This is a genomic window from Rhodoglobus galactosidasius (assembly GCF_054957775.1).
This window is the reverse complement of record NZ_JBQIAV010000011.1, coordinates 1-56,082: the sequence shown is the minus strand read 5'-3', so window position 1 is coordinate 56,082 and position 56,082 is coordinate 1. Positions and strand designations below refer to the sequence as shown.

The 56,082-nt window shown below is 59.3% G+C and carries 59 protein-coding genes (1 of these 59 only partly in view); 49 read left to right on the top strand and 10 right to left on the bottom strand.

What is annotated here, in order from left to right; all coding sequences use genetic code 11:
* On the bottom strand, positions 1-125 hold the 5' portion of the coding sequence (locus ACTJJW_RS13240; protein WP_462645389.1) for a GNAT family N-acetyltransferase. It extends 334 nt beyond the left edge of the window; only the first 125 of its 459 coding nucleotides appear in the window; the start codon lies at positions 123-125; the stop codon falls past the left edge of the window.
* Between the two features lie 70 nt (positions 126-195).
* Between ACTJJW_RS13240 and dapB the strand changes: the two genes are divergently transcribed.
* Together dapB and ACTJJW_RS13230 are read left to right on the top strand one after the other, a co-directional pair.
* Positions 196-951: a 4-hydroxy-tetrahydrodipicolinate reductase gene (gene dapB, locus ACTJJW_RS13235; RefSeq protein WP_462645387.1), complete on the top strand. Its 756-nt coding sequence runs from the start codon at positions 196-198 to the stop codon at positions 949-951.
* Positions 948-1,403 (top strand): hypothetical protein, encoded by a 456-nt coding sequence (locus ACTJJW_RS13230; RefSeq protein WP_462645385.1) that lies wholly within the window; start codon positions 948-950, stop codon positions 1,401-1,403. Before dapB ends, ACTJJW_RS13230 begins: the two co-directional genes overlap by 4 nt.
* A 62-nt stretch (positions 1,404-1,465) precedes the next feature.
* Here ACTJJW_RS13230 and ACTJJW_RS13225 read toward each other — a convergent pair whose 3' ends face one another.
* Positions 1,466-2,365: a TIGR01777 family oxidoreductase gene (locus ACTJJW_RS13225; protein WP_462645383.1), complete on the bottom strand. Its 900-nt coding sequence runs from the start codon at positions 2,363-2,365 to the stop codon at positions 1,466-1,468.
* A gap of 2 nt (positions 2,366-2,367) precedes the next feature.
* Entirely contained in the window at positions 2,368-2,793 is a 426-nt protein-coding gene (locus tag ACTJJW_RS13220) for an OsmC family peroxiredoxin (protein ID WP_462645382.1), read from the bottom strand.
* A gap of 109 nt (positions 2,794-2,902) precedes the next feature.
* Here ACTJJW_RS13220 and ACTJJW_RS13215 point away from each other — a divergent pair, with 109 nt between their 5' ends.
* The 10 genes from ACTJJW_RS13215 to ACTJJW_RS13170 all read left to right on the top strand — a co-directional run bounded on the left by ACTJJW_RS13215 (position 2,903) and on the right by ACTJJW_RS13170 (position 14,245).
* Positions 2,903-3,712: a thymidylate synthase gene (locus ACTJJW_RS13215; protein WP_462645380.1), complete on the top strand. Its 810-nt coding sequence runs from the start codon at positions 2,903-2,905 to the stop codon at positions 3,710-3,712.
* Positions 3,709-4,239 carry a dihydrofolate reductase gene (locus tag ACTJJW_RS13210; protein WP_462645378.1) on the top strand — a complete coding sequence of 177 codons (531 nt, stop codon included), beginning with the start codon at positions 3,709-3,711 and terminating at the stop codon, positions 4,237-4,239. The genes ACTJJW_RS13215 and ACTJJW_RS13210 overlap by 4 nt, the downstream gene beginning before the upstream one ends.
* A 9-nt stretch (positions 4,240-4,248) precedes the next feature.
* A complete protein-coding gene (dapA, locus tag ACTJJW_RS13205; RefSeq protein WP_462645377.1) occupies positions 4,249-5,223 on the top strand; it encodes a 4-hydroxy-tetrahydrodipicolinate synthase in 975 nt (324 codons plus the stop codon).
* Between the two features lie 93 nt (positions 5,224-5,316).
* Positions 5,317-6,993: a ribonuclease J gene (locus tag ACTJJW_RS13200; RefSeq protein ID WP_462645375.1), complete on the top strand. Its 1,677-nt coding sequence runs from the start codon at positions 5,317-5,319 to the stop codon at positions 6,991-6,993.
* A gap of 168 nt (positions 6,994-7,161) precedes the next feature.
* Positions 7,162-8,112 carry an efflux RND transporter periplasmic adaptor subunit gene (locus ACTJJW_RS13195; protein ID WP_462645374.1) on the top strand — a complete coding sequence of 317 codons (951 nt, stop codon included), beginning with the start codon at positions 7,162-7,164 and terminating at the stop codon, positions 8,110-8,112.
* Positions 8,112-8,837, top strand: coding sequence for an ABC transporter ATP-binding protein (locus ACTJJW_RS13190; RefSeq protein ID WP_462645372.1), 726 nt, complete (start codon positions 8,112-8,114; stop codon positions 8,835-8,837). Before ACTJJW_RS13195 ends, ACTJJW_RS13190 begins: the two co-directional genes overlap by 1 nt.
* Positions 8,834-10,261, top strand: a complete 1,428-nt coding sequence (locus ACTJJW_RS13185) for an ABC transporter permease (protein ID WP_462645370.1) — start codon at positions 8,834-8,836, stop codon at positions 10,259-10,261. The genes ACTJJW_RS13190 and ACTJJW_RS13185 overlap by 4 nt, the downstream gene beginning before the upstream one ends.
* A 76-nt stretch (positions 10,262-10,337) precedes the next feature.
* Positions 10,338-13,076 carry a DNA translocase FtsK gene (locus ACTJJW_RS13180; RefSeq protein ID WP_462645368.1) on the top strand — a complete coding sequence of 913 codons (2,739 nt, stop codon included), beginning with the start codon at positions 10,338-10,340 and terminating at the stop codon, positions 13,074-13,076.
* 4 nt (positions 13,077-13,080) lie between these two features.
* Positions 13,081-13,737: a CDP-diacylglycerol--glycerol-3-phosphate 3-phosphatidyltransferase gene (gene pgsA / locus ACTJJW_RS13175; RefSeq protein ID WP_462645366.1), complete on the top strand. Its 657-nt coding sequence runs from the start codon at positions 13,081-13,083 to the stop codon at positions 13,735-13,737.
* Positions 13,738-13,747: 10 nt separating this feature from the next.
* Positions 13,748-14,245 (top strand): CinA family protein, encoded by a 498-nt coding sequence (locus ACTJJW_RS13170; RefSeq protein ID WP_462645364.1) that lies wholly within the window; start codon positions 13,748-13,750, stop codon positions 14,243-14,245.
* 13 nt (positions 14,246-14,258) lie between these two features.
* Here the strand turns inward: ACTJJW_RS13170 and ACTJJW_RS13165 are convergent, their stop codons facing one another.
* A complete protein-coding gene (locus tag ACTJJW_RS13165) occupies positions 14,259-14,945 on the bottom strand; it encodes a response regulator (protein ID WP_462645362.1) in 687 nt (228 codons plus the stop codon).
* On the bottom strand, positions 14,942-16,567 hold the full coding sequence (locus ACTJJW_RS13160) for an ATP-binding protein (RefSeq protein WP_462645361.1): 1,626 nt from the start codon (positions 16,565-16,567) through the stop codon (positions 14,942-14,944). The genes ACTJJW_RS13165 and ACTJJW_RS13160 overlap by 4 nt, the downstream gene beginning before the upstream one ends.
* 193 nt (positions 16,568-16,760) lie before the next feature.
* Between ACTJJW_RS13160 and ACTJJW_RS13155 the strand changes: the two genes are divergently transcribed.
* From ACTJJW_RS13155 to dapF, 10 genes are all read left to right on the top strand, one after another.
* A complete protein-coding gene (locus ACTJJW_RS13155; RefSeq protein WP_462645360.1) occupies positions 16,761-17,795 on the top strand; it encodes a Bug family tripartite tricarboxylate transporter substrate binding protein in 1,035 nt (344 codons plus the stop codon).
* 3 nt (positions 17,796-17,798) lie between these two features.
* Entirely contained in the window at positions 17,799-18,368 is a 570-nt protein-coding gene (locus ACTJJW_RS13150; RefSeq protein WP_462645359.1) for a tripartite tricarboxylate transporter TctB family protein, read from the top strand.
* Positions 18,368-19,906: a tripartite tricarboxylate transporter permease gene (locus ACTJJW_RS13145; RefSeq protein WP_462645358.1), complete on the top strand. Its 1,539-nt coding sequence runs from the start codon at positions 18,368-18,370 to the stop codon at positions 19,904-19,906. The genes ACTJJW_RS13150 and ACTJJW_RS13145 overlap by 1 nt, the downstream gene beginning before the upstream one ends.
* Positions 19,907-20,028: 122 nt before the next feature.
* On the top strand, positions 20,029-20,337 hold the full coding sequence (locus ACTJJW_RS13140; protein ID WP_343926726.1) for a helix-turn-helix domain-containing protein: 309 nt from the start codon (positions 20,029-20,031) through the stop codon (positions 20,335-20,337).
* Between the two features lie 77 nt (positions 20,338-20,414).
* Entirely contained in the window at positions 20,415-20,642 is a 228-nt protein-coding gene (locus tag ACTJJW_RS13135; RefSeq protein WP_462645357.1) for a DUF3046 domain-containing protein, read from the top strand.
* A 241-nt stretch (positions 20,643-20,883) separates the two neighbouring features.
* Entirely contained in the window at positions 20,884-22,044 is a 1,161-nt protein-coding gene (recA, locus tag ACTJJW_RS13130; protein WP_462645355.1) for a recombinase RecA, read from the top strand.
* 8 nt (positions 22,045-22,052) lie between these two features.
* The gene (locus ACTJJW_RS13125) at positions 22,053-22,928 is read left to right on the top strand and encodes a regulatory protein RecX (RefSeq protein ID WP_462645353.1); all 876 of its coding nucleotides are present in this window, start codon (positions 22,053-22,055) and stop codon (positions 22,926-22,928) included.
* 44 nt (positions 22,929-22,972) lie between these two features.
* Positions 22,973-24,508, top strand: a complete 1,536-nt coding sequence (gene miaB / locus ACTJJW_RS13120; RefSeq protein WP_462645351.1) for a tRNA (N6-isopentenyl adenosine(37)-C2)-methylthiotransferase MiaB — start codon at positions 22,973-22,975, stop codon at positions 24,506-24,508.
* Positions 24,483-25,493 carry a tRNA (adenosine(37)-N6)-dimethylallyltransferase MiaA gene (miaA, locus tag ACTJJW_RS13115; RefSeq protein WP_462645350.1) on the top strand — a complete coding sequence of 337 codons (1,011 nt, stop codon included), beginning with the start codon at positions 24,483-24,485 and terminating at the stop codon, positions 25,491-25,493. The genes miaB and miaA overlap by 26 nt, the downstream gene beginning before the upstream one ends.
* Positions 25,480-26,358 carry a diaminopimelate epimerase gene (gene dapF, locus ACTJJW_RS13110; RefSeq protein ID WP_462645348.1) on the top strand — a complete coding sequence of 293 codons (879 nt, stop codon included), beginning with the start codon at positions 25,480-25,482 and terminating at the stop codon, positions 26,356-26,358. Before miaA ends, dapF begins: the two co-directional genes overlap by 14 nt.
* A gap of 75 nt (positions 26,359-26,433) precedes the next feature.
* Here dapF and ACTJJW_RS13105 read toward each other — a convergent pair whose 3' ends face one another.
* Positions 26,434-27,057 (bottom strand): class I SAM-dependent methyltransferase, encoded by a 624-nt coding sequence (locus ACTJJW_RS13105; RefSeq protein ID WP_462645346.1) that lies wholly within the window; start codon positions 27,055-27,057, stop codon positions 26,434-26,436.
* A gap of 41 nt (positions 27,058-27,098) precedes the next feature.
* Between ACTJJW_RS13105 and hflX the strand changes: the two genes are divergently transcribed.
* Complete coding sequence (gene hflX, locus ACTJJW_RS13100) at positions 27,099-28,652, top strand: GTPase HflX (protein ID WP_462645344.1); 1,554 nt, start codon at positions 27,099-27,101, stop codon at positions 28,650-28,652.
* Positions 28,653-28,690: 38 nt separating this feature from the next.
* On the opposite strand, the gene lexA is transcribed toward hflX, so the two are convergent.
* Entirely contained in the window at positions 28,691-29,380 is a 690-nt protein-coding gene (gene lexA, locus ACTJJW_RS13095) for a transcriptional repressor LexA (RefSeq protein ID WP_462645342.1), read from the bottom strand.
* 227 nt (positions 29,381-29,607) lie between these two features.
* Between lexA and ACTJJW_RS13090 the strand changes: the two genes are divergently transcribed.
* The 6 genes from ACTJJW_RS13090 (at position 29,608) to ACTJJW_RS13065 (ending at position 34,031) form a co-directional block, all read left to right on the top strand.
* Positions 29,608-29,973 (top strand): LysM peptidoglycan-binding domain-containing protein, encoded by a 366-nt coding sequence (locus tag ACTJJW_RS13090; protein ID WP_462645340.1) that lies wholly within the window; start codon positions 29,608-29,610, stop codon positions 29,971-29,973.
* A gap of 114 nt (positions 29,974-30,087) precedes the next feature.
* Positions 30,088-31,176: a histidinol-phosphate transaminase gene (locus tag ACTJJW_RS13085; protein ID WP_462645339.1), complete on the top strand. Its 1,089-nt coding sequence runs from the start codon at positions 30,088-30,090 to the stop codon at positions 31,174-31,176.
* The gene (hisB, locus tag ACTJJW_RS13080; protein ID WP_462645338.1) at positions 31,173-31,778 is read left to right on the top strand and encodes an imidazoleglycerol-phosphate dehydratase HisB; all 606 of its coding nucleotides are present in this window, start codon (positions 31,173-31,175) and stop codon (positions 31,776-31,778) included. The genes ACTJJW_RS13085 and hisB overlap by 4 nt, the downstream gene beginning before the upstream one ends.
* Positions 31,778-32,410 carry an imidazole glycerol phosphate synthase subunit HisH gene (gene hisH / locus ACTJJW_RS13075; protein ID WP_462645336.1) on the top strand — a complete coding sequence of 211 codons (633 nt, stop codon included), beginning with the start codon at positions 31,778-31,780 and terminating at the stop codon, positions 32,408-32,410. The genes hisB and hisH overlap by 1 nt, the downstream gene beginning before the upstream one ends.
* Before the next feature lie 79 nt (positions 32,411-32,489).
* Positions 32,490-33,239: a bifunctional 1-(5-phosphoribosyl)-5-((5-phosphoribosylamino)methylideneamino)imidazole-4-carboxamide isomerase/phosphoribosylanthranilate isomerase PriA gene (priA, locus tag ACTJJW_RS13070; RefSeq protein WP_462645334.1), complete on the top strand. Its 750-nt coding sequence runs from the start codon at positions 32,490-32,492 to the stop codon at positions 33,237-33,239.
* Positions 33,240-33,263: 24 nt separating this feature from the next.
* Complete coding sequence (locus tag ACTJJW_RS13065; protein WP_462645332.1) at positions 33,264-34,031, top strand: SseB family protein; 768 nt, start codon at positions 33,264-33,266, stop codon at positions 34,029-34,031.
* Here the strand turns inward: ACTJJW_RS13065 and ACTJJW_RS13060 are convergent.
* Positions 34,028-34,378, bottom strand: coding sequence for a DUF1844 domain-containing protein (locus tag ACTJJW_RS13060; protein WP_462645330.1), 351 nt, complete (start codon positions 34,376-34,378; stop codon positions 34,028-34,030). The genes ACTJJW_RS13065 and ACTJJW_RS13060 overlap by 4 nt on opposite strands.
* 344 nt (positions 34,379-34,722) lie before the next feature.
* Between ACTJJW_RS13060 and infC the strand changes: the two genes are divergently transcribed.
* The 18 genes from infC (at position 34,723) to ACTJJW_RS12970 (ending at position 52,534) form a co-directional block, all read left to right on the top strand.
* Positions 34,723-35,325 (top strand): translation initiation factor IF-3, encoded by a 603-nt coding sequence (gene infC, locus ACTJJW_RS13055; protein ID WP_462645459.1) that lies wholly within the window; start codon positions 34,723-34,725, stop codon positions 35,323-35,325.
* Positions 35,318-35,512 carry a 50S ribosomal protein L35 gene (gene rpmI, locus ACTJJW_RS13050; RefSeq protein ID WP_462645328.1) on the top strand — a complete coding sequence of 65 codons (195 nt, stop codon included), beginning with the start codon at positions 35,318-35,320 and terminating at the stop codon, positions 35,510-35,512. The genes infC and rpmI overlap by 8 nt, the downstream gene beginning before the upstream one ends.
* A 19-nt stretch (positions 35,513-35,531) precedes the next feature.
* On the top strand, positions 35,532-35,918 hold the full coding sequence (gene rplT / locus ACTJJW_RS13045) for a 50S ribosomal protein L20 (protein ID WP_462645326.1): 387 nt from the start codon (positions 35,532-35,534) through the stop codon (positions 35,916-35,918).
* A 104-nt stretch (positions 35,919-36,022) separates the two neighbouring features.
* Positions 36,023-36,826 (top strand): TrmH family RNA methyltransferase, encoded by an 804-nt coding sequence (locus tag ACTJJW_RS13040; RefSeq protein WP_462645324.1) that lies wholly within the window; start codon positions 36,023-36,025, stop codon positions 36,824-36,826.
* Positions 36,827-36,898: 72 nt separating this feature from the next.
* Complete coding sequence (locus ACTJJW_RS13035; protein WP_462645323.1) at positions 36,899-37,651, top strand: amino acid ABC transporter ATP-binding protein; 753 nt, start codon at positions 36,899-36,901, stop codon at positions 37,649-37,651.
* Between the two features lie 37 nt (positions 37,652-37,688).
* Positions 37,689-38,558, top strand: coding sequence for a glutamate ABC transporter substrate-binding protein (locus tag ACTJJW_RS13030; protein ID WP_462645321.1), 870 nt, complete (start codon positions 37,689-37,691; stop codon positions 38,556-38,558).
* A gap of 80 nt (positions 38,559-38,638) precedes the next feature.
* A complete protein-coding gene (locus tag ACTJJW_RS13025) occupies positions 38,639-39,307 on the top strand; it encodes an amino acid ABC transporter permease (protein ID WP_462645320.1) in 669 nt (222 codons plus the stop codon).
* Between the two features lie 2 nt (positions 39,308-39,309).
* The gene (locus ACTJJW_RS13020; RefSeq protein WP_462645319.1) at positions 39,310-40,239 is read left to right on the top strand and encodes an amino acid ABC transporter permease; all 930 of its coding nucleotides are present in this window, start codon (positions 39,310-39,312) and stop codon (positions 40,237-40,239) included.
* A gap of 11 nt (positions 40,240-40,250) precedes the next feature.
* Positions 40,251-41,291: a phenylalanine--tRNA ligase subunit alpha gene (pheS, locus tag ACTJJW_RS13015; RefSeq protein ID WP_462645317.1), complete on the top strand. Its 1,041-nt coding sequence runs from the start codon at positions 40,251-40,253 to the stop codon at positions 41,289-41,291.
* Positions 41,291-43,783, top strand: a complete 2,493-nt coding sequence (pheT, locus tag ACTJJW_RS13010) for a phenylalanine--tRNA ligase subunit beta (protein WP_462645316.1) — start codon at positions 41,291-41,293, stop codon at positions 43,781-43,783. The genes pheS and pheT overlap by 1 nt, the downstream gene beginning before the upstream one ends.
* 239 nt (positions 43,784-44,022) lie before the next feature.
* Complete coding sequence (argC, locus tag ACTJJW_RS13005; RefSeq protein ID WP_462645314.1) at positions 44,023-45,069, top strand: N-acetyl-gamma-glutamyl-phosphate reductase; 1,047 nt, start codon at positions 44,023-44,025, stop codon at positions 45,067-45,069.
* Positions 45,066-46,217 carry a bifunctional glutamate N-acetyltransferase/amino-acid acetyltransferase ArgJ gene (gene argJ, locus ACTJJW_RS13000; RefSeq protein WP_462645312.1) on the top strand — a complete coding sequence of 384 codons (1,152 nt, stop codon included), beginning with the start codon at positions 45,066-45,068 and terminating at the stop codon, positions 46,215-46,217. The genes argC and argJ overlap by 4 nt, the downstream gene beginning before the upstream one ends.
* Positions 46,217-47,131, top strand: a complete 915-nt coding sequence (argB, locus tag ACTJJW_RS12995) for an acetylglutamate kinase (protein WP_462645310.1) — start codon at positions 46,217-46,219, stop codon at positions 47,129-47,131. Before argJ ends, argB begins: the two co-directional genes overlap by 1 nt.
* Complete coding sequence (locus ACTJJW_RS12990; RefSeq protein ID WP_462645308.1) at positions 47,128-48,315, top strand: acetylornithine transaminase; 1,188 nt, start codon at positions 47,128-47,130, stop codon at positions 48,313-48,315. The genes argB and ACTJJW_RS12990 overlap by 4 nt, the downstream gene beginning before the upstream one ends.
* Positions 48,312-49,238 carry an ornithine carbamoyltransferase gene (argF, locus tag ACTJJW_RS12985; protein ID WP_462645306.1) on the top strand — a complete coding sequence of 309 codons (927 nt, stop codon included), beginning with the start codon at positions 48,312-48,314 and terminating at the stop codon, positions 49,236-49,238. Before ACTJJW_RS12990 ends, argF begins: the two co-directional genes overlap by 4 nt.
* Positions 49,239-49,305: 67 nt before the next feature.
* Positions 49,306-50,505, top strand: a complete 1,200-nt coding sequence (locus ACTJJW_RS12980) for an argininosuccinate synthase (protein ID WP_462645304.1) — start codon at positions 49,306-49,308, stop codon at positions 50,503-50,505.
* Positions 50,506-50,507: 2 nt separating this feature from the next.
* Positions 50,508-51,944 (top strand): argininosuccinate lyase, encoded by a 1,437-nt coding sequence (gene argH, locus ACTJJW_RS12975; protein WP_462645303.1) that lies wholly within the window; start codon positions 50,508-50,510, stop codon positions 51,942-51,944.
* Between the two features lie 2 nt (positions 51,945-51,946).
* Entirely contained in the window at positions 51,947-52,534 is a 588-nt protein-coding gene (locus tag ACTJJW_RS12970) for a DNA-3-methyladenine glycosylase (RefSeq protein ID WP_462645301.1), read from the top strand.
* A gap of 11 nt (positions 52,535-52,545) precedes the next feature.
* Here ACTJJW_RS12970 and ACTJJW_RS12965 read toward each other — a convergent pair whose 3' ends face one another.
* Positions 52,546-53,100, bottom strand: a complete 555-nt coding sequence (locus ACTJJW_RS12965; RefSeq protein WP_462645300.1) for a hypothetical protein — start codon at positions 53,098-53,100, stop codon at positions 52,546-52,548.
* The gene (locus tag ACTJJW_RS12960) at positions 53,097-53,795 is read right to left on the bottom strand and encodes a DNA-binding protein (RefSeq protein ID WP_462645298.1); all 699 of its coding nucleotides are present in this window, start codon (positions 53,793-53,795) and stop codon (positions 53,097-53,099) included. Before ACTJJW_RS12960 ends, ACTJJW_RS12965 begins: the two co-directional genes overlap by 4 nt.
* A 125-nt stretch (positions 53,796-53,920) precedes the next feature.
* Here ACTJJW_RS12960 and tyrS point away from each other — a divergent pair, with 125 nt between their 5' ends.
* Both tyrS and ACTJJW_RS12950 read left to right on the top strand, forming a co-directional pair.
* Positions 53,921-55,231 (top strand): tyrosine--tRNA ligase, encoded by a 1,311-nt coding sequence (gene tyrS / locus ACTJJW_RS12955; RefSeq protein WP_462645297.1) that lies wholly within the window; start codon positions 53,921-53,923, stop codon positions 55,229-55,231.
* Positions 55,232-55,447: 216 nt separating this feature from the next.
* A partial coding sequence (locus ACTJJW_RS12950; protein WP_462645295.1) for a dihydrofolate reductase family protein occupies positions 55,448-56,082 on the top strand: 635 nt, incomplete at its 3' end.

Sequence of the window (56,082 nt, the reverse complement as noted above, 5' to 3'; positions counted from 1 at the left end):
GCGGTGGGGAACGTGGTGACGTAGCCCGAGGGCGTGGGGAACGTCTCAGCTCGGTAGCTGAAGTACTCGGCGAGAAGTTCGTGGGCGAGAGCATCCGTGACGGGGACGGGACGAAACTGTGGCACAGCACCACAGTACTCGCGGCTGCGGCTTGGGGCAGTCGGCGGAGTCGCTCAGCATTGGTAGATTTGAACAATGACAACGAAAGTAGCGGTAGTCGGCGCAACCGGTCGCATGGGAAAGTTCATCAGTGGCGTGGTTGACGCGGCAGATGACTTTTCGCTCGTTGCCGCCCTCAATTCTCGGTCGGATCTCAGCGAGATGCTTGAGGCAGACGTTGTGGTGGATGTCACAGAGCCGAGCGTCTCGCCTTCAGTCGTCGAGTTCGCGACCTCCCACGGCAAGAGCGTGCTCGTCGGTACCTCTGGCTGGAGCGAGGATCGCGTTCAGGGCGTCAAATCCACGCTTGCCGATAGGCCTGATATTGGTGTCATCTTTATCCCCAATTTTTCGCTCGGCTCGGCTCTGGCCACGTCATTCGCTGCGGCCGCCGCGCGATACTTTGACTCAATCGAGATCATCGAGAGCCATCATGCTGGCAAAGTCGATTCGCCATCCGGCACTGCGGTTCGCACCGCCGAGCTCATGGCAGACGCTCGAGGTGAGCGCGGGCCAGTAGCTGCTCCCCACCACGACCAGCGCGCCCGAGGAGAGCAAGTTGCTGGCATTCCCGTGCACAGTCTGCGGATGACGGGAGTGGTCGCACACCAGCAGGTCATTTTCGGTGGCCCCGGTGAGGTACTCACGCTCGACCACCGCACAATGTCTCAAGACTCATATGAGGCCGGAATCCTGCTTGGCTTGCGTTCGGTCGTCACTGCGCGTGGCGTAACAGTCGGGCTCGACCAGCTCATTGATCTCGCACCTCGCGGCCGTACGGAGTCAGCATGAAAAACCGTATAGCCGCACTTGTGATGGTTGGTCTTCTGGCCCTCTATCTCGTCTTTGTCATCAACTATTCGTTCATTTTGATCGGAACAGGTGAGCTCATTGCGCAGGTAATGGGGTGGGCGCTGCTCGTGCTGCCGCTGATCGGCTTCTGGGCGCTTGCCGCTGAGCTTGCTTTCATTTTCCGTGCTGAGCGGTTGCTCAACACCCTCCGAGATGAAGGCGCACTGCCCGAGGAAGTTGACGAACGTCGGCCAAGTGGTCGACCCGACCCCGAAGCGGCAGACCGGGCATTCGAGCTCTACCGCGAAGAGGCTGAGGCAAGCCCTGAGTCGTGGCGCGCTTGGCTACGCCTTGGACTCGCCTATGACGCCAGTGGTGACCGAAGCCGAGCCCGTTGGGCCACTCGCCGGGCCATCTCGTTGTCGCGTAGCTCTGCCAAAAAGGCTGCGTAGGCGAGCGCACCCGGTCATGGCTAGTCGCAGCTAATCGCAAGAGCGAGCCGCGCAACGATTAGCTAATCGACGAACTCGTCGATCGCCTGCTCGATCGTGGTGTGCGTAAAGCTGAATCCGGTGTCGAGCAGAGTGCGCGGCTGAACGTTCTCGTCGACCAGAATGAGATCTTTGCCTGCGTCGCCCAGCATCCGAAAGGCGAAACTGGGAACCGCCAGCCAGTGCGGTTTCTGCATCGAGCGCGCGAGGGTCCTAGTCACTGTTTTTGCGGTTGCCGGGGTTGGTCCAACGAGCGAAACGACCCCGGAGAAGTCGCTGCGCAGCAAATGGATGATGGCAGCAGCTTCATCGTGAAGGCTGACCCATGGCCAATATTGGTCGCCGCTGCCAAGTCGACTGCCGAGGCCGAAGCGGGTGAGCAGATTGAGCGGCGTGAACGCTCCACCCTCGCCGACGACGATTCCGGTGCGGAAAATGACAAGGCGTGTGGGCGAAGGCGTGAGCCGCGCAGCTTTCTCCCACGCGTCAACAACGTCGCTGAGGAATCCGGTTCCCTTTGAGGACTCGTCGGTCAGTTCCTCACCGGGTCGGCTGCCGAAGTAGCCGACCGCTGAACCACTGAGAAAAGCATCCGGGGGAGAAGTGGCACGTCGAATAGCTTCGGCAATAGTGCGCGTGCCATCCACCCTGGAGCGCAGAATCTCATGTTTGTAGCCAAGAGTCCACGGCAGCTTCCCTGTGCTTGCACCGGCCAAATTGATGACAACATCCGCGAGTTCGATCGCTCGATCGTCGATTGTTCTCGACCGGGGGTCCCAGTAAAACTCAGCAGAAGTGCGTGGTTCGCGACGCACGAGACGCAGAACTTCGAAACCTTCAGCCTCCAGCTGGGAGACGAGCTCAGTGCCGATGTAGCCAGACGCGCCGGCGACAAGAACCCGCGTGACCGCCGACTCAGTCACCGCTACGCCAGGCTTGCTTCAAGCGTGATCGGGATGCCGGTGAGGGCGCGTGAGACGGGGCAGCCCTCTTTGGCTTCCTGTGCCAGTCGCTGAAAGTCTTCGTCGCTTAGGTCGGCCACTTTGGCGCTGACGAGCAGGTGACTTCCGGTGATTCCTTCGGCAGGGTCAAAGGTGACTGCGGCGGTAACCTGCAGGCTCTCGGCGGGAGTTCCATTGCTGGCGAGTCCATTCGAGAACGCCATGGCGAAACATGTGGAGTGAGCCGCACCGAGCAGTTCTTCGGGGTTCGTCGTTGATTCTTGGCCTTCTGACCGTGCTGCCCAGGTGACGGGGAATTCTGCGGCGTCAGAGGAATCTAGCGATGTCGTACCTTTGCCACTAAACAGGTCACCAAACCAGAGTGTTGTTGCTTCGCTCGTAACAGGCATTGCCGTTCCTTTCGTCGTGCTCAACTCTATGCGGTGGCTGAGCGACGCGCATGAGAAAGCCGTGTGAAGGTGCGCGCAGCAAGCACTATCAACAAGTACTATCAATCCGATGGCTTCTACGATCGCAACCCCTTACGAAGATCTGTTACGCGATACGCTCGCGAACGGTGTGCACAAGAGTGATCGCACGGGCACCGGCACACGCAGTGTGTTTGGTCGCCAGTTGCGATTCAATTTGGCGGAGGGGTTTCCCCTCATCACGACCAAGCGCGTGCATTTCAAATCAATCGCCTACGAACTTTTGTGGTTCTTGCGTGGCGAAAGCAATGTCTCGTGGCTGCGCGACAACGGCGTCACAATTTGGAATGAGTGGGCCGACGAGGCCGGCGAGCTCGGCCCGGTCTATGGCGTGCAGTGGCGTTCATGGCCAACTCCCTCGGGAGAGCAGATCGACCAGATCTCCGAGGTCATTGAGCAAATCAAGACCAACCCCGACTCACGCCGACTGATTGTCTCCGCCTGGAACCCGGCCGACATCCCCACGATGGCACTGGCCCCCTGCCATGCCTTCTTCCAGTTCTATGTTGCCGACGGCAAGCTCTCGTGCCAGCTCTATCAGCGCAGCGCTGATCTCTTTCTTGGTGTGCCATTCAACATTGCGAGCTACGCGCTGCTGACTCACCTCGTTGCCGAGCAAACTGGTCTTGAGGTCGGAGACTTTGTGTGGACGGGTGGCGATTGCCACATCTACGACAACCACATCGAGCAAGTCACCGAGCAGCTGACGCGTGAGCCCTATGCTCTGCCGCACCTCGCTATCAATGTGAAGCGAGCCAGCATCTTCGACTACTCCTTCGAAGATTTCGAGATCGTCGGCTACGAACACCACCCCGCGATCAAAGCACCGGTTGCGGTGTGACCGTGCCGGTTGGCCTGATCTGGGCCCAGTCTGACGGTGGCATTATCGGCAATGACGGGGCAATGCCCTGGCATTTACCTGAAGATCTGGCCCACTTCAAAGAACTTACCCTCGGCAGCCCCGTCATTATGGGGCGCAAAACGTGGGAGTCCCTGCCTCCGCGTTTTCGGCCTCTGCCGGGGCGCCGCAACATCGTTGTCACACGCCAAACCGAGTGGAGCGATGACGGGGCCGAAGTCGCGCACAGCGTTTATGCGGCAATTGAATTGGCTACGGCATCTGTTGAGCCGGGCGAATTCGTCTGGGTCATCGGCGGCGCAGAAATCTTTGCCCATGCACTCGACCGTGCCCAACGGCTTGAACTTACAGAGATCCGCGAAAACTTTGCCGGGGATACTCGTGCGCCCGAGCGAGGCGAACAATGGATGCTTGCGGCCAGCGATCCCGTCGAGGGTTGGCGCACATCATCCAGTGGTCTTCACTACCGTTTTTTGAGGTATGAGACTCTAGGCTCCAACCAGCGGTAGCCTAGAGGGGTGTCTACAGTGAATCCTTTCGGTCAAGTACTCGTCGCGCTCATCACGCCATTCACCGCTGAGGGTGAAGTCAATTGGGCTGATGTCGAAAAACACATCGACGATGTGATCAGCGCAGGTGCCGACGGCATCGTCGTTACCGGCACCACCGGTGAGACGAGCACGCTGACCGATCCCGAGAAGATCAAGCTTGTCGAGGTCGCTAAGTCAGTCTCTTCAGGTCGCGCCAAGATCATCACGGGCGGCGGTTCGAACGAGACTGCCCACGCGATCGAGTTGTATAAGGCAAGCGAAAAGGCGGGTGCAGACGGTGTGATGTTCGTCACGCCCTACTACAACAAGCCGACTCAGGCTGGCGTGCTTACACACTTCCGAATGCTTGCGGATGCCACCGACCTGCCGGCCATTCTCTACGACATCCCCGGTCGCACCGGCGTGCCGATCATGTACGAAACCATTCTTCGTGCGGCGAAGCACCCCAACATCCTTGCGGTCAAAGATGCCAAGGGTGATTTCAGTGAGGTGAGCCGTGTGCTCAACCAGACTGGCCTCATGTACTTCTCCGGTGATGATGCCAACGTGCTGCCGCATTTGGCGATCGGCGCTTCGGGGCTCATCGGTGTGACGGCCAACATCGCCCCAGCGCCTTACCGCGTGATTGTCGATGCGGTAAACGCTGGCGACCTAGCCACGGCGACCGCCGCGCATAAGGCGCTAGAGCCTCTCGTGCGCGCAGCGATGACCCACGTTCCTGGCACTGTCGCAGCCAAGTACATCCTCCACGGCCTCGGTCGCATTTCAAGCCCTCGGGTGCGTTTGCCACTTGTTGGCCCCGAAGAGTCGGAAGCAGCCCAGATCGAAGACGAGTTGGCTCTCGTCACCGGCATTAAGGGTCTCGATCTCACGAATTTTCGCCCTGACCGCAATGCGGCAGCGGGTGGTGCTCTCCCGAAGATCGCGGGAGCAACCCGCTAGCTTCACTAGCGAAGGGTAGGCTCTGCCTTGGGCATGCCCACATTTTTCGCACGGGGGCTAACGGCCCCACACATCTAACTGCAAGGTGCTTCAATGCCAGTTTCCATATTTGACCCTCCCGCTCTTGAGCCCGGAACTCTTCGTGTTACGCCGGTAGGCGGACTCGGTGAAATCGGCCGCAACATGACCACGTTCGAGATCGACGGAAAGATCTTGATCGTCGATTGTGGCGTGCTGTTCCCTGAGGAACACCAGCCCGGCGTTGACCTCATCCTTCCCGATTTCAGCTCGATTCGTGATCGGCTCGACGACATTCTCGGCATTGTGCTTACGCACGGTCACGAGGATCACATCGGTGCGGTGCCGTATCTGCTGCGCCTGCGCCAAGACATTCCGTTGATCGGTTCGACACTCACCCTCGCACTCATCGAAGCGAAGCTCAAAGAGCACCGCATCAAGCCGTACACGCTCAACGTCACTGAGGGTCAAAAAGAGAAGATTGGCCCGTTCGACCTCGAGTTCGTTGCCGTGAACCACTCGATTCCGGATGCTCTCGCCGTCGCCATTTCAACGGTTGCCGGCACTGTGCTGCACACCGGTGACTTCAAGATGGACCAGCTCCCACTTGACGATCGCATCACCGACTTGCGTGCGTTTGCGCGGTTGGGCGAGGCAGGCGTTGACCTGTTCTTGGCTGACTCCACCAACGCAGACGTTCCCGGTTTTACGCCAAACGAGCGCGACATCGGCCCGGTGCTTGAGGCAGTTATTGCTAAGGCTCCACGTCGAGTCATTGTTGCTAGCTTCTCGAGCCACGTGCATCGTGTTCAGCAGGTTTTGGATGCCGCAGTCGCCAATAACCGTAAGGTTGTTTTGATGGGTCGTTCCATGGTGCGCAACATGGGCATCGCGGCAGACCTCGGATTCCTCAAGGTGCCCGACGGGGTTCTGTTGGACGCGAAGAAGGCGGTCAACTACCCAGACAACCAGCTCGTGTACATGTCCACGGGGAGCCAGGGTGAGCCAATGGCTGTGCTGGCACGTATGGCCAACATGGAGCACCAGATTGAGGTCGGCAAGGGTGACACTGTCATCCTCGCGTCGAGCCTCATCCCTGGCAACGAGAACGCTGTCTACCGCGTGATCAATGGCCTCACCAAGTTGGGTGCCAATGTTGTGCACAAGGCGAATGCCAAGGTGCACGTCTCGGGTCACGCCGCCGCAGGGGAGTTGCTGTACTGCTACAACATCTTGCGCCCCAAGAATGTGCTCCCGGTTCACGGTGAGTACCGTCACTTGGTGGCAAACGCGAATCTCGCTATTCAGTCGGGCGTTCCCGCCGAGAACACGATCATCGCTGAAGACGGCACTGTAATCGACCTCAAGGATGGCCAGGCTTCGGTCGTGGGCCAGCTTGATCTGGGATTCGTCTACGTCGATGGTTCGAGCGTCGGCGAGATCACGGATGCCGACCTCAAGGATCGTCGCATTCTCGCCGAAGAGGGCTTCATCTCCATTTTTGTCGCGGTGGATGCTCAGACCGGCAAGGTCATCGTTGGGCCCGAGATTCAGTCGCGTGGTTTCGCGGAAGATGAGGGAGTATTCGACGCCGTACTACCGATGGTTGTCAAGGCGCTCACGGATGCTGCTCAAAATGGCACCCGCGATACTCACGCGTTTGCTCAGGTGGTTCGCCGCACTGTTGGCCGTTGGGTCAACACCCAGCACCGTCGCCGTCCGATGATCGTTCCGGTCATCATCGAGGTGTAGTTTTTCTCACAAGGCACGAGGGGCACCGCTCCTCGTGCCTTGTGTGTTCCCCGGAATCGCGAATGTTGCGCTTGTCTTTTTCACGATTCAGTGATGTCATGTGAAGATTGCTCGGTTGCTTTGCTGAGCAAATTCTAACTCGGGGTGTCGAATGGGCGTTGCGCGCCGGTGGGTATTCCCCATCATCTGATAGTCATTTTTAGTGTCATCGCTGCGGCGCTCGTGAAATTCGCCTTCTTTGGTGATGCGCTCAAGGCGGATGACGTGGAGTTCCCCACGGTCGTGATTGAGGAGCAGCACTACGAGGTCGTGGCAGGCACGATCACGAATGACGTTGAGTTGAACGGAAGTGTCGCATCAGCTGCGAGCGTTCCAATCCTCGCGACCCTCTCGGGTGAGGTGCGGGAGATTGCGGTCACGGCGGGCCAATCCGTCAAAAAGGGTCAAGAGATCCTGAAGATCCGTGCTGAAGTGGTCAACTCGGATGGCACCCCGGGCGCCCGGTGGAAGGTTGTCGTTGCGTCGGCCACGGGCAAGCTCACTGACTTCACGACACTCGTCGGAGAGTCGTTCCAAGTCGGGTCACCCGTGGGCAGCGTTTCCCCACCCTCCTACACCGTGAGCGGAACAGTGCCGTCTGAGCAGCTTTATCGATTAGTCGACCGCCCCAAAGAGGCGAGCGTTGCGATCAATGGCGGGCCAGCGCCGTTCACGTGCACGGGTCTCAGCATTATTTTCGCGACGGTGGGGGAGTCTGGCGGCGAGTCAGCATCTGGCCCCACAGTGTCGTGTGCAGTTCCCAGCGATGTCGTGGTCTTTCCTGGGTTGACAGCCCAGCTCACCATCGCCGGTGGCGTTGCAGAAGATGTCATGGTTGTGCCGATCACGGCGGTCGAGGGCAGCGCTGTAACGGGAAACGTCTACTTTGTTCTCCCAGATGGAACAACCGAGCTGCGTGAAGTTGTGCTCGGACTCAACGACGGGATCACTGTAGAAGTAGTCTCTGGGCTGGAAATCGGCGACACAATCTTGCAGTTCGTCCCCGGGGCTGAGGCCATTGACGAAGAGAATCTCCCCGATAACTGTTACAAAGACGGCGACGAAGTGGTGTGCTACTGATGCCGTTGCTGTCGCTCGAGGGCGTCACCCGTTCGGTAGAGCTTCCCTACTTCAGCCAGCTCGACATACTCAAAGGTATTGACCTCGATGTGGAGGTTGGTGACCACATCAGCATTGTTGGGCGGTCAGGCTCAGGCAAGTCGACGCTGCTTAACCTGCTTGGCCTCATTGACAATCCCACGACCGGCCGTATCGTTTTCGATGGTGAGCCGCTAGAGATGCTCTCGGGCGGCAAGCGAGACCGCAAGCGTGGCCGCGATGTCGGCTTCATCTTTCAACAGTTCAATCTGCTCGCGGGCCGCACCGCGCTTGAGAACGTGATGACGCCGCTTCTCTACGCTTCTGGTCGTCAGTTCTGGCGCCGCCGCGTGCTTGCCGAAGAAATGCTCGATCGGGTGGGGCTTAGCGAGCGGATGGCGTCGATGCCCGACAAGCTATCGGGTGGAGAGCAGCAGCGCGTCGCAATCGCTCGTGCGCTCGTGCGCAGCCCCCGACTGATCTTGGCTGATGAACCGACCGGAGCGCTCGATGTCGAGACCGGCGCAACAGTGATGAAGCTCTTGGATAACGTGGCGGAGCAGTCCGGCGCGGCTCTCATCACGATCACTCACGATCCGAATGTCGCGGCCCTGGCTCGCCGGCACTACCGTCTCGACAACGGTGTTCTCTCGCCGATTGACGTGAACCGGATGCTCGCAGCCTCGCTCCCGGAGGCAGCACTATGAGGCGGCGCCGAAAGAAAACTGGCGAGTCATCGGATGCCGAATCCGCCTCGAACGACGCCGCACCGGAGTCGAATGATGGTGTGAATTCGCAATCCTTGGGCGGCGACGCGACGGCGCCCGACCCCGCATCACAGTCTGCCGCCGATGACCTAGCCGTACGCCCCACCCATGAACTCGCCAAGCCAGCCCGTGAACCTCACGGCTCCCTTCTGAGCAGCCTTGTGGGTTCCGTGGTTGAGGCGTGGGATGAGGTCCGCATCAACCGCACGCGGGTGCTCCTCAGCCTTATTGGTATTGGAGTTGCCGTGTGTGCACTCGCGACCGTTGTCGGTGCGGGAGCAGTGTTTGGTCAAGCGCAAACTGAGCAGTATGAGAAGTCCAGTGGTCGCCCGGCCACGCTATTGGCATATCCGCCCTTCTCAACCACCACACAGGAACAAGTTGATCCGACAGAGTTCTTCGAACTTATGGATACGCTCGTCGATCGCTACCAGGTAAGCCACTCCACCGCGATACGTCGCGGCAGCGTAACAGTTCAACTTTCAGATGGCACGCAGCTCACTGCAATGCAGGGAGTCGACCCAAAATTCGGTGCCATGCACCGTCTGGATGTTGCCGTGGGCCGCTGGCTGACTGAAGCCGATGGGCAGCGACTTGCCCCTGCTGTCGTCATCAACGACGAGTTTTACGAGGAGCTTGGGCGGCCCGATCTGCGTACCCACCCGACTGTTGAGCTCACGGCAGAGAATGTAACGACTGTCGTCGTTGTGGGAGTTCTCGCGCCTGAGGCGTACAGATCTGGTCTCAGCATGTCGATGCTTGAGCTACCGTATCGAGATCTTGTAGGAAAGTCAGCGGCCAATGAGGGCGATCTGAGCTTCGAGCTGTGGGTGCCTGAAGAGCAGTCTGATCAACTCACCGAACTGATTAGTCGCGACATGAACGCGCGCTTTGGCGGCGGTGTGGCAACGAGCATTAACCGCAGCGACTACCTCGCGTGGGGCGGACCGAGCCCGCTTGAGCCGCTCCAGTGGGCTATCGGTGGTGTCGCTGGGCTCATCCTCCTTCTGGGTGCTTTGGGGCTCGTCAATATTTCTCTCGTCACGGTGAAGTATCGGGTGCGGGAGATTGGCGTGCGGCGGGCATTCGGCGCCACCGCAAGCAGGGTGTTCTTCGCGGTGATGATGGAGAGCGTTGTCGCAACGATTGCTGCCGGAGTGATCGGAGTCGCGCTGTCGATTGCGATTGTCCAAAACCCTGCCGTTCAAGACCTCATCGCACCTGGTGTTCAGGACCTGCCGCCGTACCCGCTGGAGGCTGCCATGATCGCGCTCGGCGCATCCGCAGCGGTTGGTGTGCTCGCAGGCCTCATGCCTGCTCTCGTGGCCGTCAAGGTGAAGGTGATTGATGCCATCCGCTATTAGCGCTCGCGTCGATCACAGCGCCCGGCGTTGAGTGTCGCTGCGACACTCTGACAGAGGCCACAGGTAGCTTTGAATTATGGCTACGCGTACATCGTCGACCTCGCGCTCGGGTGCGTCGAAACCTCGCGCCAGAAACACTGCGAACAAGACTCAGGCAACCAAGCGGTTGCCCCGCGGCAAACAGGCCCCGGTCGAACCAGATGGTCCGCTCACGAAGTTGTGGCTATGGCTCGCTCACGTTGTCGGCGGCGCGTTCCGTGTGTTCGGCCGCGAAGAGCTCACGAAAGACGAACGTCGTGATGGTGTGCCGTTTCTGTTCTTCGTGCTCGCGATTGTTGGTGCCGTGGTCGAGTGGTTCAATCCCCTTGACTCTGTAGCAATCGCGCTCGATGCGTACACTTTTGGAGGCCTCGTCGGCCGTGTCGCATTCGCCCTACCCGTGATCTTGTTGCTGTTGGCCATCTGGATGTTCCGGCACCCGTCGAGCGTTCACGACAACGGTCGCATCGGCATCGGTCTCAGCATTCTCATCATCACTGTCGCCGCACTGAGCCACGTATTTAGCGGACAACCTCACCCGTCAGAGGGTGCGGAAACGATTGCGCGCGCCGGGGGAGTGTTCGGCTGGATGATGGCAAACCCACTCATCTGGTTTGGCGGCACACTACTTGCGGTGCCGGTGATCGTGCTTCTGCTGGTGCTCTCGCTGTTCATCATCACCAAAACGCCGCCCAACCGTCTGCCCTCGCGGCTCCGCGAGCTCTACGCCTACCTCTTTGGTGCACAGTTGCAGAGCGATGCAGAGCGGGCTGAGGCAAAGGCACAGGCAAACGCCAACAAGAGCGATACGGTTCAGTTCGGGTCGCTCACCGACCTCGGTCTCGGCGACGACAACGACACAGCCTCGCTGCCCTGGTGGCGACGCAACAAGTCTCAAAATAGCGAAGACAAAGCATTCGACAGCCCGGTTATCTCGCGCGATCAGGCCACTGAGGTCGTCAATCCCACCCCGCCTCCAGCGGCGAAAGACCTCACCAAGAAAGAAGAGCAATTCGGCGTCGAGCTACTCGAAGATCTTCTCAAGGCCGAAGAAGCGGTCAAAAACTACAACACGGGCGAAGTGGATGCCCCGGCCACCGAAATGCGCGACGATGGCCCTCGCGTGCTCCCCGGCTTCACGACGAAAGCCAGCGAGAAGGGTACTGCCGGGGAATTCGATGGGCCGCACGAAACCACGCCTCAAGCGTCGAACGCTATCTACCAGCTTCCCCAGGCATCCATGCTGTCAGCAGGAACGCCTCCCAAGTCACGTTCCGCCGCCAACGATGAGGTTGTTGCGTCAATCACCGAGGTTCTCAAGCAGTTCAGTGTCGACGCAACGGTCACCGGCTTTAGCCGTGGCCCCTCGGTTACGCGCTACGAACTGGAGCTTGGTCCCGGAGTAAAGGTCGAGCGCGTTACCGCGTTGGCTCGCAACATTAGCTACGCGGTCGCCAGCAACGAAGTCAACATTCTGTCGCCCATCCCGGGCAAGAGCGCTATCGGTGTTGAGATTCCGAACAAGGATCGCGAGATTGTCTCGCTCGGTGATGTGCTGCGCTCAAGCGCCAGCACCAAGAGTGAGCACCCGATGACGATCGGCCTCGGAAAAGACGTCGAGGGTGGATTCGTTGTTGCGAATCTCGCCAAGATGCCCCACCTGTTGGTGGCTGGTTCCACGGGTTCGGGTAAATCGAGCTTCGTGAACTCGATGATCACCTCTATTCTGATGCGCGCTAAGCCTGCCGAGGTCCGCATGGTGCTCATCGACCCCAAGCGCGTTGAACTCTCGATCTATGCGGGAGTTCCCCACCTCATCACGCCCATCATCACCAACCCCAAGAAAGCAGCAGAAGCGCTTGCTTGGGTCGTGAAAGAGATGGACATGCGGTACGACGATTTGGCGAGCTTCGGCTACCGCCACATCGACGACTTCAACCGCGCAGTTGTCGCCGACGAGATCAAGCTGCCCGAGGGCAGCCAGCGCAAACTGAAGCCGTATCCGTACCTGCTGATCGTCGTAGATGAGTTGGCTGACCTCATGATGGTTGCGCCGCGTGACGTTGAAGACTCGATCGTTCGAATCACTCAGTTGGCGCGAGCATCCGGAATTCATCTGGTGCTGGCAACCCAGCGACCAAGCGTTGATGTGGTTACCGGTCTTATCAAGGCCAACGTGCCGTCTCGACTGGCATTCGCGGTGTCGAGCATGACTGACTCACGAGTGATCCTCGATCAGCCTGGCGCCGACAAACTCATTGGTCAGGGCGATGCACTCTTCTTGCCGATGGGGGCTTCGAAAGCGATCCGTGTGCAGGGCGCGTGGGTTCCCGAGAGCGAAGTTGCCGAGATCGTGCAGCACGTTATTGCTCAGGCGCAGCCTGAATACCGCAACGATGTTGCCGTTGTCGCTGAGAAGAAGAATATCGACGCCGACATCGGGAATGACCTTGAGGTACTGCTTGCGGCAACAGAACTTATTGTCAGCACGCAGTTCGGATCAACCTCAATGCTGCAGCGCAAACTTCGCGTCGGTTTCGCCAAAGCAGGCCGTCTGATGGACCTACTGGAGTCGCGCGAGATCGTTGGGCCCTCCGAGGGATCCAAGGCTCGCGATGTACTCGTGAGCGCTGAACAGCTACCCGCAGTACTCGCTCGACTGCGCGGTGAAGACGAACCGGCGCCGGTCGACGCTGTGGAAGAATCGCTCAGCGGATACGATGAAGTAGAAGGCGGCTCAGACGAGGACGCTTGGAACTTGACCGATCGGGAGTGATCGCGTGAGCGACCAACCAGTTTCACAGTCCGCTCCGCCCGAACGCACTAGTTCTATGCGCGGGCGAATGATTCGCGACGGCGACACTCCGGCCTCAAACGCCAACATCGCCAACATCATCACGGTTGTGCGAATCTTCCTCGCACCCCTCTTCATCTGGCTCTTGCTGCTCGATGACGGCGAGATGGGCGTCATTCGCTACCTAGCAGCCGGGCTATTCATTTTCGCGATCGTGACCGACAGCCTCGACGGCTATCTGGCTCGCCACCGCAACCTCATCACCAACGTCGGAATCATCCTCGATCCGATCGCTGACAAGTTGCTCATCGGCGGAGCGCTGGTAGCGCTCTCGATCCTTGGCGAATTGCCGTGGTGGGTCACCGTACTCATTCTTGTGCGCGAGTTCGGCATCACAATCTTCCGTTTCGCAGTTCTTTCCCGAGTCGTGATTCCCGCCTCCCGCGGCGGCAAGCTCAAGACGGTCGTACAAGCGGTCGCCATCTCACTCTTCCTGGTTCCGTTGTTCACCGTTGTCGGCACGTGGATTGTGTGGCTTAACTGGTCAGTCATGGCGATCGCTGTCGTACTGACGGTCTACACGGGGGTCGAATACCTGTGGCAAGCGTGGCGCCACAACAGAAAATCTAATCCAGGAGCGTGACCCTTCACCAGTGACTACTGAAGAACTCGCCACAAAGATCGTGGCGATTCTCACCGAACATCGACAAACGATTGCATTGGCTGAGTCACTGACTGGTGGGCTTCTCTGCGCACAGTTGGTTGCGGTGCCGGGGGCATCGGCCGTGCTCAACGGCGCAGTAGTCGCGTACAACACAGCCATCAAGCATCAAGTTCTTGGCGTCGATGCGAGCCTGTTGGCGATCCATGGCACCGTGCATCCGGATGTCGCAGCTCACATGGCTACCGGCGTGCGTGGCCTGCTCGGGGTCGGTGAGCAGCAGGCAACCTTCGGTTTGGCAACCACGGGAGTCGCCGGCCCAGAATCGCACGAGGGCAAGATCCCTGGCACTGTGTTCATCGGATTTGCGGCGACGAACTTTGTGGAGACTCGCGGTTTCGAATTCACGGGGGATCGTAACGAGATTCGTGTGCAGGCGGTTCACGCCGCTCTGGAGTGCCTGTATGAGCACCTCACGGCCGCGAACTGAACTCTGCTAGGTTTCAGCGCACTCGATAGCGATGCTCGGGACGCCCTGTGGTGCCGTAGCGCGGCTCAACTAAAGCGGTTCCGACCCGGACGAGATGTTCAAGGTAGCGCCGTGCGCCGACTCGGGACATTCCTATTGCGGCGGCGATTTCGCTGGCGGACAGGTCGGTTGACGCATTGCCAAGAGTTGTGGACACGAGCTGCAAGGTAGCCGCTGAGAGACCTTTTGGCGGCATCGTCCGGCTCTGATGCGATCCTAAGATTAGGTCGTCTACAGCGTTCTGGCTGAGACTCTCGACGCGGCGTACACTGCCAAGAGCTTCGTGCGACCGGGCGACTTCGTCGAGGCGTTCTCGAAGAGCCATGGCAGTGAACGGCTTGACCAAATAATGCCGCACGCCGTTTGCGCGAGCTTGACGCACACTAGTGAGATCCCGAGCCGCAGTCACGGCGATAACTTCGGTATAGCGGGCGCGTTCCACTCGCAGTCGATTGAGGACTTCGAGGCCAGAAAAGTCAGGCAGGTATACGTCGAGAAGCACCAGGTCAGGGTCCAAGCGGTCGATTGCATCTAGCGCGGCAGCACCGGTGTGCGCCTCAGCGACCACCTCGAATTTATCATGAGCATCAACGAATTGGCGGTGTAGCTGCGCAACCGCAAAGTCGTCGTCGACGACAAGGACTCTGATGGGAAACGTCATAAGATACCCACCGCGCTAGGCGCCCTGCGGGGTGTGGTGTCCTCGTTGAACGGCAGACGCACAGAGATCGTCGTGCCCCCGATTGTGGACTCCTTCACTTTCGCTTCGCCGCCATGGCGATGAGCGATCCGTTCCACGAGCGTTAGTCCGATGCCCCGGGTTGAGGCGACAAGACCGGGGGTGGGGCTTTTCGTCGAGAATCCTGGCGCAAACACCTTGGTCTGCAGTTTTTTGGGGATACCTGGACCATCATCGGAAACCTCGATCTCGACACACCCACCGTTTTCCGCCACCAAGACGCGGACGGTGGCGCCTGACGCACAAGCTTCGGCGGCGTTATCAACGAGGTTTCCCAACACTGTCAGCAAGTCATCCCGCAGCGCCTCCGCACTGGCGTGCGCAGTAAGCGGGGCGAGTATGGATGTGGGGTCGAGTTCGAGATTGATTCCGCGCTCGTGTGCGCGCATCTGCTTCACCAGTAGGAGCGCGGCAATTTCAAGGTCGCGAATTCCACTCTCGCTCGTCACGCTGGAAAGCGTTCCTCCCTCTCCGACGCGTTCAATGAACGATACGGCTTCGGAAATATGGCCTAGTTCGAGGAGGCCGCTGATTACGTGGAGCTTGTTCGCGAAGCCGTGGGCTTGCACCCGGAGTCCGTCGGCGAGGTCGTGTGCGCCGTCGAGGTCTCGCATGAGTGCGTGCAGCTTGGTGTTGTCTCGGAGAATGAACACGGAACCCAGCAGGCGGTCACCGATTCGTGCAGAGTCGCACTGAACCAAGAGCACGCGTTCGCCCGCAAGCACGAGCCGCTGGCGTGACTCTTCATCATCGAGCATGTGCACAAGTTCGTTGCTCAGCACTTCCAAAGCTGGCTTTCCGACGATGTTGTTCTGATTATCAAGGCCAAGCAGGTGTGCCCCGGCGTCGTTGATGAGCGCGACTCGACCATGCTCATCCAATGCGACTAGTCCTTCACGCATTCCGTGCAGCATGGCCTCGCGTGCCTCGAGCAGTCCGACAATTTCGTCGGGCTCAAGCCCGTAGATGCGCCGGCGGATCACTGAGGTGACCCAGGCCGCGCCGACCACGCCGAAGGCAGCGGCGACCCCGATCGTGACGAACAGCGATGCAGAGCTGCCGAGAAAATCACTGCGCAGATTTGACTCAAGAATCCCGACTGACACCGCGCCCACGATGCGGTTTCCGTCAGTAATCGGAACCTTGACGCGCCATGATTCACCGAGGGTGCCTGTCTGCGTTCCGACGTATATTTCTCCAGCGAGCACACCAGACGGATCGGTGGAAACTTGCTTGCCAATTCTCTCTGGGTTCGGGTGGGACAGACGCACACCGTCATTGTCGACCACGACGATGTAGGTCACGTCGGATGCCTCGCGCACGACCTCCGCGATGGGCTGAACGGTAGCGCTTGGCTGAGTGTCGTCGAGCGCATTAATGATCGCAGGAAGCGTGGCGACAGATTGAGCGACGGCGATCATACGATCGCGGTAGGCCTCGCGGAGTTGTTGTTCCTGCAACCATCCGGCAACGAAACCTGTTCCCAGCACCGCGACGAGCACGATTGCCAACTGCAAGAGCAGCAATTGTGTGCGGAGCTTCATCGACCGGGCCACCCGACTAGTGTGCACGAAATAGTGCACTGCTCGTGGCAATCGAGCATCCCATTTTGGGTACAGAACGACCAAAATAACCACTATGTCCGCATCGTTCCGTTATGGCTCGGCTTTCCCTAGCGTGTGAGGCGTGCTGCGGCTAAGCCGTCGACACATCATCCGTTTAGCTCAAGGAGGAGCAATGCGCATTTCTGCACGTTCACAGCAATCATCATGGCGGCACGGGGCAATTACCGTTGTCGTTGGCCTGTCAGCTCTTAGCCTCGTCGGCTGCGCGACCGGTTCGTCACCATCAGACTCAGGCGGCGAGCCTGCCGCATTGTCGTCCGTCAACATCATTGTCCCCGCAGACCCTGGAGGTGGATGGGATCAGACCGGCCGGGCGCTTGCTGAGGTCGGTACCAGTGAGGGGCTGATCAACTCCGCGCCCGTTACCAACATTGGCGGTGCGGGTGGCACGATCGGCCTGTCTTCGCTGGCGAATGAAAACGATCCGATCACTCTCATGCTCACCGGCTTCGTGATGGTTGGTGCGGTGGAGACCAACAGCTCCGAAGTGCGTCTGGAACAAACGACTCCGATTGCTCGCCTCACTGAAGAAGCCGGGGTGATTGTGGTGCCGAAGTCATCGCCATACGAGACGCTCAGCGATCTCGTGGATGACATGATCGCCAATGGTAAAGACGTCTCGATTACGGGTGGTTCCGCTGGAGGTGTCGATCACATTTTGGCTGCGCAACTCTTGAAGGAAGCGGGTCAGAACGCCAGCGAAATCAACCAGAAACTCAATTACATTCCCAATGCGGGTGGTGGCGAGGCTGTCACTTTGCTTCTGGGAAACAAGGTTTCTGCAGGAATTTCGGGAGTGAGCGAGTTTGCTGAGCAGGTCAAGGCGGGCGAGCTTCGGGCGCTTGCGGTGTCGAGTGCGGTGCCAAGCGAGCTTCTCCCCGATGTGCCTACGATCATCGACTCAGGCTATGACCTTGAAATCACCAACTGGCGAGGCGTTCTCGCGCCGGGCGGAATTTCCGACAGCGAGCGTCAACAACTGATCGACCTCGTGACGAAGATTGCCGAAAGCGAAGCCTGGAAAGAAACGCTTGAATCCAAGGGATGGACCAACGCATTCTTGGCTGGCGATGATTTCGATGACTACGTCACGCAAAACATCACCGATGTCACCGCTGTGCTCAAAGACATTGGGCTCATCGGTTAGTTCATGACATCTCCACAGTCAGGCTCGTCCGGCGTCTCGGCGCCGGGCGAGCCCCACTCCGTTTCCGAAAGTAGTTCTAGCCGACGCATTCCGATCGGCGAGTACCTTTTCGCTGCTCTTGCAGCGGGCATCGGAATTTACGTTCTCATCGCCGCCAACTTCATCCGAATTCCTATCTCAAGTAACACGCTGGGCCCGCGATCCTTTCCCTACCTAGTGGGGGCGTTGTTGCTGTGCGGCGGCATCGCAGTTTTTGTTGGCGTGCGGAGAGGTCGATTAGGCGAGGCTGAGGAGGGCGAAGACATCGATAGTTCGCCTGAAACTGACTGGGTGACGGTCGGCAAGCTCATAGCCTTCTTTACAGCTCATGCCTATCTCATCCAGTTCATTGGATGGCCGTTTGCAGCAGCGCTGCTGTTTGCCGGAGCGGCGTGGAGTCTTGGCGCTAGGCAACTGCGCTGGGCGATCCCGATCGCACTAGCCCTCGCCTTCACGATCTACTTTCTCTTCGGTCGGTTGCTCGGACTTTCACTCCCGGCAGGACCACTACTCGATTGGATTCCCTTTTTCTGATGGATAATTTTGGTCAGCTCATGGCGGGCTTCGCGACCGCCCTTCAGCCGGAATACCTCCTCTTCGCTTTTTTCGGCGTTGTGGTAGGCACTGCGGTCGGTGTTCTCCCCGGGATCGGACCCGCAATGACCGTGGCGCTGTTGCTCCCGATTACCTACACGCTCGACCCCACAGCAGCACTTATCGTGTTTGCGGGCATCTACTACGGTGGAATGTATGGCGGATCAACGACCTCGATTCTTCTGAATACACCCGGAGAATCGGCGTCCATCGTCACCGCGCTCGAAGGTAACAAGATGGCGAAAAAGGGTCGCGGGGCAGCAGCGCTGGCGACAGCGGCAATCGGATCCTTTATTGCAGCCAGTGTTGCCACAGTGGGGCTCACTCTTGTGGCGCCGATTCTGGCGCGTTGGGCCGTAACCCTTGGGCCACCTGATTACTTCGCGCTCATGATCGTTGCCTTTACGACGGTTGGCGCGCTCATGGGGAAGTCCGTTTCACGCGGAATGCTGTCGCTGGGACTTGGGCTCTTTCTGGGACTCGTAGGCACGGAGGTCCTCACTGGCCAGCAGCGTTTCACCGGAGGGGTTCCTGTTCTTGCCGATGGAATCGACGTGGTTCTGATCGCTGTCGGCCTCTTCGCCGTTGGAGAATCTCTGTACGTCGCTTCTCGTCTCAAGTCTGGTCCGGTCACTCTGATCCCGGTTACCAAGGGGTGGCGCAACTGGATGAGCAAAGAAGACTGGGCTCTGTCCTGGCGCCCGTGGTTGCGCGGCACGGCGATCGGCTTTCCAATCGGCACCATTCCCGCTGGCGGGGCGGATGTCGCAACCTTCCTCTCGTACGCTGCAGAGAAGCGGCTGGCCAAGAAAGACAGAAAAGCAGCGTTTGGCAAGGGAGCGATTGAAGGAGTTGCTGGCCCCGAATCGGCAAACAACGCTGCGGCCGCGGGAGTGCTTGTTCCCCTGCTGACTCTGGGGCTGCCCACTACGGCCACGGCGGCGATCATTCTGTCGGCATTCCAGTCGTACGGAATTCAACCAGGACCGCTGCTGTTTCAGAACCAGAGCGCTCTCGTCTGGGCATTGATTGCGAGTCTATATATCGGCAACATCATGTTGCTCGTGCTCAACCTCCCGCTCGTCGGCATCTGGGTGAAAGTACTCCAAGTGCCGCGCCCGTATCTTTACTCCGGCATCCTGTTGTTCGCTGCTCTTGGTGCATTCGCGATGAACTTCAACTACCTTGATGTTCTGATTCTGCTGGTCGTAGGTCTTGTCGGGTTCCTCATGCGACGCTTCGGATATCCTGTGGCGCCGATGGTAATTGGCGGAATTCTTGGCCCCATGGCCGAGACTCAGCTGCGCAAGGCACTCGCTATCAGCCAGGGTGATCTCAGTGCGCTGGTGACGAGTCCGTTTGCGGCGATCGCCTATATTTCACTTGTCGGCTTCCTCGCACTTGGCCTGTTTCTCAAGCATCGCCAGCAGTGGATGGAGCGCGAACCCGTCGAGGCGGACGAAGTTAGTGCCCCGTAGCGGGAATATCTGGGAACTCTTTTTGATTACAGACTATGTACTCACAACACATATACAGATGGAATTAGCTACAGTTTCAGCACGGTAAGCTTTTCTATCACTGAACATTAAGGGAGGGTCCAATGGTTCTAGTCCGTCAAGAAATCGGTGACGTTCTCCGCGACGTGCGCCTGCAAAAGGGACGCACCCTTCGTCAGGTCGCAAGCAAAGCGAGCGTTGCGCTCGGATACCTCAGTGAGGTTGAGCGGGGTCAAAAAGAGGCCAGCTCTGAAATTCTTGCTTCGGTAGCCGAAGCCCTCGATACACCGATCTCCGTAATCATGCGTGAGGTTGGCGATCGTCTCGCCGTTATTGAAGGTGCAACGATGATCCCCGATACTCTGCCCGATGAGCTCGTTGCCGAGTTCGATTCGACCTTGGTTTCGCGCTAAATAGTGCACCTCGAATGCCTCGCTCCTGCAGGAGCGGGGCATTCGTTGCTTAAGCCAGGCAAGCATAGGGTGGTCGCATGCGAGTGAGTGAGTTTTGGACGGCTGTCGCCGATGAGTTTGGCGAACCCTATGGTCGGGTGCTCGTCAACGATCAGGTCTTGGGTTCTGTCGGTAGTGTCACTGCCGCTCAAGCACTGTCTCGCGGTGTTCCCGCGCGCCAAGTGTGGGCTGCGCTGTGCGATGCGATGGATGTTCCGTCGGAGCGCCGCTACGGTGTTGGGCAACGCGAACCCAAGAATCAGTAGCTCCGCGCCCGCGTGGTGGGTTCGAACATCTGTTCGATCTTGTTAGTCTTCCCCCTAACATCCAATCGAATACAACTTTTGGGCGCACACGGCACGTCGCTTCTCTGGAATGTCAGATCAGGCACGTAACGTGGCATTTAGTAACACAGCCTTTGTCGGGAGGTTGCGGACCTTGCATCACCGGTCCACACGAATCGCGACAGCCTATGGGCAGCAACCTACGACCAATGGAGAAGATGTAATGCCATCAGCAGCAGACCGCGAGAAGTCCCTCGAGACAGCTCTCGCTCAAATTGACCGCCAGTTCGGCAAAGGCTCGGTTATGCGCCTCGGCAGCGATGAGCGCGCTCCGGTCGAGGTAATCCCCACCGGCTCAATCGCTCTGGATGTCGCGCTGGGCATAGGGGGGCTTCCCAGGGGAAGAATTGTAGAGATCTACGGTCCGGAGTCCTCGGGTAAGACGACGCTAACTTTGCATGCGATCGCCAATGCTCAGCGTAATGGCGGAATTGCCGCCTTTATTGATGCCGAGCACGCGCTCGACCCTGAATACGCTGCAAAGCTTGGCGTAGACATCGACGCGCTGCTGGTTTCCCAGCCTGACACCGGTGAGCAGGCGCTTGAAATCGCCGACATGCTGGTGCGAAGCGGGTCCATTGACCTCATTGTTATCGACTCGGTTGCGGCTCTTGTTCCCCGTGCAGAAATTGAAGGAGAGATGGGTGACGCGCACGTTGGTCTTCAGGCTCGACTCATGTCACAGGCTCTGCGTAAGCTCACCGGTGGCCTCAGCCAGACCAATACCACCATGATCTTCGTCAACCAGTTGCGTGAAAAGATCGGTGTCTTCTTTGGTAGCCCCGAAACCACCGCTGGTGGTAAGGCGCTCAAGTTCTACGCCTCCGTTCGACTTGATATTCGCCGTATCGAAACGCTGAAAGACGGCACGGATGCTGTAGGTAACCGCACGCGAGTCAAAGTCGTCAAGAACAAGATGGCCCCGCCATTCAAGCAGGCGGAGTTCGACATCCTTTATGGCATCGGAATTTCTCGCGAAGGTAGCCTCATCGACTTCGGTGTAGATCACGAAATCGTGCGTAAATCGGGCGCCTGGTACACCTACGACGGCGATCAGCTCGGTCAGGGTAAAGAAAAGTCTCGTGCATTCCTGCTCCAAAACCCGGCCATCGCGCTCGAGATCGAGCAGAAGATCATGCGCAAGCTTGGGGTGGGTGCAGAAGCGAAAGCCGCAAACGCGAGCGAGGCGAAAGCTGTCGCGGATGCTGCGGTTAAGGCTGAAAAGGCGGAGAAAGTTGCACAGGCCAGTGCCAAAGCTGACGGGCCAGTGCTGCCGGTAGCTGACAACGCAACCATGCCACTCAAAACGGCCGTAGGCCAGTAGGTTCAACCATGACTCCCTCCGACGAGGAATACCTCGCACCAGTCATCAACCTGTTTGGCAACCGTTCTGGCACCAAACACACCGAAACGACAGCGACAGCTTCGTCGTCGGAGGAGTCATCAGTATCCGAATCGAGCGCCGGCGTAGCTGAAACCTACACAGGGGCGGATTCATCCATGGACACACGCGCTGACACGAACACAGGCGCAGACACGAACCCGGACACGGATGCGGGGGCGCCCGTGGTCGCTCTCGCGCCCGTTCGTGCACTCCCGACCATGGCCGACTTCACCTCAGCACAAACTGGCGAGCAGTCGCGAGAAGCGGATGCTGTGGAGCCGGAAGCGGAGCCAGTTCACGCGCAGTCGAAAGCGCAAAGACGACAAGCGCGCGACGGCTTTTCAGAGATCAGTCGCGTCAGCATGCGGGCGCTAGCTCGACGTGGCATGTCATCACACGAGATGACGCAGTTTCTGGGAACCCGAGAATTTGAGTCAGAAGACATCGATAGTGAAGTCGAGCGGCTAGAGAACTGTGGCCTACTCGACGACGCCGCGCTTGCAGAGACACTCACGCGAACGCTGCGCGACCGCAAAAAGCTCGGAGCCTCAGCGATCCGCGCCGAATTGCGACGCCGCAAGATTGACCAAGAGCATATTTCTGCCGTGCTTGATGATGATCGAGACGAAGAGCAAGAGCGCGCGACCGAGATTGCACTCAAACGTGCCCCTCAGCTTCGCTCGCTCGATGGCGTCACTGCGAAGCGCCGACTCACCGGCTTCCTTATGCGCAAGGGCTACTCTGGCTCCGTCGTCTCAGCAGCAGTGACCGCAGCGCTTGCGTCTGGTTCCGACGAATCCTCCAGTGGCCCCGTCTTTCGCTAGAGCACCGTCAAACTAAGTCCTCTCAGAGGCTTAAGGTGGAAGACATGATTGACGAAAAACTTGCTAGCCCGCGCAGCTACGAGGTGCGCACCTACGGGTGCCAGATGAATGTGCACGACTCCGAACGGCTCAGCGGCTCTCTTGAAGCAGCCGGATACATCCGAGCAACCGAGGGTCAAGCAGACGTCGTCGTCATCAACACCTGCGCGGTTCGCGAGAATGCCGACAATAAGCTGTACGGCAACCTCGGCATGCTCGCCAGCGTCAAAAGGGAACACGAAGGCATGCAAATTGCCGTCGGCGGATGCCTTGCCCAAAAAGACAAGAACGTCATCCTCGACAAAGCGCCCTGGGTCGATGTGGTGTTTGGAACCCACAACATGGGTTCACTGCCGGCACTACTTGAACGCGCCCGCCACAACGAAGAGGCGCAACTCGAGATCCTTGAGTCACTCGATGTATTTCCCTCGACGCTTCCCGCCAGACGAGAATCCACTCACAGCGCCTGGGTATCGATCTCAGTAGGCTGCAACAACACCTGCACGTTCTGCATCGTTCCCGCGCTGCGAGGCAAAGAGAAAGATCGACGCCCCGGCGACATCCTCGCTGAAGTGCAAGCCATCGTCGACGACGGTGCCATCGAAGTAACTCTGCTCGGGCAGAACGTCAACTCCTACGGTGTTGAATTTGGCGATCGCCAGGCATTCAGCAAGCTCCTGCGCGCGGCCGGAGCAATCGAAGGCCTCGAACGCGTGCGCTTCACCAGCCCGCATCCAGCAGCATTCACCGACGACGTCATCGACGCCATGGCCGAAACGCCCAACGTGATGCCGCAACTCCACATGCCGCTGCAGTCGGGGTCAGACCGCATTCTCAAAGCAATGCGCCGTAGCTACCGCTCAACCAAATTCCTTGGCATCCTCGACCGAGTTCGCGCCCAGATGCCGCACGCTGCAATCACCACAGACATCATCGTCGGATTCCCGGGCGAGACCGAAGAAGACTTCCAAGAGACCCTGCGCGTAGTGGAAGAGTCGCGCTTTGCCTCCGCCTACACGTTCCAGTACTCCATCCGACCGGGGACCCCAGCAGCCACGATGGACGACCAGATCCCCAAAGAGATCGTTCAGGAACGCTACGAACGACTTGCGGCGCTCCAAGACCGCATTTCGCGGGAAGAGAACGACAAACAAATCGGTCGCACCGTGCAGGTCATGGTCACAGCTACCGAAGGGCGCAAGCAGGCCGAGACCGCTAGGCTTTCGGGTCGCGCAGAAGACTCGCGACTTGTTCACTTTGATATTCTCGACGGCAGCGCAACGCCCCGTCCCGGGGATGTCGTCACTCTGACGATCACCGAAGCTGCAGCCTTCCACCTTGTTGCCGATACTCCCGCCGGCGGTGTGCTCGACATTCGTCGCACCACCGCAGGTGACGCGTGGGATCGCGCGCAAGCCGAGTCCTGCGGAGTGCCAACGAGCGCCGCAACAAGCGAGGCCGGTCCGCGGGTATCGCTCGGGCTCCCGACAATCCGTGTCTCGACAACGCCAATCTATGACCCCACAGACTCCCTCCGCTAGGCCTGACGGTGCGGCTGAGCTTGGCGGCATAACTCACGACCTCGTCGTTATTGTCGGCGCAACAGGCACCGGCAAGTCGGAGCTCTCACTCGACCTTGCCGAAGCACTCGCTCAACGAGGAATACCAGCACAGATCATCAACGCTGATGCGATGCAGCTCTACCGCGGAATGGATATCGGCACAGCCAAGCTCCCCGTCGCGGAACGCCGCGGCATCCCGCATCATCTGCTCGACGTTCTTGATCCAACAGACGATGCCAGCGTCGCCCAATATCAGTCAGACGCTCGCACGATCATCCGCGAGATCCAAGGTGCAGGACAGGTGCCGATCTTGGTCGGAGGCTCTGGCCTCTACGTGTCGAGCGTCATCCATGACTTCCAGTTTCCGGCCCGCGATCCCCATGTTCGGGCACGACTTGAGGCCGAGCTAGAAGCACTCGGCGTTGGCATCCTGTTTCGACGATTGCGGGAGTTGGATGCCGACGCGGCGCAATCTATCGGCGCGAGCAACGGTCGCAGAATCGTTCGAGCGCTCGAAGTCATCGAGATTACGGGCAAACCATTCGGTGCAGGACTGCCTCAAGAACAGAAATTGTGGACGCCGGCGCACATCCTCGGCATCGCGGCCCCCCGCGACGAACTAGTCGCTCGACTCAATGAGCGTGTTCGCCGCATGTGGGATTCGGGCCTCCTCGAGGAGCTTCGTGAGCTTCGTGAGCTTCGTGAGCTTCGTCCACAAGGCTTGGGTGTCACCGCGGCCCGCGCAATCGGGTACGCGCAAGCCATCGAACAGTTGGATGGCACGCTCACTGAGGCGGAGGCAATCGAGCAGACTGCGGCTCTCACTCGCCGCTACGCGCGCCGCCAAGTAGGCTGGTTCAAGCGCTACGACCAGTGTTGCTGGCTTCAGTACGACGACCCTGAGCGTGCGCAGCGTGCTCTGGCGATCGTGATGGGGGAGAATGGTGTGCATGGCGACGCTTAACTTCACTAAAGGTCAGGGAACCGGCAACGATTTTGTTCTGTTTGCCGATCCCGATGGTGAGCTCGACCTCACTCCGCAGCAGGTTGCGGCTATCTGCGACCGCCGTTTTGGTGTGGGCGCCGATGGGGTTATTCGCGCAGTTCGCTCACGCAATATTGACGTGGGAGCCGCGGCGCTAGCCGAAGACGCTGACGCTGAGTGGTACATGGATTACCGCAATGCCGACGGAAGTATTGCTGAGATGTGTGGCAACGGCATCCGTGTCTTCGCGCACTATCTTGCCGAAAACGGCTTCGTTGTTTTTGAGCCAGGCGACACTTTGCCGATTGGCACACGCAGCGGAGTGCGCGATGTGCAGCGCAACATGGCCGGCTATCAGTCCGATATGGGCCGCTGGAAACTCGATGGCGGAGAGCCCCTCGTTCGTGCCAAAGAGCTTGACGTCGCGCGTCCAGGGCTCGGTATTAACGTCGGCAATCCCCACGTTGTTGTCGCCTTGGCTGAAGAAGACGAGCTTGATCGTGTCGACCTCAACTATGTCCCCATCATTGACCCGCTGCCAGAAAATGGTGCAAACGTTGAGTTCGTTGTTCCGGCTGAGCCGATGGTCAAAGACGGAGTCGGTTCGATTCGGATGCGCGTGCATGAGCGAGGCAGCGGCGAGACCCAGTCGTGTGGCACGGGAGCGGTCGCGGCAGCGCTTGCCATTCGCCACTACGCGGGCCCCAACGCGCCGCACCAGTGGCGAGTTGCCGTTCCGGGCGGCACAGTCGTTGTGCGCATGTTCCCGACGGAGGATGGCGAGCATGTGTCGCTCAGCGGACCCGCTGAGCTGGTCTACACCGGCAGCCTCGAACTGGCGTAGCAAGCAACTGCGCGGCCGAGCGCGCGTGAACGGCCGCCAGCGAGCATCCACGCCGCTGAGCGGACGAAGGCTCTGTTAGCTGGATTCTGTTGCGCGTTTGTGTGCCCGCAGTAGGCGGTATCCTTTGCTGATTGCGGCCCGGCTGAATGTGAAGTCCTCGGGGAATGCGGATTCCATCCAGCGGTGTAAAGAATCTGATCCCAGATTGCGTTGCACGACGAGCCAGGCATCCGCATCCATTTCGAGTCTGGGCAGCCAGGTTTCGAGAATATTGTGAAGCTCGGTCTTGCCAACACGGATGGGCGGGTTCGACCAAATAGACATAAATGTTATGTCTTCGGGAACATCCTGGGGCAGAACCGCGTTAATATTCGGTATGGACAATTTCTTGGCGTTTGCGCGCACCAGATCCAGTGCGCGCTCGTTGACGTCCACCGCCCACACCGTTGCATGAGGTGATTCGAGGGCAAGGGTGAGCGCCATCGGACCCCAACCGCACCCGAGATCAAGCAAGTTACCTCCCGGAGGCGGCGCTGGCACGTTCGACAAGAGAACTTGGGTTCCCGCGTCAATGTGCGCGGGGCTGAAGATCCCATTAGACGTGACAAGTTCACGCTCGACGCCAGCAATGGTCGCGTGAATCGTCCGCAACGTGAGATCACTCTCGGGTGTTGACGAGAAGTAATGCTCGTTAGCCATGCACAGAACTTACCGAATACTAGAGAAGTAGGGTTAACCCAATGACGCGAAACACGACAGAAACCAGTATCGAGGCCAACAACGGCGACGACGACGCCGAGCGTTCCGTCGACCGTGTTCTCTCCAGCGAAGGCTCGGATCATGCTGCGGTAACGCGCTTCGGTTCCGGTGCATCTGGCGCGCAAGCGCTCCAATCAGATGCTCACTATGAGTCAGATCGAGACGGCGACCAGTTTGATCGAGACGATCGTCAGGCGCTGAAGCGTGTTCGAGGTCTCTCGACCGAGCTAGACGATGTCACCGAGGTCGAATACCGTCAGTTGAGGATTGAGAACGTTGTTCTCATCGGAATTTACGGTCAAGGTTCTCTGCGCGATGCCGAGAATTCGCTGCGCGAGTTGTCCGCTCTGGCGGAGACAGCGGGCGCAGTGGTCCTCGACGGCCTCTTGCAGAGCCGTTCACACCCCGACCCGAGCACATACTTCGGCAAGGGCAAAGCGATCGAACTGCGAGACGTGGTGGCTGCCACGGGCGCTGACACGGTGATCGCTGATACGGAGCTCGCTCCGAGCCAGCGTCGCGCACTCGAAGACGTTGTTGGCGTGAAGGTGATCGACCGCACAGCCGTCATCCTCGACATTTTCAGCCAGCATGCGACAAGTCGCGAAGGTAAAGCGCAAGTAGAGCTCGCTCAAATGGAATACTTGCTTCCGCGATTGCGTGGTTGGGGCGAATCGATGTCTCGTCAGGCCGGTGGCCAGGTCGGTGGCGCGGGTGCCGGTATGGGTAGCCGTGGTCCAGGTGAGACCAAGATCGAGCTCGATCGCCGCCGCATCCACACGCGCATGGCACGCTTGCGCAAGCAGATCAAGGGGTTCGCACCTGCTCGTGAAGCGAAGCGTGCCAACCGTGACCGCTTCGAGGTGCCCAGCGTCGCAATCGCCGGTTACACAAACGCAGGCAAATCGAGTCTGCTCAACCGCTTGACCCGTGCAGGCGTGCTGGTCGAAAACGCCCTGTTCGCGACGCTAGACGCCACTGTGCGGCGTTCAGCGACATCCGACGGTCGACTGTTTACGCTCAGTGACACCGTCGGCTTCGTGCGCAACCTGCCGCATCAGCTGGTCGAGGCATTCCGTTCTACGCTCGAAGAGATTGGGCAGTCAGATGTCATCGTGCACGTTGTTGACGCCTCGCATCCCGATCCCGGCGCTCAGCTGAGCACGGTGCGCGATGTCATCGGCGAACTCGGTGCTCGCGACATCCCTGAGATTGTTGTGTTCAACAAGAGTGATCTTGCGGATGACGACAAGCGACTGCTGATTCGTGGCCTTGAGCCGACGGGCATTTTTGTTTCTGCCCGCTCCGGCGAGGGCATCGACGAGCTCAATGCGCGCATCGCGGAACTGCTGCCAGCTCCCGAGGTCGAGGTCACTCTGCTCGTGCCCTATGACCGCGGTGAAGTCATTTCGCGACTGCACGTGCAGGGTCGTGTGCTGTCGACAGACTATCGCGAGGATGGCACGTTGGTTAATGCGCTCGTTCACCCAGCACGATTGCCGGAGCTTGAGGAGTTTGTGACTAACGCTTCCTAGCTAGTGCTTGACGCTCGTTGGCGTCGGAATGACGAGTGCTAAAGCGAGCGCAGCACCGTGACGACTTTGCCGAGTACTTGGGCATAATCGCCAAGGATCGGCTCAAAGTTGGAGTTGCGGGGGAGCAGCCAGGTGTGGCCGTCGCGCTGACGGAAGACTTTGACTGTTGCTTCATCGTCGAGCATTGCGGCAACGATGTCACCATTTTCGGCGGTCTGTTGCTGACGCACGACCACCCAATCGCCGTCGCAAATTGCGGCGTCAATCATGGAATCTCCGACGACCTTCAACATGAAGAGGTCGCCCTTGCCGACGAGTTGGCGGGGGAGAGGGAATACCTCTTCTACGTGCTGCTCTGCGGTGATCGGTATACCGGCGGCGATACGGCCGACCAGAGGAACCATAGCGGCGTCACCCATTGATGGGCTGATCATGCTGGATTCGTCGACCGCGCTTGGCACGTCAATGAGAACTTCGATCGCCCGTGGGCGGTTGGGGTCGCGACGCACGTAGCCACTGAGCTCTAGCTGGTTCAGCTGGTGGGTGACGCTCGACAGCGAAGAGAGGCCAACGGCATCCCCAATCTCGCGCATGCTCGGCGGGTACCCCTGAGTAGCAACGGCACGTTGAATCATTTCGAGGATCGCGAGTTGTTTCGCGCTCAGGCTGGTACGCCGCCGGGTGCCACGCTCTGTGGCGTCACCGCTTGGGGCTGTTGAGTCAGTCACGATTCCTCGATTTCTGCCACTAACGATTCCAATGTCAGTGGCTCATTCGAAACTGTATCCGCACAAGAAGCCAAAAACAAACATTTGTTCGAGTGTCGCTGAGTAATATCAGTGGCTTGTTCGAATATGTACTTGAAATTCGAACAATTCGAATGTATGTTCGGAACACAGCTTCGCACCCGGCCCTCCCGGCCGAGAGTCGGGTGCGAGAACCCCTAGAGGAGAGAATGATGTCAACTGCAGTGATTGCACCCAACGCGGTAGCCCGTGCTCGGCAGTCCGCACCACGTCTTCGCCTCACCACGCGTGGCCGTGTCGTTCTTATGACGCTCGCGGCCACGCCATTGGTTATTGCCGCTCTGTTGTTCTCGCTCAACGGCGGCGATGCAGCCGCAACGTTGGAGTCAAACGAGAACGCGTTCGTTTATGTCGATGTCACAGCAGGGCAGTCTCTCTGGAACATCGCCGAGACGCACGCGCCAGGTCGCGACCCTCGTGAGGTTGTTGCCCAGCTGATCGAGATCAACCAATTGCCGTCCGCCGATTTGTTCGCCGGCCAACAGCTCGCGATCCCCGCCAGCTTCTCCGGATAGCGAATCTGGCTACAGATATTAGCTAGAGATTGTGGCTAGACACTCCCGCTAGATGCTTCGGCTGCTTTTAGAGGCGCGTGCAGCTGGAGACTCGTCTGCATCTAACATTGTGGAGTGACTTCGCTTTCAGATCTTCCCATCCGCGATGACCTTCGGGGCCTCAAGCCCTACGGTGCACCCACCGATCCGGTGAGCATCCAACTCAACGTCAACGAGAACACGCATCCCATCCCCGAATCGGTTGCTACAGACATCGTGATGGCGCTCGCTAAGGCCGTGATGACGGCGAATCGCTACCCCGATCGCGAGTTCACCGCGCTGCGAGAAGCACTCGCCGCCTACCTCGGTCACGGACTCTCCGCCGAGAACATCTGGGCCGCTAACGGCTCGAACGAAGTCCTACAGCAAACGCTGCAGGCCTTCGGCGGTCCTGGCCGTCGTGTTCTTGGCTTCCCACCTACTTACTCGATGCACCCAATCATCGCTTCAGGAACCGGCACCGAATGGGTCACTGCCTCTCGAGACGCTGCCTATGACCTCAGGCCCGAGACTGTCGTCGCCGCGATAGCTGAGCTCAAGCCCGACGTGGTTTTCCTCTGCTCACCGAACAACCCCACCGGCACCCCGGTGAGCAATGCAACAGTCGCTGCCGCCTATGACGCCACCGATGGCATCGTGCTGGTCGACGAGGCCTACGCGGAGTTCTCCGACCGTGAATCGGCGCTCATGCTGCTCGACGGGCGACCGAGACTGATTGTCTCGCGCACCATGAGCAAAGCGTTCGCGTTTGCCGGGGCCCGAGTCGGCTACCTCGCAGCAGATCCAGCGATCGCCGACGCATTGCGTCTTGTGCGTTTGCCGTACCACCTCTCCGCTCTCACTCAGGCCGCCGCGGTTGCCGCTCTTGCTCACGCACCCGAAATGCTCGCGATGGTTGACGAGATTAGAACGCAGCGCGATCGCATGAGTGCTGGGCTCGCAGCCTTGGGATTCACCCCGGTGTCGAGCGAGGCGAACTTTGTGCTGTTCGGCAACGTCGCAGAACCGCAAGAGCTGTTCCACAAGCTTCTGATTCAAGACATCTTGATCCGCGATGTCGGCATCCCGAACCACTTGCGCGTCACTGCTGGCACTGAAGCAGAGACCACCGCTTTCTTGGATGCGATGGCCGACCTCCAAGCGCTCGGTAGAGTTGAACAATGACTTCACAGCGCACCGCGACTATCACGCGCGAAACCAGCGAGTCGAGCATTGAGCTCTCGATCAACCTCGACGGCACCGGCACCTCATCTATTGAGACGAGCGTGCCCTTCTACGACCACATGTTGACGGCGTTCTCGAAGCACTCGCTGATCGACCTCACAGTGAAAGCCACCGGTGACACTCACATCGATGTTCACCACACGGTGGAAGACATCGGCATTGCGTTGGGTCTCGCGATCAAACAGGCCCTCGGCGACAAGGCTGGCATTTCTCGCTACGGTGACGCACTTGTACCGCTCGACGAGGCACTCGTTCGCGCCGTCGTCGACGTTTCCGGTCGCCCCTACCTTGTGCACACGGGCGAACCTGCCGGTTTCGAGATGCACCTCATCGGCGGACACTTCACGGGTTCAATGGTTCGCCACGTCTTTGAAGCGATTAGCTTCAATGCGGGCATAACCGTGCACATCACTGTTTTGGGCGGCCGCGACCCGCACCACATTGCTGAAGCCGAGTTCAAGGCTTTTGCTCGCGCGTTGCGCGGTGCGGTCGAGCCTGATGCTCGCGTCACCGGAATTCCCTCGACCAAGGGTGCACTGTAGTGGTAGCTCCCTCGGTTGTCATCCTCGACTACGGTTCCGGCAACATCCACTCTGCCGCTAAGGCATTAGAGGCTGCGGGAGCGAACGTGCGTCTCAGCGCAGATCGTTCTGTCGCTGAAGCCGCCGACGGCCTTCTGGTGCCCGGAGTGGGAGCGTTCGCCGCTGTCATGTCGGCGCTCGAATCGGTGCACGGCGGGGCGATCATTGAAAAACGGCTTACAGGAAGTCGCCCGGTGATGGGCATCTGTGTCGGAATGCAGGTGCTGTTCTCCTCGGGCGATGAGCACGGTGTTCAGACCAATGGTCTGGATGAGTGGCCGGGTGTTGTAGAAAAGTTACGCGCGTCAGTTTTGCCCCACATGGGGTGGAACACCGTCGAGACCCCTGACGACACAATGCTGTTCGATTCGATCCGCGATGAGCGCTTCTATTTCGTGCATTCATACGCTGTACAGCAGTGGACGCTTGACGTTCAGCCCCCTTTTCCGCAACCCAAGTTGACCTGGGCAGACCACGGCGGTCGCTTCATCGCCGCCGTTGAAAACGGACCCCTGACGGCTACTCAATTTCACCCGGAGAAGTCGGGCGAAGCGGGAATCCGACTATTAAACAACTGGTTGAAGACCCTCTGATTTTGCGCCAGTTCGACGTGCACTAGAATCGGATGCTTGTGCGCGGCGTTCCGCGATCAGGTCTTTAGAGAGCAAATCTATGAGCGAGTTCAATAAAACACCCAGCCTCACGCTTCTGCCCGCCGTTGATGTTGCTGACGGCAAGGCCGTTCGGCTCACTCAGGGCGAAGCGGGAACCGAGAAGAGCTACGGTGACCCGAGCGCTGCGGCCCATGACTGGGTCGACCAGGGTGCTGAGTGGATCCACCTGGTGGACCTCGATGCTGCCTTCGGCCGCGGCAACAACCAAGCGATGATTAAGAAGGTTATCAAGTCGACGCCGAAGCGCGTCAACATCGAACTTTCTGGCGGCATCCGTGACGACGAGTCGCTGGAAGCTGCACTTGCTACCGGCGCCAAGCGGATCAACCTTGGCACAGCCGCACTCGAGAACCCCGAGTGGGCAGCACACGTCATTGCTGAATACGGTGAGGCGATCGCCGTTGGCCTCGACGTGCGCGGTACAACACTCGCGGCCCGCGGTTGGACTCAAGAGGGCGGCGACCTGTGGACGGTCCTCGACCGCCTCGAGTCGGCTGGATGCTGCCGGTACGTCGTCACCGACGTCACCAAAGACGGCACGCTTCAGGGACCAAACATCGAATTGCTTCGCCAGGTAATGGAACGCACCCACCGCCCGGTGATCGCCTCCGGTGGTGTTTCGAGCCTCGACGACCTCATCGAGCTGCGTCAGCTCGTTCCTCAGGGGCTTGAGGGCGCAATCGTTGGCAAGGCCCTCTACGCAAAAGCGTTCACCCTCGCCGAAGCGCTCGACGTTTCGTCGCAGTAACGATTCTCTGCATCGGTCGCTGACATGAATTCGACAGACTCCGCCGGCACTCCGTGGGAGGGCCGCTCGTTCGAGCCCAATCCGACGCCCGATGATGATGGCACAGCACCTGCGGCGCTCATGGCGATTATTACCCGTTTTCATCAGGGTGATGCAACCGAGGCTGACGTTGTCGACGTTATCCGTGAATCCCGCCTCCTCATCCCGTTGCTCGCTAAAGCGGGGGAAACGGCAACCACCGACGCAGGGCTCACGATCGACAAGACTCAAGAGCTGTCGATCGTGACCGTGACAGGCCCCGATGGGCGCGCCGTGCTGCCGGTATTCAGTTCCGTCAGCGCGATGAGCAACTGGAACCCAGAAGCTCGGCCTGTGCCTGCCGCAGGCACCCGCGTGGCTCTTGCCGCCGCGAGCGAAAATACCGACCTCGTGATCATTGATCCGCTGAGCGACAGTGAGTTCGTCATCCGCCGACCGGCACTGTGGTCGATCGCGCAGTCAACCGCGTGGACTCCCAGCTATTTGCGCGCAGACGTGCGTGACGAATTTGCGGCAGCTGCCGCAGACGAGAACGACGTAGCCGAAGTGCAGCTGCTCGCGGGCGATCCCGGCGCGCGGCTGCACGGCCCTGAGCTGGTCGTTCAGATCGCCATGCGACCGGGGCTAGACCGCGAAGCTCTCGATGCGACCATGGACCGGATGCGCGAGCGCTGGTCGTCATCCGAACTTATTGCGCAGTCAGTTGATTCACTCGCTGTGCAGGTGGTTCGTGCTCCAGAGCCGCCGCTCTAGCTAACCGGCCCGGTCCACTTCTCGCCAGGGCCTTGGCCGGGAGCATCCGGGAACGTCGATGCTTCGCGGAATGCCAGCTGCACTGAACGCAGCCCATCGCGAAGCGGTCGAGCGTGGTGATCGCCGATCTCAGGCGCTGCAGCGGTGACAAAACCAGCCAGAGCGTTGATGAGTTTGCGCGCTTCATCGAGGTCTTTCTCCGATTCGGCGTCTGGGCCATCTGAGAGCCCGAGTTTTACGGCGGCGGCACTGAGCATGTGCACAGCAACGGTGTTAATAACCTCCACCGCAGGCACTTCGGAGATGTCTCGTGCTTCGTTGACGTCGTCATTGGTGGGCTCGCTCATGATGTCCTTCGCTAATTGGGGTTCGCTCTGCTATCCTTATGCAGGCCCGGGGCTTGCCCCGGATACGAAAGTGGAGATTCTCCCACCTGTCAACCGCATACAAGGTTACCGGGTAGTTACACCCCGCATAGTTCGCTTGCGGTTCAGTACGTGTGATCAGTTGTCTGATTGTGTGAATTGTTCCGGATGCTCGCTCTGCAGCTTTAAAGGGTGTTGCAGTGTTCTGCTGCATGATGATCCTCTTTCGTGCCACGGCATCCGCCGAACTGTATTTGTGAAACGCTCTGTGTCTATGAAGCACACGGTGTACATGAAATGCATCACGAACTGTAAGGAGTACACGCATCAGCGATCCTCGTACCAACGACCGAATCCGAGTCCCTGAGGTCCGTCTTGTCGGACCCGCCGGTGAACAAGTTGGTGTCGTCTCTATTGACGTCGCCCTCAAGCTCGCCCAAGAGGCAGATCTAGATCTGGTCGAGGTTGCTCCCAGCTCTAAGCCTCCCGTTGCCAAGATCATGGATTACGGCAAGTTCAAGTACGAAGAGGCGCAGAAGGCGAAAGAAGCTCGTCGCAACCAGACGAACACGATTCTCAAAGAGGTTCGTTTCCGTCTGAAGATCGACACCCACGACTACGAAACAAAGCGCAAGCGCGCCGAAGGCTTCCTCGCCGGCGGCGACAAGGTCAAAGCGATGATCTTGTTCCGTGGCCGTGAGCAGTCTCGCCCCGACCAGGGCGTGCGTTTGCTTCAAAAGTTTGCCGAAGATGTGTCGGAGTTTGGTTCGATTGAATCAACCCCGACTATTGACGGTCGCAACATGGTCATGATTATTGGCCCACACAAGACCAAGGCAACAGCTAAGGCTGAAGCCGAGGCCCGCAAGGCAGCTAACAAGAAGCCTCGTGAGGCAGAAGTTCCAGAGAAAGAGGAGAAAGATGCCTAAGCAGAAGACGCACTCAGGCACCAAGAAGCGTTTCAAGATCACCGGTAGCGGCAAGGTCATGAAGCAGCAGGCTGGTATGCGACACAACCTCGAGGTTAAGAGCAGCAAGCGTAAGCGCTCGCTCAACCAGGATCAGGTTATTGCGCCGCAGGATGCCAAGATCATCAAGAAGCTTCTCGGTAAGTAAAGGGTTTAGGGAATACATCATGGCAAGAGTTAAAAGAGCGGTAAACGCTCACAAGAAGCGTCGGGTTATTCTCGAGCGCGCCAAGGGTTACCGCGGACAGCGTTCGCGTCTCTACCGCAAGGCCAAGGAGCAGGTTACTCACTCGCTCGTATACGCATACCGCGACCGTCGTGCCCGCAAGGGTGAGTTCCGTCGTCTGTGGATCCAGCGCATCAACGCTGCATCACGTGCAAATGGCCTCACTTACAACCGTCTCATCCAGGGCTTGAACCTGGCGGGCGTGCAGGTTGACCGTCGCATCCTCGCTGACCTCGCAGTCACCGAGCCCGCCACGTTCACATCGCTGGTTGCGACCGCTAAGGCTGCACTTCCTGCTGACACCTCAGCACCGCGTTCGGCTGCATAAGTAGTCGCACCACACATCGTGCAACGGCACGCTGTACTGTCCGGTTTGGTCAGCACAGCGTGCCGTTTCTCGTATCAGCGCCGGGTGAGTCTAGGGTTAGCGACGTGATTGATAACCCGCGCTCACCACGCGTACGAGCGGTGGCCAAACTTGAGAAGAAGAGCGCCCGGTCCGAGACCGGGCTTTTTCTCTTGGAAGGCCCCCAATCAGTCTCTGAAGCCCTCAATTTCCGGCCCGAACTCCTTGTCGAGCTCTACGCCACCCCTACCGCGCTTGAGCGTCACACTGAGCTCGCGCGCGCTGCTGAGGCTGCGGGTATAGAGATCGAGTTCGTCTCGGAGCAAGTGATCGAGACGATGGCCGATACCGTCACACCCCAGGGCGTTGTTGCGGTGTGCCGCCAATTCCCGACCTCGGTAAAAGACTTGCTGTCAGGTGGGCCAAAGCTCATCGCAATCCTTGAAGAGGTTCGCGATCCCGGTAACGCGGGAACAATTATCCGTGCCGCGGATGCCGCTGGTGCCGATGGTGTGATTTTCACCGGTCGAAGCGTCGATCTTTACAATCCCAAGGTGGTTCGTGCCACAACGGGTTCGCTCTTCCACCTCCCTGTCGCGGTCGGTGTTGAACTTGACGCTGTTCTTGAGCGCGTCAAGGAGGCTGATCTTCGTGTGATTGCCGCAGACATCAAGGGTGGCGATCTGTTGGCTGCCCGTAAAGAGGGAGTGCTCGATCATCCGACCGCCTGGTTGTTTGGCAACGAGGCTCGCGGCTTGACCGACGAGCACTATGCGCTCGCTGACTGGGTTATCTCGGTGCCGATTTATGGTCACGCAGAGTCGATGAACCTGGCGACTGCGGCATCGGTGTGTCTCTATGAGAGCGCATTCGCACAACGCAGCAGTTGATCTGTGTCACGAGCGTGTTACAACTAGGCGCGCCGTTTGACCCTCCTTGAGAGCATGTGGTTATCTTGCAATATGGCAACACAGAGCGGTGAACCTCTGGTCGTAGTCGACCATGTCAACAAACATTACGGTGAGCTTCACGTGCTCAAAGACATCACCACCACGATTGGTCGTGGCGAGGTGGTGGTGGTAATCGGGCCAAGTGGTTCCGGAAAGTCCACGTTGTGTCGTGCGATCAACCGTCTTGAAACGATTGACGATGGCACCATCACTATTGATGGAAAAGTTTTGCCCGAGGAGGGCGCTGGACTTGCCAAGCTACGTGCAGACGTAGGAATGGTCTTCCAATCGTTTAATCTCTTTGCGCACAAGACAATTCTTGAAAACGTCACGCTGGGCCCGCGCCGTGTGCGCAAGGTTTCCAAAGCCGAAGCCAACAAGCACGCGATGGAACTCCTCGATCGTGTTGGTATCGGCAACCAGGCATCCAAGATGCCAGCTCAGCTTTCCGGCGGTCAGCAGCAGCGCGTCGCAATTGCGCGTTCGCTCGCTATGGACCCCAAAATCATTCTTCTTGACGAGCCCACTTCGGCACTTGACCCTGAGATGATCAACGAGGTTCTGGATGTCATGGTGCAGCTGGCAAAAGACGGCATGACCATGTTGGTTGTGACCCACGAGATGGGCTTTGCGCGCAAGGCCGCCGATCGTGTCATTTTCATGGACGAAGGCGAAATTGTGGAAGAAGCTACGCCCGAGCAGTTCTTCACCAACCCCCAATCCCCGAGAGCGCAAGACTTCCTCTCGAAAATTCTTACCCACTAACTCAGCGGGTAATCCTCACAGCAACAAGGAGAAAAACATGAGACTCAAAAAAGGTCTAATGATTTCTGCCATCGCCGCGGTCGGCATTCTCGGCCTGAGCGCGTGTGCAGCAGACACGGGAACCGCAGAACCCGATGTCGTCGTTCCTGAGTTCGAAGCCGGAACTACAATGGCTGACCTCGCTGACGCGGGCAAGATCACCATCGGCACCAAGTTTGACCAGCCTCTCTTCGGGCTTAAGGGACCGTCGGGCGAGCCGGTCGGCTTCGATGTCGAAATCGGTAAGATCATTGCGGCGTCACTCGGCATCAGCGACGACAACATCGAGTGGGTAGAAACTGTTTCTGCTAACCGCGAGACGTTCATTGAGAATGGCACCGTAGATATCGTTATCGCTACGTACACGATCAACGACAAGCGCAAGGAAGTTATCTCCTTCGCTGGTCCTTACTACAATGCTGGTCAGGACATCCTCGTTCTCGAAGGCAACCCCGAGGGCATCACTGGCCCCGAGGACCTCGCAGGCAAAGCAGTCTGCAGCGTTGCTGGTTCGACCTCAGAGAAGAACATCGCTGAGTACGACGTCGACCTCATCACGACCGACACCTACTCGAACTGCCTCGAGCCGCTTCGCAGCGGCAAGGTCATCGCTGTCACTACTGACAACGTGATCTTGGCTGGACTCGCTGACCAGAACGCTGGCGAGTTCGAGGTTCTGAGCAACCCGTTCACCGAAGAGCCTTACGGCATCGGGCTTGGCCTCAACGATGACGCATTCCGCGACTACATCAACGACGTGCTTGAAGGCTCGTACGACGATGGCTCGTGGGACGCGGCTTGGGAATCAACTGCAGGCCAGGTTCTGAAGCTCCCGACCCCTCCCGCTGTAGACCGCTACAGCAACTAGTGTGCCCGGTGCTCGCTCGCGGCTAGGCCGCGAGCGAGCACCACTCGCGCCGCTACCCACTATTTCTCAGGAGGCACTGGATGGACGTCATCTCCAACGCGATCGACGCCCTTGTCGACATAACGCCGCTCTATATGCAGGGTTTTGTTCTGACTCTCGCCCTTTTGGGTATTGCTGGTGTCGGGGCGTTTATTCTCGGGGTTCTCATCGCATCGATGCGAATTTCGCCTGTCCCTTCTCTCCGCATTTTTGCGACCGTCTACACCGAGATCCTGCGCAACATTCCGCTCCTGCTTGTTCTCTTCTTCTGCGCCTATGTTCTTCCGATACTTGGCGTAGAGCTCGACTACTTCCTATTGGCGGCACTAGGCCTCACGCTCTACACCTCGCCCTTCGTGGCTGAGGCGGTGCGTTCAGGATTCAATGGCGTGCCCGTTGGGCAGGCCGAGGCCGCCCGCAGCATCGGCATGGGATTCACGCAGACAGTTGGTCTCGTGATCCTTCCTCAAGCGGGCCGCATGGTGATCCCGCCCCTCATCAACGTCTTCATCGCTCTTACCAAAAACACCTCAGTGGCTGGCATTTTCTTTGTCAATGAACTATTCAAGGCGACTTACGCGGCAGCGCGAGACAACGGTGATGTTGTCGTTCTCACGCTGGTATACGCGGCGGCGCTCTACCTCGCCATAACGATTCCGCTCGGGCTTATGGCTGGAGCGATTGAGAAGAAGGTCATGGTGCTGCGATGAGCATGAGCGTTCTATACGACGCCCCTGGTCCGAAGACCAGGCGCAACTCGACAATCGCGTCAGTGATTGGCGCAGTCGCAATTTTGGCTGGCCTCGCGTGGGTGTTTTTCATCCTCGCGGCCCCTCGAGTCAACGCCAATGGCGCTGAACAGCCCGGTATGTTTGACGAATCACGACTCAACATCCTTAGCAACCCGGAGCTGTGGGGCGCATTTGGTGGCGGAGTTGTAGATACGCTTCGGATGGCCGCTGTTGCTGGGGTGCTGGCGATCGGAGTGGGAATCCTGTTCTCATTCGGACGCACCGCAGCCTCCAAATGGGTGCGCATCCCCACCTCCGTTCTGCTGGAGTTCTTCCGTGGAATGCCTCTTCTGCTACTGATCCTGTTCGTCTTCCTGTTGTTCTCGACGGGAAGCTATTGGGCTGGTGTGCTTGGACTCGCGGTCTACAACGGCGCGATAATCGGTGAAGCATTGCGTGCCGGTATCAACTCGCTTCCTAAGGGTCAACGTGAAGGCGGACTCTCTGTCGGCCTCACATCACTACAGACTCGCTTCATCATTGAGTTCCCGCAGGCCTTCCGTCAGATGCTGCCGATCATCCTCGCGCAACTTGTCGTGCTGCTCAAAGACACCTCGTTGGCCTACGTTGTGTCCTATCCAGAGCTCGCGCGCACGATCAAGAACCTTCAGAACTTCTACGGCAGCCGCTACCTCTTCACACTGTTTGCCGTCGGTTTTATTATCTACCTCGTGTTGAACTTGACCTTGTCCTACATTGCTCGCTATACCGCGAAGCGCAGCGGGCCGAAGCTCGGCAAAGTCACTCCGGACACGCCTAAGGTGCCGGGAGCTGAAGGGACAAGAGCAATCACCATTCCGCGCGGCCGCAACACCGGTCGTGATCGCACCGGAGGCGACTGGCTCGGCTAAACTCGGTTCTTGTGTCTGAACCCACCCCGATCACAGAACCAGCGGTAACCGCAGCGGTCGATGCAGCCTTAGCTGCGATCGAATCCGCAGCGACAATAGCCGACCTCAAAGCGGTACGTAATGCCCACCTTGGCGAAGCATCGCCACTGGCTGCGCTGAACGCCGAAATGAAGAACGTCCCGCCAGCCGACCGAGCGGCGTCAGGCAAGCTCATCGGTGGTGCCCGCGGTCGTGTCAACGGAGCATTTGGTGCGCGCGAAGCCGAGGTAGCCGTCGCAGAAGAAGAGGCGAAACTTGCGGCCGAAGCCGTGGATGTTACCGCCGTTGCCACTCGCTATGTGAAGGGTGCCCGGCATCCGCTCAGCCTGCTCATGGAACACATGAGTGACCTGTTCGTCGGCATGGGCTGGGAAGTCGCCGAAGGGCCTGAGCTTGAAAATGAGTGGTTCAACTTCGACGCACTCAACTTCGATGAGGATCACCCCGCGCGCGCGATGCAAGATACCTTCTTCATCGATCCGGTCGAGTCACACTTGCTCCTGCGCACGCACACCAGCCCGGTGCAGATTCGCTCACTGCTTGAGCGTCCGTTGCCCGTATACGTTGTGGCCCCAGGCCGGGTGTTCCGCACCGATGAGCTCGACGCAACGCACACGCCGGTCTTCCACCAGCTCGAGGGAATCGCGATCGACAAAGGTCTCACGATGGCGCACTTGCGCGGAACTCTCGAGCACCTCGCCCGTGCGATGTTCGGCGATGGCGCTCAGATCCGCCTGCGCCCCAATTACTTTCCCTTCACCGAACCGAGTGCTGAAATGGATGTCTGGCAGCCCAACGCCAAGGGTGGCGCCCGCTGGGTGGAGTGGGGCGGCTGCGGAATGGTCAACCCGAACGTGCTGCGTGCAGCCGGAATCGATCCGGAAGAGTACCAAGGCTTCGCCTTCGGCATGGGAATTGAGCGCACGCTCCAGTTCCGCAATGAAATGAATGACATGCGAGACATGGTCGAGGGCGATATTCGCTTCTCCCAGCAGTTCGGAATGGTGGTCTGATGAAAGTTCCCATGAGTTGGTTGCGGGAATTCGTTGAGATCCCCGCAGATATTACGCACGAGCAGGTTCATGCCGCCCTCGTGAAGGTCGGTTTCGAAGAAGAAGACGTTCACGATTTCGAGATCTCGGGCCCGGTAGTAGTCGGCCAGGTGATCGAGTTCGTCGGCGAACCCCAAACGAACGGCAAGACCATCAACTGGTGCCAGGTGGATGTCGGCGAAGCCGAACCGCGTGGCATCGTCTGTGGAGCCCACAACTTCGTGGTCGGCGACAAGGTCGTTGTCACGCTGCCCGGTTCTGTACTACCCGGACCGTTCCCGATTGCTGCACGCAAGACCTACGGCCACGTCTCTGACGGCATGATTGCGTCGACCCGTGAGCTGGGTCTCGGCGAGGAGCACGACGGCATCCTGGTGCTCTCAACCCTCGGACTCGACCCCGAAGTCGGCACGAGCGCCATCGAACTCCTTGGCCTCGATGATTTCGCAGTAGAGATCAATGTCACCCCTGACCGCGGCTATGCCATGTCGATTCGCGGTATTGCTCGCGAATTCGCTCTCTCCACCGGTGCAACATTCACCGACCCTGCTGACGCACCGACGATTACCGAAGCCGACGGCTTTTCGGTGGTCATTAACGATGAGACGCCAATCCGTGGCCGTGCCGGGGTGCGAGCATTCACCACGCGCGTCGTACGGAATGTGGATGTCACCAAGCCGACTCCCTCGTGGATGATCACTCGGTTGACGCTTGCCGGCATCCGCTCAATCTCGCTAACGGTTGACGTGACCAACTACGTCATGCTTGAGCTCGGCCAGCCGATTCACGCCTACGATCTCGATCGCGTGTCTGGTGGGCTGACGGTGCGTCGCGCATTGGCGGGGGAGGCTCTCACCACGCTCGACGACAAGTCGCGCACCCTAGATCTCGAAGACCTTCTGATCACCGATGACTCTGGCCCCATCGGCCTTGCTGGCGTAATGGGTGGTGCGAGCACCGAGATCACGGATGCCTCCACCAACGTTCTGATCGAGGCCGCAAACTTTGAGCCGATTTCGATCGCGCGTAGTGCCCGTCGCCACAAGTTGGGTAGTGAGGCATCACGGCGCTTCGAGCGCGGTGTTGACCCGCTCGTGGCACCGGCGGCGGCAGCGCGAGTAGTCGGCCTCCTCGTTGAGCTGGGTGGCGGAACCGTCGACTCGCTGGGCAGCGATGTCACCGCCGCGCACAGCCCACAGGCGATTGAGCTACCCGAGACCTACATTGAGGGTCTCATCGGGGTGCGGTATTCGTCTGACGAGATCACCGATTCGCTCACTGCGATCGGTACAACCGTTGAGGTTACCGAAAGCGGATGGCATGTCACGCCACCAAGCTGGCGCCCCGACCTCGACGACAAGCCCACGCTCGCCGAAGAAGTTGCCCGCATTGTGGGCTACGACCGCATCCCATCGGTGCTTCCTGTTGCGCCTCCGGGCCGCGGATTGACGCGCGCGCAACGCCTTCGTCGCACGGTGTCGAACGGTTTGGCGTCGTCAGGTCTCACCGAAGTGCTGGCATACCCCTTCATCTCGAAAGCGTCGAACGATCTCTTTGGTTCTCCGTTGGCGGGGGGAGTGGCCGCCATTACGCTCGCGAACGCTTTGGACCCGGATGCGGCATCCATGCGTCGTTCACTGCTACCGGGGCTTGCAGCGATCGCTCACCGCAATGTGTCGCGCGGATTGACGGATCTTGCTCTCTTCGAAGTGGGAACTGTGTTCTTGCCCGAGGCCGGTCGCGCCTACGGCAGTGGCGATCTTCCCGTGGGAGATGAACTGCCAACCGAGACCGCGCTGTCTGAATTGCACTCGAGCGTGCCTGCGCAACCGTGGCATGTTGGCGCGTTGTTTGTCGGCGATGCAGTCACGCGCCAGCCGGGTCAGCAGGCAGTGGCCCGCAGTCTTGCGGATGCTCTGGCAACAGTGCAGCAGTTGGCCGCCGCCATGTTGGTCGAGATCGATGTTGTGACGGGTAGCCACCAGGCTCTACATCCCGGGCGCACCGCCGAGTTGCGCGTTGGCGACCAGCGTGTCGGCTACGCGGGCGAGTTGTTGCCTGCGTTGGCGCTTGAGCTGGATCTGCCTCGTGTCGTCGCAGTACTGGAGCTTGATCTGAGCGTGCTCATTGAGAATGCCGCGGCGGATGTCGCTGCCATCCCGATTGTGTCGTTCCCTGCGGCCACGCAGGATGTGTCGTTGGTTGTCGCCGACTCCGTTCAGGCGGGGGAGCTGCTCTCGATCGTCCGTGAGGGTGCGGGAGAACTCTTGGAGAGCGTGCGGCTGGTCGATGACTACCGTGGCGCTGGCATCCCCGAGGGGCGCAAGTCGTTGACCTTCGCACTTCGTTTTCGAGCAGTGGATCGCACACTGACTCAAGCCGAAGCGACCGAGGCTAAGAATGCCGCGGTTGCTCTTACCGCCAAGCGTGTCGGCGCGGAGCTGCGCGAGTAGTGACGCTATTTCTAGAGTATCGATTAGCCTGCGTCGGCATCTGGGCACTATCCTAGAATTGTGACCGACTTCCGCACTTGCAGCCAGCGATTCTCGCTGAGCTTTGTGGTGCCGTCTTCGCCGGTTCTCCGCGGGGCTGACGAGCGACGATAGGCGGAGTTTCACCATGACCCACGAGGTTGTGTCTGAATCACCGCCGCAAGTGTTCTCGTTTCCGAACCCACCTCGAAGGTAATCCCATGTCAATTTCGGTCGCTGTGGCCGGTGCCAGCGGTTATGCCGGCGGCGAGCTTCTTCGCCTCCTTGCCACTCACCCAGAGTTCGATGTCACTACGGTGACCGCGTTTAGCAACGCCGGTCAGCGGCTCATCGATGTGCAACCGCACTTGCGCTCGCTCGCGCACCTCGAACTCCAACCAACTGAGCCTTCGGTCCTCGCTGGTCACGATGTTGTCTTTTTTGCGCTTCCGCATGGCAAATCGGGCGCGCTCACTGCCGAGCTCGGCCCCGACACTCTCGTCGTGGACTGCGGCGCAGATCACCGGCTCACGTCTGAAGATGATTGGGCTGCTTTCTATGGCGGCGACTACTTCGGTGCGTGGGACTACGGCATGCCCGAACTTCTGCATTCCGCTGGTGGAACCCAGCGCCAAGTACTTGCCGGTTCGAAGCGTATTGCTGTGCCCGGCTGCAATGTCACGGCGATCACGTTGGCGCTTGCCCCCGGCATCCGCTCCTCGTTGATTGAGGCCGAAGATATTGTTGCAGTGCTCGCTGTTGGCCCTTCGGGTGCTGGCAAGAGTCTGAAAGTGAACCTGCTCGCGAGCGAGATGATGGGTTCTGCGTCGGCATATGCCGTTGGCGGTACCCACCGTCACACGCCGGAGATCGCTCAGAACCTGAAGGTCGCCGGTGCTAGTACCGTGACAGTGTCGTTCACTCCGATTCTCGTACCGATGTCGCGAGGCATCTTGGCCACGTCAACGGCGAAGCTCGCCGATGGAGTGACAGCTGCCCAGGTGCGTGAGGCCTGGGAGACCGCCTATGCGGACGAGCCATTCGTTCATGTGCTGCCGGAGGGCGCCTTCCCGCGCACCGCTGACACTCTCGGCGCCAACACCGCACTGATCGGGCTTGCTATTGACGAAGCAGCACGCCGCGTCGTTGTCGTGAGCGCGATCGACAATCTTGTTAAGGGCACAGCAGGGGCCGCTATTCAATCGACAAATATTGCGTTGGGGCTCGATGAAACTCTCGGCCTTGCGTTGGACGGAGTCGCACCATGAGCGTTACAGCAGCCGCAGGATTCGAAGCTTCAGGAGTTGAGGCCGGGCTCAAGGCGAGTGGCGGTCTCGATGTTGCCATCGTCGTCAATCGTGGGCCGCGCTTTGACGCCGCAGCCGTGTTCACGAGCAACCGCGCGCAGGCCCATCCAATCATCTGGTCGAAGCAGGTCATTGCTGACGGGATTGTTTCGGCAATCGCCCTGAACGCGGGCGGGGCCAACTGTTTCACCGGTCCCCAGGGCTTTCAGGTAACGCACGCGACCGCAGAGCACGTAGCTGAGACGCTGGGCACGTCGGCGGGCGACATCCTCGTCTGCTCGACCGGTCTTATTGGTGAGCCGTTGCCGCAAGACAAGGTGCTCGCCGGAATGAGTGCAGCAGCTGCAGCGCTGTCCACCGAGGGTGGCGACGACGCATCACGCGCCATCATGACAACCGACAGCAAGCCCAAGACCACCGTCGTTTCCGGCACCGGCTACACCATCGGCGGCATGGCGAAGGGTGCAGGGATGCTCGCGCCCGGCCTTGCCACAATGCTCGTCGTGATCACCACTGACGCCGCTGTCGCCGCGGCCGAGCTCGACGGCGCACTGCGCGAAGCCACCAGGGTGAGCTTCGACCGTCTCGATTCTGATGGCTGTATGTCGACGAATGACCAGGTCAGCGTAATGGCGTCTGGTGCTTCGGGCGTAACTCCCGACAGTGACGAGTTTGCGGCGCTTCTCACTCAGGTCTGCAGCGATCTTGCCGAACAGCTGCAAGCTGATGCTGAGGGGTCGAGCCACGAGATCCGTATTGAGGTTGTCGGGGCACTCAGTGAAGACGAGGCTGTTGTGGTTGGCCGTTCGGTTGCCCGCAACAATCTGTTCAAGGCAGCGATTTTTGGCAACGATCCGAACTGGGGCCGCGTGCTGGCGGCAATCGGAACCACGGATGCCGCTTTCGATCCGTATGCGGTCGATGTTTCGATGAACGGTGTGCGGGTTTGCCACGCAGGTGCCCCCGACCGTTCGCGCGACGAGGTAGATCTCACGGGGCGCACAGTTCACGTTCTGATCGACCTTGCTACCGGTGATGCCGAAGCAACTATTTTGACCAACGACCTCACGCACGAGTACGTGCATGAGAACAGCGCGTATTCAAGCTGATGCCGGCGTTCACACACGGCCCAGCTCACGAGCAGGCAATGACGAAGGCGGGGGTGCTGATCGAGGCGCTGCCATGGCTGAAGCGCTTCCGCAACCGCATCATCGTGGTCAAGTTTGGTGGAAACGCCATGATCAACGACGAGCTCAAGCGTGCTTTCGTGCAAGACATGGTCTATCTGCGTCTTGCTGGCGTTCGCCCGGTGATTGTTCACGGTGGCGGGCCCCAGATCACCAAGGAACTGAAGAATCGCGGTATCGAGTCGGAGTTCCGCGCCGGCTACCGGGTGACTACCGAAGAGTCGATCGATGTTGTGCGTGATGTTCTCACCGATCAGGTGGGCGCCGAACTTGTTGATCTCATTAACGAGCACGGTGACCTAGCCAATGGAATCGCTGGCCACGAACATTCGCTGTTTATCGGTGAGCGCATGATCAAGGAGATCGAAGGCGAACGCATCGATCTGGGCCTTGTCGGCAATGTGACTGAGGTTGATCCTCAACGTGTTTTCCATGTGTTGGCTGCCGATCGCATCCCCGTGGTGTCGACACTTGCCCAAGATGGCGGTGATATCGAGGACGATGGCTCGGGTCTCCTCAACGTCAATGCGGATTCTGCCGCCGCGGCGTTGGCGATTGCCCTCGATGCGGCAAAGCTCGTGATCTTGACCGATGTTTCTGGCTTGTACAGCGATTGGCCGAACCGGGAATCCTTGGTCTCGATCATCAACACGGACGAGCTCCGCGAACTTCTGCCAAGCCTCGAGTCGGGCATGATTCCCAAGATGACCGCCTGTCTCGCTGCGGTCGATGCTGGAGTTCCGAAGGCGGCGATCATTGACGGCCGTGCGCCGCATTCGATCCTGCTCGAAGTATTTACACAAGATGGAATTGGCACCGAGGTGGTACCCGCATGACCTGGAAAGACGACTACGCCCACCGCATAATGAATACCTTCGGTGTGCCCAAGGTAGAACTCGTGCGCGGTGAGGGTTGCGCGGTCTTCGACTCTGATGGCAAGCGTTACCTCGACTTCTTGGCCGGTATTGCCGTCAATTCGCTCGGACACAATCACCCCGCTGTGGTTAGTGCGCTGACGAGTCAGGCCAACCTGCTTCACGTCTCTAACTTCTTTGCGACAGAGCCGCAGCTCGCGCTCGCAGAGCGGCTTCTTCACATCACGGGTGCTGGCGATGAGGGCCGGGTGTTCTTCGCAAACTCGGGCACCGAGGCGAACGAAGCGGCAATCAAGCTTGCCCGGCGCACCGGCCGCCGCCGAATTCTGTCGCTGATGGACTCGTTTCACGGGCGCTCGCTCGGGGCGCTCTCTATCACGGGCAAAGCATCACTTCGTGAGCCCTTCGAACCGCTGCTTCCCAACGTCGAGCACATTGATTCAACAATCGAGGCACTCACTGCCGCAATCGGGCCGGATGTCGCGGCTCTCGTTGTGGAGCCGATTAAGGGTGAGGCGGGTGTGTACGAGTTGCCTGCGGGTTATCTCGAGGCTGCGCGTGAACTCACAACGCAACACGGCGTACTGCTGATCATTGACGAAATTCAGACCGGCGCTGGACGCACGGGCGACTGGTTCGCGTTCCAGCAGAGCGGCATTGTTCCTGACGCAATTACCCTAGCGAAGGGCATGGGTGGGGGAGTACCGATCGGTGCGCTCGTGACCTTTGGTGCGGCATCCACTCTTCTGCAGCCCGGCCAGCACGGCACGACCTTTGGCGGAAATCCGCTGGTGTGTGCTGTCTCGAACGCGGTGCTTGCTCAGATCGAAAGCGACGACCTCGTCGCAAATGCAGCACAGCGTGGCGCCGAATTGCGCAGCGCACTGGCGCGAATCGATTCGCCGCTCATAAACGATCTGCGTGGCCGCGGTCTACTGATCGGTATCGGTCTGGCCGAACCGGTTGCGGCCCAGATCGTGGCGTTGGCGCTTGAGCGTGGCCTCATCGTGAATGCACCCAACGAATCAACGATTCGACTTGTGCCACCACTCATCATCGGCGACGACGAGATCGCCGAGTTCATCGACACGTTCAGCGCAGTGCTCGCCGCTGTCGCAAACCCAGTACCTACGGAGGCATCATGACCCGGCATTTTCTTCGCGATGATGACCTCAGCCCGCTCGAGCAGAAGGAGATATTGGACCTCGCCGAGCAGGTCAAGGCAGATCGCTGGGGCCGCAAGCCTCTCGCGGGACCACAGACGGTTGCGGTGATCTTCGACAAGTCATCGACTCGCACTCGCGTCTCGTTCGCTGTCGGTATCGCCGACCTTGGCGGTTCGCCGCTCATCATCTCTACCGCCAACAGCCAGCTGGGTGGCAAAGAGACTGCGTCCGACACTGCTCGGGTGCTTGAGCGTCAGGTCGCCCTGATCGTGTGGCGCACGTATGGACAAGAGGGTCTCACCGAAATGGCCCACGGCACTCAGGTGCCCGTGATCAACGCGCTCAGTGACAAGTTCCACCCGTGCCAGTTGCTTGCAGATCTGTTGACGATTCGTGAGCACAAGGGTGAGCTTGCAGGACTGACGGTTGCACTCCTCGGTGATGGCGCAAACAACATGGTGCACTCGTATCTGCTGGCGGGCGCCACTGCAGGAATGCACGTGCGCATTGCCTGCCCCGCGGATTACCTGCCGCTGGCGGATGTCGTGGCTGATGCCGAAAAGATCGCAGCATCCACGGGTGGTTCTGTTTCGATTCTTACGGATGCGGCCGAGGCCGTGACGGGTGCGGATGTTGTTGTTACCGACACGTGGGTCTCGATGGGCAAAGAAGATGAGAAGGCTGCACGTGTAGCGTCGCTCAGCGCCTACAAGGTGGATGTCGCGATGATGGCTCTCGCCAAGCCTGACGCGATCTTCTTGCACTGTTTGCCTGCCGACCGAGGTTACGAGGTTGAGGCCGACGTCATCGACGGCCCGCAGAGTGTCATCTGGGATGAGGCGGAAAACCGCTTGCACGCTCAGAAGGCCCTCATGGTGTGGTTGCTCGAACAGGCCGCCTAATTTTCGGCGGTGTCATGCCGCCGGTGTAGTTCCCTAAACTGATTCACGACTTCAAGGAGAAAATCATATGTCAGAACGCGTTGTACTCGCCTACTCAGGCGGACTCGACACCTCCGTAGGTATTGGCTGGCTTAAGGACGCCACAGGCAAAGAGGTTGTCGCTTTGGCGATTGACGTCGGCCAGGGTGGCGAAAACATGGATGATATCCGCCAGCGTGCTCTCGATTGTGGTGCTGTCGAGTCGATCGTCGTCGATGCTAAAGACGAGTTCGCTGATGACTTCCTGATGCCCGCCCTCAAGACCAACGCGCTCTACCAGAAGCGTTACCCACTGGTGTCGGCTCTCAGCCGCCCGCTGATCTCGCGCCACCTGGCACTCACCGCTCAGGCGCTTGGCGCAGACAGTGTTGCCCACGGTTGCACCGGTAAGGGAAACGACCAGGTGCGCTTTGAGGCTGCTGTTGCCGCACTCGCCCCTGATCTCACGAGCATTGCGCCAGTGCGCGACCTCGCCCTCACTCGTGACAAGGCGATCATCTATGCGGAAGAGCACAATCTTCCGATCCGCCAGTCTGCAGCTAGCCCGTATTCGATCGATAAGAACGTCTGGGGCCGTGCGGTTGAGACCGGGTTCCTCGAGGATCCGTGGAACGCACCGATCGAGGACCTCTACGAGTACACCTCTGACCCTGAAGCTGGTCTTCCTGCTGACGAAGTAACAATCACGTTCGAAGCCGGTATCCCCGTCGCTATCGATGGTGTGTCGATGTCGGCGCTCGCAATCGTTGAGCACATGAATGCGGTTGCAGGCAAGCACGGCGTTGGCCGCATCGACATGGTCGAAGACCGTCTTATCGGTATCAAGAGCCGCGAGGTTTATGAAGCACCCGGCGCGATTGCCCTCATCGCAGCGCACGAAGAGTTGGAGTCGCTCACGCTCGAGCGTGACCTCGGTCGTTATAAGCGTGGTGTTGAAACCGAATGGTCGAACCTGGTCTACGACGGACTGTGGTACTCGGGCCTCAAGCGCTCACTCGACGCCTTTGTCGAAGACACTCAGCGCTATGTCAGCGGAGAGATTCGCATGACGCTTCACGGTGGACGTGCTGTGCCCACCGGTCGCAAGTCAGAGCAGAGCCTCTATGACTTCAGTCTCGCCACCTACGACACCGGTGACACTTTCGACCAGTCGCTCGCCAAGGGCTTTATTGACCTCTGGTCACTGCCAAGCAAGATCTCGGCTCGCCGCGACGCAAAGCAGGGCTAATCATGGCGCAATCTGCTGAAACAGGTGAAGGACAACTCTGGGGAGCCCGCTTCGCAAGCGGCCCTTCGCCTGAGCTTGCCCGGTTGAGCAAATCGACTCACTTCGATTGGCAGCTTGCGCAGTATGACCTCGCCGGTTCGCGAGCGCACGCACAGGCGCTTGCGGCCGCGGGGTATCTCAATGACTCTGAGCTTGAAACGATGGTGGATGCTCTGCAGTCGTTGAGCGAGGCCGTCGCCGACGGCAGCTTCACGTCTCTCGAATCTGAAGAAGACGTTCATGCGGCTCTTGAGCGTGGACTGATTGAGCGCGCAGGCGCCGACGTCGGAGGCAAACTCCGTGCCGGCCGCAGCCGCAACGATCAGATCGCCACCCTCGTGCGGCTCTATCTGCTCGACCATGCTGGCGCGATCTCGAAGATGGTTGTCGATCTGATCGACGCCCTTGTGGCGCAGGCGGAGAAGCATGACACGGCAATCATGCCGGGGCGCACCCACCTCCAGCATGCGCAGCCAGTACTTCTCGCGCATCACTTGCTCGCCCACGCGTGGCCTCTGGTGCGCACGTTGGAGCGGTTGCGAGATTGGAAGGCTCGAGCATCCACGTCGCCGTATGGTTCCGGTGCTCTCGCCGGCAGCACCTTGGGGCTTGATCCCGCGCTGGTTGCTCGCGAGTTGGGGCTTGCTCGCCCTACCGAAAATTCGATTGATGCCACTGCGAGCCGCGACGTTGTCGCCGAGTTTGCTTTCATCACGGCCCAGCTCGGTATCGATATTTCGCGACTGAGCGAAGAGATCATTCTCTGGAACACGCGTGAGTTTGATTTTGTGCAGTTGGATGACGCGTACTCAACGGGCTCGTCGATCATGCCGCAGAAGAAGAATCCTGACATTGCGGAGCTTGCTCGCGGCAAGGCGGGCCGCCTGATCGGAAACTTGACGGGTCTCCTCGCCACGCTCAAGGCTCTTCCGCTCGCGTACAACCGCGATCTTCAGGAAGATAAAGAGCCGGTGTTCGACTCTGTTGAGACGCTAGAAGTGTTGCTGCCAGCGTTCACTGGGATGATCGCCACTGTGCGTTTCAACACCGAGCGCATGGCAGAGCTTGCCCCGCAGGGATTCTCGCTGGCGACGGATGTTGCTGATTGGCTTGTGCGTCAGCACGTGCCGTTCCGTGAAGCCCACGAGATCAGTGGGTCGCTCGTGCGATTCTGCGAAGACAACTCGCTTGAGCTCCACGAGCCAACCGATGCTGACTACGCAGCGATTTCGCCTCACCTCACCGGTGATGTGCGCGCTGTGCTCACGGTCGAAGGATCAGTGTCGAGTCGTGCCGGTGTTGGCGGTACAGCACCGGTGCGTGTTGACGAGCAGCGTGCCGAACTCATTGCACGAGTTCGGGTGCTCGCGGCAGCGCTTGATCCTCAGGTTCTTAGCTAGACGTGTTCGAACTGCTCAGCAGGCCAGCGACTGAGGTCGCTCCGTTGCTGTTGGGTGCTGTCGTTCGCGTTGGTGATGTTGCTGTTCGACTCACCGAGGTTGAGGCCTACATGGGCGAGCTCGACCCCGGTTCTCACGCTTTTCGTGGACCGGGAAAGCGCAACGCCGTCATGTATGGACCACCAGGTCACCTGTACACATATTTCACCTACGGGATGCATACGTGCGCCAACGTCGTCTGCATGCCCGAGGGAATCGCATCGGGAATACTGCTGCGAGCGGGAGAGGTCATCGAGGGAGCCGACATTGCGGCCGGTCGTCGCACGACATCCCGCAAGTTTTCCGATCTCGCGCAGGGTCCGGCACGACTAGCGGTGGCTCTCGGTATTCGGCTGGATGATGCGGGCGCCAACCTGGAGTCGGGTCGTGTGCGCCTAGAACTGTCTCGCTCGCCTGCGCCGTTCAGCGCCGGTCCTCGCACGGGCGTTGCCGGCGACGGCGGTAGCGATGAGTACCCGTGGCGGTTGTGGATTCCGGGGGAGCCGAGCGTCTCCCCGTACCGGCCAGCAGTGAAACGCAAGCGCCGCTAGCGAGTGTGCGGCTAGCGCCCGACGAGGAGCGCCGCAGCGCACAGCCCGGCCCACACCAAACTCACGAGGGTGCCGATGATGAATCGTTCGCGGGCGGCAGCATTTTCTAGTTCTGCGAAGCGACCGAGGCCTTTGATCGCGACGATCACGGCGATTGCGCCGGGCTGCCACACCATGAGCGAGCCGATGAAGGCAAAGCGTTCGAGGTAGCCGATGGTGGTTCCGCCGCGCAGAATCTCTCGCTTGGGCAGGGGAGAGTCGTCGTCGGCTACGAGAATTCCGCCGTGTTCACCGCGGGGTGCCGGATACGAGGCGAGCGAGAGTACGAGGGCGACGAGCGGGCTACCTGCGATTGTGGCGAGTGCGACAAGGGCAGCACTCATAAGAATCACGAGGCCGGGTACTTCGTCCGGAAGCGGGTTGCCGGTAGATCCGAGGATGAGCGCAATGCCGATAGGCAGTAGCGAAACTGTTGCGAGCCGATACCTTTCGGTGCGCGCGGCCACCATGGAGGCGCCGATCGCACCGATCGTCAGAATGAGTACCGCGATCCACCAACCGATCATGATGTGCCTTCCTCTGCGTCGCGCGAACCTTTTTTGTCTGCGCCATTGTTCTCGATGCCACTGTGGTCAGTGCCGCTATCGTCCAGGTCACTGTCGTCTACGCCACTGTGTGCTCTGTCGAGAAGGTTAGCAAGCGCCACCACCGCGTCTTCTTCGGTGCGGAGGCCGGCGACGAGCGCGCGTTGGCTCGCTGATTGGGGAGAGATGCCCAGTTTCTCGGCGGCGTCTGCTTGGGTGATTCCGGTGTTGAGCAGGTCGTAGAGTTGCCAGCCGTTATCGGTTCGTCGATTTCTCATCAGGATGAGCAATTCGAGCAGCGGGTCGATGTCTCGGGCGAGTTTGCTTGCCGGGTCTGATTCGACGGCGCACTTGGCCGGGCTCTTCTTTGCCCTGTCGATGGCTGTGCGGGCGGCGATGAACGCGGGGCCGCTGGTCGCCCGAACGGTTGCTCCATAGGGGGTGGGCACTGCGCCGATTCCGATGCCGACACTCCACTGGCCTGTGCGGGTGAGCTCGAGTGCGATTTCGAGGGTGGCCTGGGCCGAGTTCACCAGCATTTGCACTTCGTCGCCTGCGGTGCGTTCGGCAGCAAGGGCGAGGTCGTCTGCCCGCTCTGCGTTGAGCTGGAGCAAGGCTTCGGCGACGGCATCCGCGCTGCGTCTGCTGTTTCGTTGATCCGCTGTAATCACAAACATAGCTAAAGGCTACAGCATTGATTCTCAAATATCAGGCCCACAACACTGATTTCACAGAATCAGGCTCCCAGCGTTGCCTCGGGTGCTCGTCGACGACACTCATAACCTCCACTACGGTTGAAGACGTGTCAGCGACAGCATCAGAATCACTCAGCAGCCAAAGTAACGACAGCTCATTCGAGAGCCTGTGGGATGAACTCACGTGGCGCGGCCTCGTGCACGTCTCTACGGATGCGGATGCTCTCAAAGAGCTTCTCGCGGGTGACCCGATCACCTACTACTGCGGATTCGATCCGACGGCACCGAGTCTGCATCTGGGAAACCTGGTGCAACTGCTGCTGCTGCGCCGCCTTCAGCTCGCCGGTCATAAGCCGCTGGGGCTCGTCGGGGGAGCGACCGGACTCATCGGAGATCCGCGTCCAACGGCCGAGCGCATTCTCAACGACAACGAGACGGTGGCCGAGTGGGTCAGCTACTTGCAAGCCCAGGTCTCGAAGTTTCTGAGTACCGAGGGTGACAATGCGGTTCGCATGGTCAACAACCTCGACTGGACTTCGCCGATGAGCGCAATCGACTTCTTGCGGGATGTCGGCAAATACTTCCGTGTCGGCACGATGCTGAAAAAGGATGCCGTCAGCGCACGCCTCAACAGCGATGCCGGCATTAGCTACACCGAGTTCAGCTACCAAGTGATGCAGGGGATGGACTACCTCGAGCTCTACCGAAGCTACGGCTGCGTGCTGCAGACCGGCGGTAGCGACCAGTGGGGCAACCTCATTAGCGGTACAGATCTCATCCACAAGGCTGAGGGTACGAGCGTGCACGCGATTGGCACGCCGCTGATCACGAACTCCGACGGTACGAAGTTCGGCAAGAGCGAGGGCAACGCGGTCTGGCTGGATGACGCGATGACGAGTCCGTACGCGTTCTACCAGTTCTGGCTCAACACCGATGATGCCGATGTCGTGCAGCGTTTGAAGATCTTCACGTTCTTCTCGCGGGAGCGCATCATCGAACTCGAGACTGCTGTAGCCGATGCGCCGTTCAGGCGTGAAGCGCAGAAGACCCTCGCTTGTGAGGTGACGTCACTGGTGCATGGGCGAGTCGCAACGGAGGCCGCTATTGCTGCGTCGGCGGCGCTGTTCGGCCAGGGGGAATTGACTGCGCTCGATGCGCACACTCTCGCCGCAGCCTTGCGCGAGCTTTCGCACGTTGAGGCGCCGGCCGATTCGACGATCGTGCAGTTGCTCGTCGACACGAAACTGGTCACGAGCGCGAGCGAAGCTCGACGTGCCATTTCGCAGGGTGGCGTGTACCTCAACAACGTTGCGGTAGCGGATGACAAGGCGACCGTTGGCAGTGATCTCTTGCCGGGAAACGTGGCGGTTCTCCGTCGCGGCAAGAAAACTCTCGCGGGCATCTTCGTCGCGTCTTAGCGGCATCGTTGCTGCGTTGCAGCGGCGCTGCTGCTCCCGATCGCTAATGCGGTTCTGAGGCACCGCTGCTCTCCCCATCGTGTGGGGGAGCTCTGAGTCGATTGTCTGCGCACCGCATACCGTGGTTGCATGCCTCGCATAATCTTCGAAACTGCATCGACGCTCAACGGGTTCATTGCCGATGAGGCTAACTCTCTCGACTGATTGTTCTCGGTAGTGAGCGATGAGCAGCCGCCAGTTGCACCTGCCGCGACCGTCCAGGTCGAGGGCTCCACGACCTACGAGTGGGTGCTCGAGCATGAAGACCTCATCGCACAGCCCCACAAGTGGGCGGAGTATTTCGGCGACAAGCCGACCTTCGTCTTCACAACTCGCGACCTTCCTGTGCCTGCAGGGGCACACGTGCGTTTCGTTCGAGGAGATGTGGCGGATGCTCTGCCTGCGATTCGCGAGGCTGCGGGCGACGGCGACATCTGGATTGTCGGTGGCGGAGATCTGGCAGCGCAATTCATGGATGCGGGAGTCCTCGACGAGGTCTCGGTATCGATCGCGCCGGCGACCGTGATCGGTGGTGCGCCACTGTTCCCGCGACTGCTCGGCTCTGATCGATTGTGCTTGCGATCGTCAACTGCAGTTGGACAGTTCGCTCACCTGGTTTACGAAGTGCGTCCTTTTATCCGAATAAACCGTCAACTCTCACCTCAACGTTGGGCCACTGCCCAGCGTTTTGTTGGGGGTGCATGCTCGACACGCCCGGGATGGGGGAGGGTTTGGTTGGTGGGGGTTGGTGCACGTAAAGTTTGTTCTTGTCACCCCAAAGGTGCGGAAGTCCCGGGCAGTTTTGCTGTTAG

Coding starts and splice junctions, on each gene's coding strand:
- dapB (WP_462645387.1), top strand. CDS start 196: ATGACAACGAAAGTAGCGGTAGTCGGCGCAACCGGTCGCATGGGAAAG.
- ACTJJW_RS13230 (WP_462645385.1), top strand. CDS start 948: ATGAAAAACCGTATAGCCGCACTTGTGATGGTTGGTCTTCTGGCCCTC.
- ACTJJW_RS13220 (WP_462645382.1), bottom strand. CDS start 2,793: ATGCCTGTTACGAGCGAAGCAACAACACTCTGGTTTGGTGACCTGTTT.
- ACTJJW_RS13215 (WP_462645380.1), top strand. CDS start 2,903: ATGGCTTCTACGATCGCAACCCCTTACGAAGATCTGTTACGCGATACG.
- ACTJJW_RS13200 (WP_462645375.1), top strand. CDS start 5,317: ATGCCAGTTTCCATATTTGACCCTCCCGCTCTTGAGCCCGGAACTCTT.
- ACTJJW_RS13190 (WP_462645372.1), top strand. CDS start 8,112: ATGCCGTTGCTGTCGCTCGAGGGCGTCACCCGTTCGGTAGAGCTTCCC.
- ACTJJW_RS13185 (WP_462645370.1), top strand. CDS start 8,834: ATGAGGCGGCGCCGAAAGAAAACTGGCGAGTCATCGGATGCCGAATCC.
- ACTJJW_RS13180 (WP_462645368.1), top strand. CDS start 10,338: ATGGCTACGCGTACATCGTCGACCTCGCGCTCGGGTGCGTCGAAACCT.
- ACTJJW_RS13165 (WP_462645362.1), bottom strand. CDS start 14,945: ATGACGTTTCCCATCAGAGTCCTTGTCGTCGACGACGACTTTGCGGTT.
- ACTJJW_RS13160 (WP_462645361.1), bottom strand. CDS start 16,567: ATGAAGCTCCGCACACAATTGCTGCTCTTGCAGTTGGCAATCGTGCTC.
- ACTJJW_RS13155 (WP_462645360.1), top strand. CDS start 16,761: ATGCGCATTTCTGCACGTTCACAGCAATCATCATGGCGGCACGGGGCA.
- ACTJJW_RS13150 (WP_462645359.1), top strand. CDS start 17,799: ATGACATCTCCACAGTCAGGCTCGTCCGGCGTCTCGGCGCCGGGCGAG.
- ACTJJW_RS13145 (WP_462645358.1), top strand. CDS start 18,368: ATGGATAATTTTGGTCAGCTCATGGCGGGCTTCGCGACCGCCCTTCAG.
- ACTJJW_RS13140 (WP_343926726.1), top strand. CDS start 20,029: ATGGTTCTAGTCCGTCAAGAAATCGGTGACGTTCTCCGCGACGTGCGC.
- ACTJJW_RS13135 (WP_462645357.1), top strand. CDS start 20,415: ATGCGAGTGAGTGAGTTTTGGACGGCTGTCGCCGATGAGTTTGGCGAA.
- recA (WP_462645355.1), top strand. CDS start 20,884: ATGCCATCAGCAGCAGACCGCGAGAAGTCCCTCGAGACAGCTCTCGCT.
- ACTJJW_RS13125 (WP_462645353.1), top strand. CDS start 22,053: ATGACTCCCTCCGACGAGGAATACCTCGCACCAGTCATCAACCTGTTT.
- miaB (WP_462645351.1), top strand. CDS start 22,973: ATGATTGACGAAAAACTTGCTAGCCCGCGCAGCTACGAGGTGCGCACC.
- miaA (WP_462645350.1), top strand. CDS start 24,483: ATGACCCCACAGACTCCCTCCGCTAGGCCTGACGGTGCGGCTGAGCTT.
- dapF (WP_462645348.1), top strand. CDS start 25,480: ATGGCGACGCTTAACTTCACTAAAGGTCAGGGAACCGGCAACGATTTT.
- ACTJJW_RS13105 (WP_462645346.1), bottom strand. CDS start 27,057: ATGGCTAACGAGCATTACTTCTCGTCAACACCCGAGAGTGATCTCACG.
- hflX (WP_462645344.1), top strand. CDS start 27,099: ATGACGCGAAACACGACAGAAACCAGTATCGAGGCCAACAACGGCGAC.
- ACTJJW_RS13090 (WP_462645340.1), top strand. CDS start 29,608: ATGATGTCAACTGCAGTGATTGCACCCAACGCGGTAGCCCGTGCTCGG.
- hisB (WP_462645338.1), top strand. CDS start 31,173: ATGACTTCACAGCGCACCGCGACTATCACGCGCGAAACCAGCGAGTCG.
- priA (WP_462645334.1), top strand. CDS start 32,490: ATGAGCGAGTTCAATAAAACACCCAGCCTCACGCTTCTGCCCGCCGTT.
- ACTJJW_RS13065 (WP_462645332.1), top strand. CDS start 33,264: ATGAATTCGACAGACTCCGCCGGCACTCCGTGGGAGGGCCGCTCGTTC.
- ACTJJW_RS13060 (WP_462645330.1), bottom strand. CDS start 34,378: ATGAGCGAGCCCACCAATGACGACGTCAACGAAGCACGAGACATCTCC.
- rpmI (WP_462645328.1), top strand. CDS start 35,318: ATGCCTAAGCAGAAGACGCACTCAGGCACCAAGAAGCGTTTCAAGATC.
- rplT (WP_462645326.1), top strand. CDS start 35,532: ATGGCAAGAGTTAAAAGAGCGGTAAACGCTCACAAGAAGCGTCGGGTT.
- ACTJJW_RS13035 (WP_462645323.1), top strand. CDS start 36,899: ATGGCAACACAGAGCGGTGAACCTCTGGTCGTAGTCGACCATGTCAAC.
- ACTJJW_RS13030 (WP_462645321.1), top strand. CDS start 37,689: ATGAGACTCAAAAAAGGTCTAATGATTTCTGCCATCGCCGCGGTCGGC.
- ACTJJW_RS13025 (WP_462645320.1), top strand. CDS start 38,639: ATGGACGTCATCTCCAACGCGATCGACGCCCTTGTCGACATAACGCCG.
- ACTJJW_RS13020 (WP_462645319.1), top strand. CDS start 39,310: ATGAGCGTTCTATACGACGCCCCTGGTCCGAAGACCAGGCGCAACTCG.
- pheT (WP_462645316.1), top strand. CDS start 41,291: ATGAAAGTTCCCATGAGTTGGTTGCGGGAATTCGTTGAGATCCCCGCA.
- argC (WP_462645314.1), top strand. CDS start 44,023: ATGTCAATTTCGGTCGCTGTGGCCGGTGCCAGCGGTTATGCCGGCGGC.
- argJ (WP_462645312.1), top strand. CDS start 45,066: ATGAGCGTTACAGCAGCCGCAGGATTCGAAGCTTCAGGAGTTGAGGCC.
- argB (WP_462645310.1), top strand. CDS start 46,217: ATGCCGGCGTTCACACACGGCCCAGCTCACGAGCAGGCAATGACGAAG.
- ACTJJW_RS12990 (WP_462645308.1), top strand. CDS start 47,128: ATGACCTGGAAAGACGACTACGCCCACCGCATAATGAATACCTTCGGT.
- argF (WP_462645306.1), top strand. CDS start 48,312: ATGACCCGGCATTTTCTTCGCGATGATGACCTCAGCCCGCTCGAGCAG.
- ACTJJW_RS12980 (WP_462645304.1), top strand. CDS start 49,306: ATGTCAGAACGCGTTGTACTCGCCTACTCAGGCGGACTCGACACCTCC.
- argH (WP_462645303.1), top strand. CDS start 50,508: ATGGCGCAATCTGCTGAAACAGGTGAAGGACAACTCTGGGGAGCCCGC.
- ACTJJW_RS12965 (WP_462645300.1), bottom strand. CDS start 53,100: ATGATCGGTTGGTGGATCGCGGTACTCATTCTGACGATCGGTGCGATC.
- ACTJJW_RS12960 (WP_462645298.1), bottom strand. CDS start 53,795: ATGTTTGTGATTACAGCGGATCAACGAAACAGCAGACGCAGCGCGGAT.